This is a genomic window from Actinomadura verrucosospora, assembly GCF_039540335.1.
GTDB classification, from domain to species: Bacteria; Actinomycetota; Actinomycetes; order Streptosporangiales; family Streptosporangiaceae; genus Spirillospora; species Spirillospora verrucosospora.
In genome coordinates, this window is sequence record NZ_BAABEV010000016.1 from 56,725 (window position 1) to 114,211 (window position 57,487).

General features: G+C 68.4%; 56 protein-coding genes and 1 tRNA gene (1 of these 57 cut by a window edge). 19 read left to right on the forward strand and 38 right to left on the reverse strand.

The genetic code is table 11. The features are described 5' to 3' along the window. Positions 1-597 carry the 3' end of an MFS transporter gene (locus ABD944_RS19015; RefSeq protein WP_378188753.1) on the forward strand. Its footprint begins 1,995 nt before the window's first position, so the window shows 597 of its 2,592 coding nt (coding positions 1,996-2,592); its start codon lies beyond the left edge, outside the window; the stop codon is at positions 595-597. Between the two features lie 70 nt (positions 598-667). Further along, positions 668-1,489 carry a YceI family protein gene (locus ABD944_RS19020; protein WP_345178274.1) on the forward strand — a complete coding sequence of 274 codons (822 nt, stop codon included), beginning with the start codon at positions 668-670 and terminating at the stop codon, positions 1,487-1,489. A gap of 240 nt (positions 1,490-1,729) precedes the next feature. Here ABD944_RS19020 and ABD944_RS19025 read toward each other — a convergent pair whose 3' ends face one another. The 5 genes from ABD944_RS19025 to ABD944_RS19045 all read right to left on the reverse strand — a co-directional run bounded on the left by ABD944_RS19025 (position 1,730) and on the right by ABD944_RS19045 (position 9,224). Further along, positions 1,730-2,491: a SecDF P1 head subdomain-containing protein gene (locus tag ABD944_RS19025; protein WP_345178275.1), complete on the reverse strand. Its 762-nt coding sequence runs from the start codon at positions 2,489-2,491 to the stop codon at positions 1,730-1,732. Between the two features lie 434 nt (positions 2,492-2,925). Continuing rightward, complete coding sequence (locus tag ABD944_RS19030) at positions 2,926-3,957, reverse strand: 2-oxoacid:ferredoxin oxidoreductase subunit beta (RefSeq protein ID WP_345178470.1); 1,032 nt, start codon at positions 3,955-3,957, stop codon at positions 2,926-2,928. Positions 3,958-4,039: 82 nt separating this feature from the next. Next, positions 4,040-5,881, reverse strand: a complete 1,842-nt coding sequence (locus ABD944_RS19035) for a 2-oxoacid:acceptor oxidoreductase subunit alpha (protein ID WP_345178278.1) — start codon at positions 5,879-5,881, stop codon at positions 4,040-4,042. Positions 5,882-6,308: 427 nt separating this feature from the next. Next, positions 6,309-7,898: a LolA-like protein gene (locus ABD944_RS19040; RefSeq protein WP_345178281.1), complete on the reverse strand. Its 1,590-nt coding sequence runs from the start codon at positions 7,896-7,898 to the stop codon at positions 6,309-6,311. A gap of 258 nt (positions 7,899-8,156) precedes the next feature. Further along, positions 8,157-9,224 (reverse strand): hypothetical protein, encoded by a 1,068-nt coding sequence (locus ABD944_RS19045; RefSeq protein WP_345178283.1) that lies wholly within the window; start codon positions 9,222-9,224, stop codon positions 8,157-8,159. Positions 9,225-9,580: 356 nt separating this feature from the next. Between ABD944_RS19045 and ABD944_RS19050 the strand changes: the two genes are divergently transcribed. From ABD944_RS19050 to ABD944_RS19065, 4 genes are read left to right on the forward strand one after another with little or no spacing between them, the layout of a single operon-like run. Beyond that, positions 9,581-9,952, forward strand: a complete 372-nt coding sequence (locus tag ABD944_RS19050; protein WP_345178286.1) for an NADH-quinone oxidoreductase subunit A — start codon at positions 9,581-9,583, stop codon at positions 9,950-9,952. Positions 9,953-9,979: 27 nt separating this feature from the next. After that, the gene (locus ABD944_RS42450; RefSeq protein ID WP_425550308.1) at positions 9,980-11,155 is read left to right on the forward strand and encodes an NADH-quinone oxidoreductase subunit B; all 1,176 of its coding nucleotides are present in this window, start codon (positions 9,980-9,982) and stop codon (positions 11,153-11,155) included. After that, positions 11,152-11,718 (forward strand): NADH-quinone oxidoreductase subunit C, encoded by a 567-nt coding sequence (locus tag ABD944_RS19060; protein ID WP_345178289.1) that lies wholly within the window; start codon positions 11,152-11,154, stop codon positions 11,716-11,718. Before ABD944_RS42450 ends, ABD944_RS19060 begins: the two co-directional genes overlap by 4 nt. Continuing rightward, positions 11,711-12,664, forward strand: a complete 954-nt coding sequence (locus ABD944_RS19065; RefSeq protein WP_345178290.1) for a complex I subunit 1/NuoH family protein — start codon at positions 11,711-11,713, stop codon at positions 12,662-12,664. The genes ABD944_RS19060 and ABD944_RS19065 overlap by 8 nt, the downstream gene beginning before the upstream one ends. A 20-nt stretch (positions 12,665-12,684) precedes the next feature. Here ABD944_RS19065 and ABD944_RS19070 read toward each other — a convergent pair whose 3' ends face one another. Then, positions 12,685-13,281, reverse strand: coding sequence for a ComEA family DNA-binding protein (locus ABD944_RS19070; RefSeq protein ID WP_345178293.1), 597 nt, complete (start codon positions 13,279-13,281; stop codon positions 12,685-12,687). 369 nt (positions 13,282-13,650) lie between these two features. Between ABD944_RS19070 and ABD944_RS19075 the strand changes: the two genes are divergently transcribed. From ABD944_RS19075 to htpX, 7 genes are all read left to right on the forward strand, one after another. Continuing rightward, positions 13,651-14,211, forward strand: coding sequence for a NuoI/complex I 23 kDa subunit family protein (locus ABD944_RS19075; protein WP_345178294.1), 561 nt, complete (start codon positions 13,651-13,653; stop codon positions 14,209-14,211). Further along, positions 14,208-14,801, forward strand: coding sequence for an NADH-quinone oxidoreductase subunit J family protein (locus ABD944_RS19080; RefSeq protein WP_345178296.1), 594 nt, complete (start codon positions 14,208-14,210; stop codon positions 14,799-14,801). Before ABD944_RS19075 ends, ABD944_RS19080 begins: the two co-directional genes overlap by 4 nt. Then, entirely contained in the window at positions 14,801-15,217 is a 417-nt protein-coding gene (nuoK, locus tag ABD944_RS19085; RefSeq protein ID WP_345178298.1) for an NADH-quinone oxidoreductase subunit NuoK, read from the forward strand. Before ABD944_RS19080 ends, nuoK begins: the two co-directional genes overlap by 1 nt. Beyond that, on the forward strand, positions 15,214-17,076 hold the full coding sequence (locus tag ABD944_RS19090) for an NADH-quinone oxidoreductase subunit 5 family protein (RefSeq protein WP_345178300.1): 1,863 nt from the start codon (positions 15,214-15,216) through the stop codon (positions 17,074-17,076). Before nuoK ends, ABD944_RS19090 begins: the two co-directional genes overlap by 4 nt. Next, positions 17,073-18,581 (forward strand): complex I subunit 4 family protein, encoded by a 1,509-nt coding sequence (locus tag ABD944_RS19095; protein ID WP_345178302.1) that lies wholly within the window; start codon positions 17,073-17,075, stop codon positions 18,579-18,581. Before ABD944_RS19090 ends, ABD944_RS19095 begins: the two co-directional genes overlap by 4 nt. Beyond that, a complete protein-coding gene (locus ABD944_RS19100) occupies positions 18,581-20,068 on the forward strand; it encodes an NADH-quinone oxidoreductase subunit N (protein WP_345178304.1) in 1,488 nt (495 codons plus the stop codon). Before ABD944_RS19095 ends, ABD944_RS19100 begins: the two co-directional genes overlap by 1 nt. 77 nt (positions 20,069-20,145) lie before the next feature. Then, on the forward strand, positions 20,146-21,000 hold the full coding sequence (gene htpX / locus ABD944_RS19105) for a zinc metalloprotease HtpX (protein ID WP_345178305.1): 855 nt from the start codon (positions 20,146-20,148) through the stop codon (positions 20,998-21,000). A gap of 95 nt (positions 21,001-21,095) precedes the next feature. On the opposite strand, the gene ABD944_RS19110 is transcribed toward htpX, so the two are convergent. Continuing rightward, positions 21,096-21,584 carry a YajQ family cyclic di-GMP-binding protein gene (locus tag ABD944_RS19110; RefSeq protein ID WP_345178307.1) on the reverse strand — a complete coding sequence of 163 codons (489 nt, stop codon included), beginning with the start codon at positions 21,582-21,584 and terminating at the stop codon, positions 21,096-21,098. Positions 21,585-21,711: 127 nt separating this feature from the next. Between ABD944_RS19110 and ABD944_RS19115 the strand changes: the two genes are divergently transcribed. Then, positions 21,712-21,793, forward strand: a tRNA-Tyr gene (locus ABD944_RS19115). 212 nt (positions 21,794-22,005) lie between these two features. On the opposite strand, the gene ABD944_RS19120 is transcribed toward ABD944_RS19115, so the two are convergent. From ABD944_RS19120 to ABD944_RS19165, 10 genes are all read right to left on the reverse strand, one after another. Beyond that, positions 22,006-23,403 (reverse strand): tyrosine-type recombinase/integrase, encoded by a 1,398-nt coding sequence (locus ABD944_RS19120; protein WP_345178309.1) that lies wholly within the window; start codon positions 23,401-23,403, stop codon positions 22,006-22,008. Further along, positions 23,400-23,594, reverse strand: a complete 195-nt coding sequence (locus tag ABD944_RS19125; RefSeq protein WP_345178312.1) for a helix-turn-helix transcriptional regulator — start codon at positions 23,592-23,594, stop codon at positions 23,400-23,402. Before ABD944_RS19125 ends, ABD944_RS19120 begins: the two co-directional genes overlap by 4 nt. Continuing rightward, complete coding sequence (locus tag ABD944_RS19130; protein WP_378188800.1) at positions 23,591-25,282, reverse strand: replication initiator; 1,692 nt, start codon at positions 25,280-25,282, stop codon at positions 23,591-23,593. Before ABD944_RS19130 ends, ABD944_RS19125 begins: the two co-directional genes overlap by 4 nt. Positions 25,283-25,290: 8 nt before the next feature. Then, positions 25,291-26,748: an FtsK/SpoIIIE domain-containing protein gene (locus ABD944_RS19135; protein WP_345178316.1), complete on the reverse strand. Its 1,458-nt coding sequence runs from the start codon at positions 26,746-26,748 to the stop codon at positions 25,291-25,293. Positions 26,749-26,836: 88 nt separating this feature from the next. Beyond that, on the reverse strand, positions 26,837-27,142 hold the full coding sequence (locus ABD944_RS19140; RefSeq protein ID WP_345178318.1) for a hypothetical protein: 306 nt from the start codon (positions 27,140-27,142) through the stop codon (positions 26,837-26,839). Continuing rightward, positions 27,142-27,420, reverse strand: coding sequence for a hypothetical protein (locus ABD944_RS19145; protein WP_345178320.1), 279 nt, complete (start codon positions 27,418-27,420; stop codon positions 27,142-27,144). Before ABD944_RS19145 ends, ABD944_RS19140 begins: the two co-directional genes overlap by 1 nt. After that, positions 27,420-27,842: a plasmid replication, integration and excision activator gene (locus ABD944_RS19150; RefSeq protein ID WP_345178323.1), complete on the reverse strand. Its 423-nt coding sequence runs from the start codon at positions 27,840-27,842 to the stop codon at positions 27,420-27,422. The genes ABD944_RS19145 and ABD944_RS19150 overlap by 1 nt, the downstream gene beginning before the upstream one ends. Positions 27,843-27,983: 141 nt before the next feature. Then, positions 27,984-28,748 carry a GntR family transcriptional regulator gene (locus ABD944_RS19155; RefSeq protein WP_345178326.1) on the reverse strand — a complete coding sequence of 255 codons (765 nt, stop codon included), beginning with the start codon at positions 28,746-28,748 and terminating at the stop codon, positions 27,984-27,986. A 123-nt stretch (positions 28,749-28,871) separates the two neighbouring features. Then, positions 28,872-29,297 (reverse strand): DNA-directed RNA polymerase subunit alpha C-terminal domain-containing protein, encoded by a 426-nt coding sequence (locus ABD944_RS19160; protein WP_345178328.1) that lies wholly within the window; start codon positions 29,295-29,297, stop codon positions 28,872-28,874. A 220-nt stretch (positions 29,298-29,517) separates the two neighbouring features. Then, positions 29,518-29,907 (reverse strand): hypothetical protein, encoded by a 390-nt coding sequence (locus ABD944_RS19165; protein ID WP_345178330.1) that lies wholly within the window; start codon positions 29,905-29,907, stop codon positions 29,518-29,520. A 430-nt stretch (positions 29,908-30,337) separates the two neighbouring features. Between ABD944_RS19165 and ABD944_RS19170 the strand changes: the two genes are divergently transcribed. After that, positions 30,338-31,717, forward strand: a complete 1,380-nt coding sequence (locus ABD944_RS19170; RefSeq protein WP_345178332.1) for an NsdA family TPR-like regulatory protein — start codon at positions 30,338-30,340, stop codon at positions 31,715-31,717. Next, the gene (locus ABD944_RS19175; RefSeq protein WP_345178334.1) at positions 31,714-32,343 is read left to right on the forward strand and encodes a 2'-5' RNA ligase family protein; all 630 of its coding nucleotides are present in this window, start codon (positions 31,714-31,716) and stop codon (positions 32,341-32,343) included. Before ABD944_RS19170 ends, ABD944_RS19175 begins: the two co-directional genes overlap by 4 nt. Here the strand turns inward: ABD944_RS19175 and ABD944_RS19180 are convergent. The 14 genes from ABD944_RS19180 to ABD944_RS19245 all read right to left on the reverse strand — a co-directional run bounded on the left by ABD944_RS19180 (position 32,340) and on the right by ABD944_RS19245 (position 44,662). Next, positions 32,340-33,758, reverse strand: coding sequence for an ApeA N-terminal domain 1-containing protein (locus tag ABD944_RS19180; protein ID WP_345178336.1), 1,419 nt, complete (start codon positions 33,756-33,758; stop codon positions 32,340-32,342). The two genes, ABD944_RS19175 and ABD944_RS19180, sit on opposite strands and share 4 nt — an antisense overlap. A 920-nt stretch (positions 33,759-34,678) precedes the next feature. Next, entirely contained in the window at positions 34,679-36,070 is a 1,392-nt protein-coding gene (locus ABD944_RS19185) for a tyrosine-type recombinase/integrase (RefSeq protein WP_345178338.1), read from the reverse strand. Next, positions 36,070-36,264, reverse strand: coding sequence for a helix-turn-helix transcriptional regulator (locus ABD944_RS19190; protein WP_345178340.1), 195 nt, complete (start codon positions 36,262-36,264; stop codon positions 36,070-36,072). The genes ABD944_RS19185 and ABD944_RS19190 overlap by 1 nt, the downstream gene beginning before the upstream one ends. A gap of 19 nt (positions 36,265-36,283) precedes the next feature. After that, positions 36,284-37,633 (reverse strand): replication initiator, encoded by a 1,350-nt coding sequence (locus ABD944_RS19195; protein ID WP_378188798.1) that lies wholly within the window; start codon positions 37,631-37,633, stop codon positions 36,284-36,286. Positions 37,634-37,775: 142 nt separating this feature from the next. After that, entirely contained in the window at positions 37,776-37,931 is a 156-nt protein-coding gene (locus ABD944_RS19200) for a hypothetical protein (protein WP_345178344.1), read from the reverse strand. 142 nt (positions 37,932-38,073) lie between these two features. Then, complete coding sequence (locus tag ABD944_RS19205; protein ID WP_345178346.1) at positions 38,074-38,487, reverse strand: hypothetical protein; 414 nt, start codon at positions 38,485-38,487, stop codon at positions 38,074-38,076. 19 nt (positions 38,488-38,506) lie between these two features. After that, entirely contained in the window at positions 38,507-39,346 is an 840-nt protein-coding gene (locus ABD944_RS19210; protein WP_378188740.1) for a DUF2637 domain-containing protein, read from the reverse strand. Next, positions 39,343-39,636 carry a hypothetical protein gene (locus ABD944_RS19215; protein ID WP_345178351.1) on the reverse strand — a complete coding sequence of 98 codons (294 nt, stop codon included), beginning with the start codon at positions 39,634-39,636 and terminating at the stop codon, positions 39,343-39,345. The genes ABD944_RS19210 and ABD944_RS19215 overlap by 4 nt, the downstream gene beginning before the upstream one ends. 96 nt (positions 39,637-39,732) lie before the next feature. Further along, positions 39,733-41,073, reverse strand: a complete 1,341-nt coding sequence (locus ABD944_RS19220; RefSeq protein WP_345178353.1) for an FtsK/SpoIIIE domain-containing protein — start codon at positions 41,071-41,073, stop codon at positions 39,733-39,735. Positions 41,074-41,086: 13 nt separating this feature from the next. Further along, complete coding sequence (locus ABD944_RS19225) at positions 41,087-41,449, reverse strand: SCO3933 family regulatory protein (RefSeq protein WP_345178355.1); 363 nt, start codon at positions 41,447-41,449, stop codon at positions 41,087-41,089. Positions 41,450-41,586: 137 nt separating this feature from the next. Then, complete coding sequence (locus ABD944_RS19230) at positions 41,587-42,411, reverse strand: protein phosphatase 2C domain-containing protein (protein ID WP_345178357.1); 825 nt, start codon at positions 42,409-42,411, stop codon at positions 41,587-41,589. 10 nt (positions 42,412-42,421) lie between these two features. Continuing rightward, complete coding sequence (locus tag ABD944_RS19235) at positions 42,422-43,267, reverse strand: sigma-70 RNA polymerase sigma factor region 4 domain-containing protein (protein WP_345178359.1); 846 nt, start codon at positions 43,265-43,267, stop codon at positions 42,422-42,424. 122 nt (positions 43,268-43,389) lie between these two features. Further along, positions 43,390-43,800, reverse strand: a complete 411-nt coding sequence (locus tag ABD944_RS19240; protein ID WP_345178360.1) for an ATP-binding protein — start codon at positions 43,798-43,800, stop codon at positions 43,390-43,392. Between the two features lie 76 nt (positions 43,801-43,876). Then, positions 43,877-44,662: a Scr1 family TA system antitoxin-like transcriptional regulator gene (locus ABD944_RS19245; protein WP_345178363.1), complete on the reverse strand. Its 786-nt coding sequence runs from the start codon at positions 44,660-44,662 to the stop codon at positions 43,877-43,879. 436 nt (positions 44,663-45,098) lie between these two features. On the opposite strand from ABD944_RS19245, the gene ABD944_RS19250 reads away from it, so the two are divergent. Continuing rightward, a complete protein-coding gene (locus ABD944_RS19250; protein ID WP_345178364.1) occupies positions 45,099-46,265 on the forward strand; it encodes a DNA-methyltransferase in 1,167 nt (388 codons plus the stop codon). Here the strand turns inward: ABD944_RS19250 and ABD944_RS19255 are convergent. The 7 genes from ABD944_RS19255 to ABD944_RS19285 form a co-directional block, all read right to left on the reverse strand. Further along, positions 46,195-47,595: an McrC family protein gene (locus ABD944_RS19255; protein WP_345178365.1), complete on the reverse strand. Its 1,401-nt coding sequence runs from the start codon at positions 47,593-47,595 to the stop codon at positions 46,195-46,197. The two genes, ABD944_RS19250 and ABD944_RS19255, sit on opposite strands and share 71 nt — an antisense overlap. Positions 47,596-47,606: 11 nt before the next feature. Beyond that, positions 47,607-48,575, reverse strand: a complete 969-nt coding sequence (locus ABD944_RS19260) for an McrB family protein (RefSeq protein WP_345178367.1) — start codon at positions 48,573-48,575, stop codon at positions 47,607-47,609. After that, positions 48,568-49,284, reverse strand: coding sequence for a hypothetical protein (locus ABD944_RS19265; RefSeq protein WP_345178368.1), 717 nt, complete (start codon positions 49,282-49,284; stop codon positions 48,568-48,570). Before ABD944_RS19265 ends, ABD944_RS19260 begins: the two co-directional genes overlap by 8 nt. 1,417 nt (positions 49,285-50,701) lie before the next feature. Further along, the gene (locus ABD944_RS19270) at positions 50,702-51,907 is read right to left on the reverse strand and encodes a phospholipase D-like domain-containing protein (RefSeq protein ID WP_345178370.1); all 1,206 of its coding nucleotides are present in this window, start codon (positions 51,905-51,907) and stop codon (positions 50,702-50,704) included. Between the two features lie 362 nt (positions 51,908-52,269). Next, complete coding sequence (locus tag ABD944_RS19275; RefSeq protein ID WP_345178371.1) at positions 52,270-52,584, reverse strand: site-specific integrase; 315 nt, start codon at positions 52,582-52,584, stop codon at positions 52,270-52,272. An 808-nt stretch (positions 52,585-53,392) separates the two neighbouring features. Further along, positions 53,393-54,694, reverse strand: a complete 1,302-nt coding sequence (locus ABD944_RS19280; RefSeq protein ID WP_345178373.1) for a tetratricopeptide repeat protein — start codon at positions 54,692-54,694, stop codon at positions 53,393-53,395. Positions 54,695-55,111: 417 nt separating this feature from the next. Further along, on the reverse strand, positions 55,112-55,390 hold the full coding sequence (locus ABD944_RS19285; protein WP_345178374.1) for a hypothetical protein: 279 nt from the start codon (positions 55,388-55,390) through the stop codon (positions 55,112-55,114). Between the two features lie 219 nt (positions 55,391-55,609). Here ABD944_RS19285 and ABD944_RS19290 point away from each other — a divergent pair, with 219 nt between their 5' ends. Together ABD944_RS19290 and ABD944_RS19295 are read left to right on the forward strand one after the other, a co-directional pair. Then, positions 55,610-56,407 (forward strand): GNAT family N-acetyltransferase, encoded by a 798-nt coding sequence (locus ABD944_RS19290; protein WP_345178376.1) that lies wholly within the window; start codon positions 55,610-55,612, stop codon positions 56,405-56,407. A gap of 464 nt (positions 56,408-56,871) precedes the next feature. Beyond that, positions 56,872-57,456 (forward strand): hypothetical protein, encoded by a 585-nt coding sequence (locus ABD944_RS19295; RefSeq protein WP_345178378.1) that lies wholly within the window; start codon positions 56,872-56,874, stop codon positions 57,454-57,456. Positions 57,457-57,487 lie beyond the last annotated feature (31 nt).

Sequence of the window (57,487 nt, forward strand, 5' to 3'; positions counted from 1 at the left end):
ATCGCCGCCACCGGCGGGCACGAGCCGCAGGCCGCGACCCTCGTCGTCGGCGACCGGCCGGTCGAGTTCGACCTGCTGCTGGCCGGCAGCGGCGGCCTCGCCGGAACGGTCCGCAGCGCCGACGGCACCCCCATCGTGAACGCGATGGTCGTCGTCACCGACGTGCGCGGCGACGTCGTCGGCACCGGCCGCACCGACGCCGACGGCCGCTACACGTTCAAGGACCTCGTGGCCGGCGCCTACACGCTCGCCGTCAGCGCCGCCGCGCACCGCCCGGTCGCGATGCCGGTGGAGGTGACCGGCAACGGCCAGACGCGGCTGGACGTGGAGATGCCGCCCGGCGCCCGCATCCGCGGAACGGTCCGCAACGAGTCGGGCGAGCCGGTCGGGGAGGCGCGGGTCACGCTCGTCGACGCCGCCGGCAACGTCGTCGCGATGGTCATCACGGGACCGGACGGCGAGTACGCCTTCACCGACCTCACCGGTGGCCAGTACACGGTGATCGCGTCCGGATATCCTCCGGTCGCGACCGGCCTGTCGCTTTCCGGCAGCGGGCTGGACGACCACGACCTCAAGCTCGGCTACCCGGACGAGTGACGGGCACGAGCGAGCCGGGCCGCCCGCAGGCGGCGGCCACGAGACACGGAACCTGGAGTGCGGGTCGTTGATGGACGCTAACCGAGGTCTGCGCGGAACGGTGCGGACGAAGGACGGCTGGGCGGTGCGGCACGCCATCGTCACGGTCACGAACCTGGCGGGCGACCAGGTCGCGCGCGAGCAGACCGGCGAGGACGGCGTGCTCGCCGCCGGCCCGCTGCCCCCCGGCACCTACACGGTGATCGTGACGGCCATGGGCTTCCAGCCGGCCGCCGCCACGATGATCGTGTCCAGCGCCGGAAGCGCCGACATCGGCAGGATCGTCCTCGGCCGGGCGGGCGGCACCGAGCTCCCGCCGCCCGGCGTCTGGACGATCGACCCGGCGCACTCCAACATCGGCGCCGTCGCCCAGCACATCGGCCTGTCGAGCGTCCGCGGCCGGTTCGCCGCCTTCGAGGGACGCATCGAGATCGCCGAGCCGGTCGAGGAGTCCCGCGTCACGGCGCGCATCGAGGCGGCGTCCATCGAGACCGGCAACAAGATGCGCGACGACCACCTGCGCTCGGCCGACTTCCTGAACGCCGACGTCCATCCCGTCCTCACCTACGAGGGCGACGGGCTGACCGGCGCCGGACCCGACCGCTGGACGGTGCACGGCCGCCTCACCCTCAACGGCATCACCCAGCCGGTCGACCTCGACATGATCTATCTCGGCATGGGCTCCGACCCGTGGGGCGGCCTCCGCGCCGCGTTCCGCGCGACCGCCGATCTGCCCCGCACCGACTTCGGCATCCGCTTCAACCAGATCCTGGAAGCGGGCATCTCCCTCGTCGGCGAGAGCCTCAAGGTAGAACTGGAGATCCAAGCCGTCCAAGGCGAAGACCTGCCGTAACCACCACCGAGCCGCGCACAAGGCGGCTCAACGCCGACCCGGCCCACTACTGAACCCACCCCAGCCCGCCCCGCAACCACGCAACAACCTCAATGGTTGCGATCGCGTCCGAAGGCAGATTCGAGCGAAGCAAGAATCTGATCGCGCAGCGAGCCGCCAAGGCGAGACGAAGCGATGCCAGCGATCGCCCGCTTTTTCGACGATGGAGGGCCGCCAGGCCCGAAGGAGGAGAAAAAGCAATCAAGAACGCAGCTGGCGGACCAGGGCGTTGGCCGAGGGGCGGTCGGGGGAGCCGGTGACGACGACCTTTCCGTCGGTGATGGCCATGTCGACGCGCGGCAGGGTGACGAGGCGGTCGCGGACGACGAAGGCCAGGTCGCGGCCGACCGTCGCCCGGGTCAGCTCGGCGAACGCGCGGCGGTCGCCGGGGCGCAGCGTGAGCGCCACGTCGTATCCGCCGGGCTTCACCCGCGACTTCTGCACGCGCAGGTCGGCGACCTTGTGGATCGCGATCCCCTGGGTGAGCCGGTAGCAGGTCACCCCGGTGGCGGCCTGTCCGGTGATGCCCTGCGTCCCGGCGGGGCACGGCCCTGGCAGCACCTGCGCGACGGGGTAGATGTGCAGCGGGGCGGCCAGCGTCACCGGGCGCGTCCGCATCGAGGACGCGATCATCCCGCCGGTCACCGCGACGGCCGCGATCAGCAGTCCCAGTGTGAGCACCATGACCAGCATCGCCGACCGGTGCTGGTCGGCGGCCCTCGCGGGCGCGGCCTCCCGGTACGGGCGGCCCTGCCGCCGCGCCGCCCGGCTCCGCTTCATCTCCGCGGCCTCCCGCTGCCGCTGGGCGGCCCGCGCCCGCCGCCTCTCGGCCTCCGTGCCCAGGGGGCGCGTGGCCGCGGGCAGAACGGCCGTCGTGGCCTGGGAGCGCGGCTCCGCGTCCCGGAGGCTCTCCTGCCCCAGCGCCTCAGCGGGGTCGCGGCCCGGCTCGAACCCGGTCTTCATGGGACGGGTGTCCGCGGTGGGCGCGGTGTCCTCGGGCGGGACGGGGGCAGGGGGCCGGGCGGTCGTCGGTTGGGGCTGCGTCGTCGCGGCGGCGTCTTCGGGGAGGACCGGTGCGGGCGGGGGCGGCCATTTCAGGCTCGGGTCCGGAGCCGCGGGTTCTGGGGACGGGGCGGGAGGCGCCGGGACCGGTGCGGGTTCCTCATCCCGCTGACGACCCTTGTTCAGGCGCGGTATGACCCGCATCGTCACCTCCCGGTTCGTGATCTCCTCAGTCTGTCAGGCGAGGACGCCGCCGCGCACGGCCTCCCGCCCGGAAGACCGCCGCGGATCGCCGGCCGACCGGCACGTGGGAGACCGTGCCCCGTTCGCGGGGTTTCCAAGCGCGAAAAGGCCCGGCCCCCGTGAAGCGGGGGCCGGGCCTGCGGAGACGCCGTCTAGTCGATGCGCCAGGTGTCGCCGCTGCCGAGCAGGGCCGCGAGGTCGCCCTCGCCCTGCGCCTGGACGGCCTCGTCGAGCTGGGCCCGCATCAGCTCGTCGTAGGACGGGCGGTCGACGTCCCGGAAGATGCCGATCGGGGTGTGCTCGAACGCCGGCTGGTCGAGCCGCGACAGCGCGAACGCCTGCGACGGGTCCGGGTTGTGGGCGTCGTGCACGGCGATCTCGGCCGGGTCGACGTCGGCGACGTTCACGACCTCGAACGACCCGGTCGGGGTGCGGCGCAGCGCCTTGGCACGGTCCGCCCCGAAGACGATGGGCTCGCCGTGCTCCAGCCGGACGGTGACGTCGTCGCGCACGTCCGCGTCCTTCAGCGGGTCGAACGCGCCGTCGTTGAAGATGTTGCAGTTCTGGTAGATCTCGACGAGCGCGGTGCCGCGGTGCTGCGCGGCGGCCCGCAGGACCGACTGCAGGTGCTTGCGGTCGGAGTCGATGGTGCGGGCGACGAACGTGCCCTCCGCGCCGATCGCGAGCGACAGCGGGTTGAAGGGGGCGTCGAGCGAGCCCATCGGCGTCGACTTGGTGATCTTGCCGATCTCCGAGGTCGGCGAGTACTGGCCCTTCGTCAGCCCGTAGATCCGGTTGTTGAACAGCAGGATCTTGAGGTTGACGTTGCGGCGCAGCGCGTGGATCAGGTGGTTGCCGCCGATGGACAGTGAGTCGCCGTCCCCGGTCACCACCCACACCGACAGGTCGGGACGGGACGTGGCGAGGCCCGTCGCGATCGCGGGCGCGCGGCCGTGGATCGAGTGGAACCCGTAGGTGTTCATGTAGTACGGGAACCGCGACGAGCAGCCGATGCCGGAGATGAACGTGATGTTCTCGCGGCGCAGCCCGAGCTCGGGAAGGAACGACTGGACGGCCGCGAGGATCGCGTAGTCACCGCACCCGGGGCACCAGCGCACCTCCTGGTCGGTCTTGAAGTCCTTCATCGTCTGCTTCCCGTCCGCCTTCGGGACGAGGGAGAGCAGGCCGCGGCCGTCCGCCGGTCCGTTGCCGTTGCCGTTGGCGGACCCGTTGCCGTTGGCGGGGACGGTGCCGTGGGCTCCGTTGTCACTCACTGTCGATCACATCCTGGATGACGCCCTGGAGCTCCTCGGCCTTGAAGGGCAGGCCGCGGACCTGGTTGTAGCCGATCACGTCGATGAGCAGCCGGCCGCGCAGCAGCAGCCCGAGCTGGCCGAGGTTGATCTCAGGGACGATCACCTTGTCGTAGGAGCGCAGGACCTCGGGCAGGTTCGCGGGGAACGGGTTGAGGTGGCGCAGGTGGGCCTGCGCGATGGCGCGCCCGGACGCCCGCACGCGCCGCACGGCGGCGGAGATGGCCCCGTACGTCCCGCCCCAGCCCACCACCAGGACGCGGGCCGCGCCGGACGGGTCGTCCACGGCGAGCGGCTCGATGTCGTTCGCGATCCCGTCGATCTTGGCCTGGCGGAGCCGGACCATGCGGTCGTGGTTGGCGGGGTCGTAGGAGATGTTGCCGGTGACGTCGGCCTTCTCCAGACCGCCGATCCGGTGCTCCAGCCCGGCCGTGCCGGGGACCGCCCACGGGCGGGCGAGGGTCTCCGGGTCGCGCGCGAACGGCTGGAACTCCTCCTGCGACGGCTCGGCGAAGTTCGGCTCGATCTTCGGCAGCGTCGCCACGTCCGGCAGCCGCCACGGCTCGGAGCCGTTGGCGAGGTAGCCGTCCGACAGCAGGATCACCGGCGTGCGGTACTTCACCGCGATCCGCGCCGCCTCGATCGTCGCGTCGAAGCAGTCCGACGGGGACTGCGGCGCGATCACCGGGACGGGCGCCTCGCCGTTGCGGCCGTACATGGCCTGCAGCAGGTCGGCCTGCTCGGTCTTGGTCGGCAGGCCGGTGGACGGGCCGGCCCGCTGCACGTCGATGACCAGCAGCGGAAGCTCGGTCGCGACGCCGAGGCCGATCGTCTCGCTCTTGAGCGCGATGCCGGGGCCCGACGTGGTGGTGACGCCGAGCGACCCGCCGAACGAGGCGCCGAGCGCCGCGCCGACCGCGGCGATCTCGTCCTCGGCCTGGAAGGTGCGGACGCCGAACCGCTTGTGCTTGGAGATCTCGTGCAGGATGTCGGACGCCGGCGTGATCGGGTAGGAGCCGAGGAAGATCGGCAGCCCGCTCTGCACGCCCGCCGCGACCAGCCCGTACGCCAGCGCGAGGTTCCCGGTGATGTTGCGGTAGAGCCCCGGCTCGTGCTCGGCCGGCTTGATCTCGTACTGCACCGAGAACGCCTCGGTCGTCTCGCCGTAGGACCAGCCCGCCTGGAAGGCCGCGATGTTGGCCTTCATGATCTCGGGCTTGCTGGCGAACTTGCGCTCCAGGAAGGCCAGCGTCCCCTCGGTGGGACGGTGGTACAGCCACGACAGGAGGCCGAGCGCGAACATGTTCTTCGCGCGCTCGGCGTCCTTCTTGGAGATGTCGAAGTCTTCGAGCGCCTTCACCGTCATCGAGGTCAGCGGCAGCGCGTGGACCCGGTACTCCGACAGCGAGCCGTCCTCGACGGGGCTGGCCGCGTAGCCGACCTTGGCGAGGTTGCGCTTGCTGAACTCGTCGGTGTTGACGATGAGGTCGGCGCCGTGCGGAAGATCCCCGAGGTTCGCCTTGAGGGCGGCGGGGTTCATCGCGACCAGGACGTTGGGCGCGTCGCCCGGGGTCAGGATGTCGTGGTCGGCGAAGTGCAACTGGAAACTGGACACGCCGGGGAGGGTCCCGGCGGGGGCGCGGATTTCGGCCGGGAAGTTCGGCAACGTGGAAAGGTCGTTGCCGAACGCCGCGGTCTCCTGGGTGAAGCGGTCGCCGGTCAGCTGCATGCCGTCGCCGGAGTCTCCGGCGAAGCGAATGATGACGCGGTCGAGCTGCTGGACCTGTTTGGTCACAGAGGAAGACCTCCTCGACGCGCAGCATCCGTCCTGGGGGAGGCACCCAGGATCGTGATGCTACTTAGGCTTACCTTCATGGTATGTCCGGGACGGGATGGGTTAGCGGTGACGGGCCGCACACTGGGATGACCGCGCAGGGAAGGCGCGCGTTCCTCGTCCGGTGCCGGTGGCCGCGCGTCATGGAGGCGAGCGACGGGCGGCGAACGCTCCGCAGGTCCTATCGGGCGATACGACCTGGACGGCCCCCCGGGTTCATCCCGAACACAGGCAGCTGCGCTGGCGGCACAGGTCGACGTGCAGACGCCGGACCAGCGGCCGCGCGGGACTCGTCGAGGAGCATCCGCTCCCCAGAGGCGTGGAGTTCACGACCCGAAGTGTAGACATCCGGAATCCCGTTCGACCGCACCGCCCCTGCACGTGGGGCTCACGGTGTCCCTGGTGTCTGAGATGTGGCGATTTCCGGTCGCTCCGAGCGCTTGACCGACGGTTCGGCCGACACCGTCGGGCCCGGCGTGCCCGCGGCCGCCTTCACCACCGCCCTGCGCTCGCGGTCGACGCGGGCGAGGAGCTTCGGCACGTCGGCGACGTCGACGGCCTCCCCGACGACGCGCGCCTTCGCCTCGTAGGGGTAGGAGCCGGGGTTGTCGAGGGCCGCGCGCATCCAGTGCCGCCACAGTTTGCTCGTCACGGTGCAGCGCAGGACGAGCGACCGGTTGGCCGGGACCGGTCCCGCCCCCGAGCACGACCCGAGCGGCTCGCCCTTGGAGGAGAGCGCCGCACGCAGCACCGCCCGCGCGCCGTCGGGCACCGTCGCGGGCTCGGTGAGCGTGGCGGGCATGCTCACCGTGCAGCCGCTGGTGTTCTGGTCGCAGTTGCTGAACGCCAGCGTCCCCGGCGTGAAGCGCAGGCCGGGATCGAACGCGCCCCCGAGCCGGGCCACCCGCAGACGCAGTTCGGCGAACAGCGTCTCCGGGGCCGCCACCGGCGCGACGGTGAAGTGCTGCGCCGCCTGCCCGGCCGGGCGCACAGCCAGCAGCCGGTACGGGGCCTGGGCCGTGAGCACGTACTCCGCGCCGGACGCCTTGACCTTGAAGGCGCGGACGCCGCCCACGTTCTCCGTGGGCGGTTTCGCCGGGGACTTCGCCAGCGACCTGGCGATCGCCTTGGGCCCGAGGACGTCCGGGACGTCGAAACCGGGCACCGAGGCGGGCGCCTTGGACCAGCGTCCCGCGTAGTACTCCGGGTGCGCGACGCCGCTCGCGTAGGTCTGCCAGAACGCCGTCCCGGCCCTGAGGTAGGTGTCGCCGCCGATCGCGACGACCTCCGCCGTCAGCACGCCCGCGGTGAGCGTGCCGCTCGCCGCCCCGGCCGGGGTCACGCGCAGCCGCGCCTGGACCGGCCGGCCGTTGATCGTCAGGGTGCCGTCGTAGCGCAGGCCCGTCCCGGAGGTGAGGGCTCGGCCCGCCGCGACCGTCCACGCCGGAGGAGGAGCCGGCGCGGTCGCCTTCGGCTTCGGCTTCGGGGCCTCCTCGCCCCCGGTGAGCGCCACGGCCGCCACCGCTCCGGCCACCACGACGGCGGCCGCGGCCCCGGCGAACATCACCACGCGCCGGCCCCGGGGCCTGCGCTGGCGCACCGGCGGGACGGGACCGCTCTGCGAGAAGGCCGCGCCCGGCTCGCCCGGGAAGCCCGCGTCAGGCGGGAGGCCCGCGCCGGGCGGAGCGGCGGAGGGCGGGCCCGCGGGGACGAAGGAGGGCGTGCCGCGCGGATCGGTGGGGGTCGCCTCCGGATCCGAGCCGGGGGAGCCCGTGTGAGCCGCGTCCGGACCGGTGGGAGCGGCCGCGCCGGGTGGGGCCTGGCCGCCGGCGACGCGGACGTCCCCCGGGTGGGGGCCCTCCTGGACGGGGGCGCCCTGCTGCGGGCCGCCGTCCGGGTGGGAGGCGTCGCCGGACTCGTCCGGATACGGGGGTCGGGAAGAGGCCGTCGGCGACGGCTCGTCCTGTTCAGCGCTCACTCGGGGCTCACTCTGCTCACTTCCGGGGCCAGGTACCGGCCCGACCGTCAGACACAAAGCAAGGGATCTGGAGGCGTCCCCCGGTGGGCGCCGACGGGCTCCGAAACGTTCCGGGGGGAAGGGCGGCCGCCGGGCCCTGGAGGGGCCGTCCACAAAGAGCATAAGGGTGCCCGGCGGCGCGTCCTCCCGGAACGGGAGGAGCGCCACCGGGCACCCTTGCCGGTGCGGATCAGCGCGTGATGCGCCTCACCTGCGGCGTCATTCGCTGTCGAGGCCGTTCTGCAGAGCGGACACCTCGGCGGAGGTGGCGCCGATCACCTTGTACTCGGCGTGCTTGTAGAACGTGCCGCCGGTCGCCTTCGCCCAGCTCGTCCACGAGCTGCTCACGACCCGGCAGCTCGCCCACTGGGACAGGGAGCTGGAGATCGTGATGCGCGCGGTGCAGTTGCCGAGGTCGCGGCCGGTCAGCGTGCCGGCGGTGAGCCGGAACCGGACGTCGATCGTGACGGGCTTCTCCACGTCGTACGGCGGCCGGATCTTGGCCTCGACCGTGCAGCCGGAGTTGCCGTTGCAGCCGCCCTTCTTCCACTCGTCGACCGTCGGCTTGGACGAGGCGTTGAAGGCGTCCTTCAGCTCGCCCATGCTGGTGCGCATGTCCGAGATGAGGGACGAGGCGTCGCCGGAGTCCTTCGGGGTGACGTCCAGCGCGACCCGCGGCGTGGTCGCCTCGTAGCGGATCAGCTCGGCGTCGTCCTCGTCGGTGATGTAGAGCGTGGAGGAGAAGGTGCTGAACTTGAGCGCCTTCTTGCCCATCCAGGTCGTCTCGATCGGCTTGACGCGCGACAGCCGGGCCGAGCGGATCTTGCTCGCCAGCGCCGTCGGCGACAGCTGCTCCTTGAAGTCGAGGTCGAGCTCGTCCGCGCTCAGCCGGCCCCACTGCTCACCCGAGGTGAGGTAGTAGGGGTCGTCGGTGGAGGAGATCTGCCGCGTCCAGTAGGACTTGTCGCCCTTCACGAACAGCTTGCCGTCGGCCGACAGCACGGTGACCTGGTCGGTGTTCCAGGTGACCGGACCCATCGCGCGGCCGCCCTTGGTGACGTTCAGCTCGCCGCGCAGCGTCTCGCTGCCGCCGAACGTGCCCTTCAGCGAGACCGCGCGGGCGGCGTCCATGTTGGTCGCGGCCGCGGTCAGCTTCTCCTCGGGGGACTTGCCGCCGCCCTTGGCCACCACGAACACCACGACCGCGATGATCACAAGGAGGACGAGGCCGCCGCCGATGAGGCCGATCACCAGGCCGCCGCCACCGCCGCGCTTCGGCGGAGGCATCGGCGGGCCCATCGGGCCGCCGGGGGGCGGGGGGAAGAAGGGGGGCGGCGTTCCGGGACCACCGAAGCCGCCGGGCGGGGGCGGGCCGCCCGGGCCTCCGGGTCCGCCGGGACCGGGCCCGCCCGGGCCCGCTGGCGGCGGCGGAGGCGGCCAGGAGGCCCCACCCGGGGATTCCCAGCCCGGGGGAGGCGGGGGGTTGCTCATCCGGTCACGTCCTTCCAGGTCAAAACCGACCCATGCGAACCTAGTGTGCAGCAAGAGCATGACATTGTGATCCTCCCGGGTGGAGGTACCACGTCACACTTCTCGATGCTGCATCGCGAGATACTGGATGTGACGCACACGAGGAGGATCTGGTGCATAACTATTTCGACACATATGTCGTTCTGGTCGTGTTGCTCCTCGCGGGCGCCGGGATCGTCGGGGGAGCTCTCGCGGCGAACCGGTTGCTGCGTCCCCATCGTCCCACGGTCGAGAAGCTGACGACGTACGAGTGCGGCGTCGACCCTGTCGGCGAGGGCTGGGCCCACTCCTACGTGCGCTATTACGTCTTCGCCTACCTCTACGTGGTGTTCGCGGTGGACGCGGTGTTCCTCTTCCCCTGGGCGACCGTCTTCTCCGACCCCGGCTACGGCGCGACGACGCTCGGCGAGATGTTCGTCTTCCTGGCGTTCCTGGCCGCGGGCCTCGCCTACGCGGGCAAGAAGGGCGTCCTGTCCTGGGTCTGACCCCTCCGGCGCTGTAACAATGGCGTCGTGGGCACCATCGATCTTCCCCCGCCGAGCGTCGGGCCGCTGTCGCGGCTCGCGCCCAAGCCGATCAGGTTCGTGCTCAACTGGGGCCGGCGCTACTCGCTGTGGGTCTTCAACTTCGGCCTGGCCTGCTGCGCCATCGAGTTCATCGCGACGTCGATGAGCAGGCACGACTTCATCCGGCTCGGCGTCATCCCGTTCGCGCCGGGTCCGCGGCAGGCCGACCTGATGGTCGTCTCCGGCACCGTCAGCGACAAGATGGCCCCCGCGGTGCGGCGCCTCTACGAGCAGATGCCCGAACCCAAGTACGTCATCTCCTTCGGCGCCTGCTCCAACTGCGGCGGCCCGTACTGGGACTCCTACTGCGTGACCAAGGGCGTCGACCAGATCATCCCGGTGGACGTCTACGTCCCCGGCTGCCCGCCCCGGCCCGAGGCGCTGCTGCAGGGCATCGTCCACCTCCAGGAGAAGATCGCGGGCGAGTCGCTGGGCGACCGCTACGGCGGGGACGGCGGCGGCGAGCCCGTCGCCCCGCCGCCCGCGCCGCGTCCGTTCCCGGCCACCGTCCTGCGCCGCCCGCTCCAGCCGCCGCCCCCGTCCGACGAGCACGAGAGCTTCGAGCACTGGCACAGCCTGGAGGCCGACGGCCATGAGGCCGAGCCTCCGAAGGACGAGGCGGAAGAGACCGCGGCCGCGGACAACGAGACGCTGCCCGTCCTGCACCTCGGCGACGCGGAGGCCACGATGGAGCTCGAACCGAGGCCCGAGACGCCGCCTGTCCGGCCGGAGGACATGACGCCGCCCGTCCGGCCGGAGGACAAGACGCAGCCTGTCCGGCCGGAGGACAAGGCGCCGCCCGTCCAGCCGCCGGTCGCGCCGGAGCCCGGAGCGCCGCCCGTCGATCCGACCGACGTCACCCAGCCCGTCCGGCATCTCGGCGAGGCCGACGTTTCGGGCGAGCCCGAACCCGCGCCCGAACCCGAACCCGAGCAGGCCGCGCCTCCTGCTGGGCCGTCCGACACGACGCAGCCCGTCCACATGGTCGAGGACCAGTACGTCACCGTGCCCGTCCCGGTGGTGGAGGACGACGACCTGGGCGCGGACCCGTCGCACGACCCGTCGATCATCCCCGGGCTGGTGGACGACGACCACGACGACCAGATCGGGCGCGACCGATGAGCCCGCAGCCGCCGGGAGCGGAACTCGCCGACGCCTGGACGGGACGCTTCGGCGACGAGGTCACCACCGAGGAGACCTTCGGCGGGCTGGCCGTCGGGGTGTCCCCCGAGCTCTGGCTGGACGCGCTCACCTTCGCGCGCGACGACCTGTCCTGCGGCTTCTTCGACTGGCTGACCGGCGTCGACGAGCTGGAGGACGGCTTCGCGGTCGTCGTCCACGTGTACTCGCTGGAGCGCCGCCACCACCTGCTGATCCGCACGCGCGTCACGAAGCGGGCGCCCGTGCTGGCGACGGCGACGGGCGTCTACCGGGGCGCCGCATGGCACGAGCGGGAGACGGCGGAGATGTTCGGCATCCTCTTCGAGGGCCACCCGAACCTCGTGCCCCTGCTGCTGCCCGACGGGTTCGAGGGCCACCCGCTGCGCAAGGACTTCGTGCTCGCCGCCCGCGTCGCCAAGCCGTGGCCGGGCGCCAAGGAGCCGGGCGAGTCGGGGCACGGGGCGCCGAGCCGCCGCCGCGTCCGCCCGCCCGGGGTTCCGGAGGGCTGGGGGCCCCATGCTTGAGGTCGTGGTCAAGCTGGTGCTGGTCGCGGGCGCGTTCGCGGTGCTCCCGCTGCTGGTGGGGCAGGCCGAGCACAAGGTGATGGCGCACATGCAGGGCCGTCTCGGCCCCATGTACGCGGGCGGTTTCCACGGCTGGGCACAGCTCGTCGCCGACGGCGTCAAGTTCGCGCAGAAGGAGGACGTGGTCCCGCGCGACGCCGACCGCTGGGTGTTCAAGCTGGCGCCGGGCGTGGCGATCGTCCCGTACCTGCTGGTGCTGCTGGTGATCCCGGTCGGGCCCGGCGGGCAGGTCGCGCTCGACCTCGGCCCCGGGGTGTTCTTCGCGCTCGCCGTGATGGGCGTCGGTGTGATCGGCGCGATCATGGCGGGCTGGGCGAGCGCGAACAAGTACTCCCTGCTCGGCGGGATGCGGGTCGCGGCGCAGCTGATGTCCTACGAGCTGCCGATGGTGTTCGCGGCGTCGTCGGTGGCGATGGCGGCGGGGACGCTGTCGCTGCAGGGCGTCGTGGAGGAGTGGCGCTGGTGGTGGCTGCCGTGGCAGGCGGTCGGCGGCGTGGTCTTCTTCGTCGCGGGCCTGGCCGAGCTGCGGCGCCCGCCGTTCGACATGCCGGTCGCCGACTCGGAGATCATCTTCGGCCCGTACACGGAGTACGGCGGGCTGCGCTTCGCGCTGTTCATCCTGGCCGAGTACGCCGGGATCGTCGTGCTGTGCGCGCTGACGACGGTGCTGTTCCTCGGCGGGTGGAAGGGCCCGTTCCTGAACACCGAGCTGGGCTGGCTCTGGACGCTGCTGAAGATCGCCGTGCTGGCGTTCTGCGTGATCTGGCTGCGGGTCAGCTACCCGCGCATGCGCGAGGACCAGCTGCAGAAGCTCGCCTGGGCGTGGCTCGTCCCGCTGTCGCTGGCCCAGCTCGCGCTGACCGGCGTCCTCAGGGTCGCCCTCTGAGCGCCGCCGGCGCCGGGGGGTCAGCGGAGGAAGATCGTGAAGTCGGCGAGCTGGGGGAGGACGTCCGGCGGGACGTCGGCGTCGAGGGCCATCTCCTCGACGGAGACGAACCCGCCCGCCTGCGCGCGGCGGCGCACGATCCGGTCGGCGATCTCCGGGGTCATGCCGGGCAGCGCCTCGATGATCTCGCGGGGCGCGTGGTTGACGTCCACGAGCCCGCCGTCGTCGTAGGCGCGCGGCACGTCGGGGCGGCCGATGCGCAGCTCGCGGGCGAGCGCCGGGTCCTCGGCGGCGAGCGCGCGGGCCTGCTCGCGCAGCGACCGCCGGTACCTGGCGACCTCGATCGCGTGCTCGTTGAGCACGTTGCGGGGGATCTCGCGGGGGAAGACCGACGGCCGGACGGCGAACGCGTGCCCCGTCCCGGCGATCCACAGCAGGATCGCCAGGAACGAGCCGAGGACGAGGAAGATCGGGTCGCCGGCCTGGAGCATCATCATCACGGCGGCCGTGCCGGCGCCGTAGCCGGCGGCGGTGATCCCGAGCCCGAGGGACCGCCGCCGGACGGCCGCGTACAGGAACGAGAACGGCGTCCCGTAGCCCAGCGTGACAAAGGGCACGAAAGCCCACACGATTCCGCGGGCCGTCTGCGGGGTGGGCACCGGGATGGGCGACGGCAGGGGCGGCTGCGCGGGCCCGGGCGGCCCCGGGTACGGGGGCCCGGGCGGACCCGGGTACGGAGGGCGCCTGCCGGGCGCCGGGTGCGGCCGCTGCGGAGGTCGCGGCGGGTGCCGGTGCTGGGGACGGGGGTGGTCGGACGCCGGCCGGGAGCGGTGCTCGGGCTCGGGATCGTAGGGGCGCTCCGCGTGATGACCCACATGCCCTCCCCGGCCGCAAGCCTGCGCACTAGCACCCGACCTATACCTCGTTGGACGAACGCCGAACCCGTCGCGTTCCCCCCGCGCCGATCGTGCGCAATCATGGGGCGCGTGGGACGGCTACCAGGAGGCGGGCTGGCCAAGGGGCTGGCGGTCACGTTGCGGACGATGACGCGGCGGTCCATAACGCGCCAGTACCCCGAAGTGCAACCGGACCTGCCGCCGCGCAGCAGGGGCGTCATCGCGCTGTTCGAGGAGAACTGCACGGTGTGCATGCTGTGCGCCCGCGAGTGTCCCGACTGGTGCATCTACATCGATTCGCACAAGGAGACGCTCCCGGCCGAAGGCGGCGGGCGCCCCCGGACCCGCAACGTCCTCGACCGCTTCGCGATCGACTTCGCGCTCTGCATGTACTGCGGCATCTGCATCGAGGTGTGCCCCTTCGACGCGCTGTTCTGGTCGCCGGAGTTCGAGTACGCCGAGTACGACATCGCCGAGCTGACGCACGAGAAGGAGCGGCTGCGGGAGTGGATGTGGACCGTCCCGCCGCCGCAGGCGCACGACCCGTCCGCCGAGCCGCCGAAGGAGGTGGCCGCGGCGGAGAAGGCCGCCGCGCGGGCCGCCCGGACTCCCCGCACGGGCCCGCCCCCGGGGCCGGGAGAGCGCGGATGAGCGGCCAGGAGATCGTGTTCACGCTGCTCGGCGTGGTGGCCGTCGGCTCCGCGCTCCTCGTGGTCACGACGCGGCAGCTCGTCCACGCGGCGCTGTGGCTGGTCGTGTCGTTCGGCGCGCTCGCGGGCGGCTACCTCGTCCTCACCGCGGAGTTCGTGGCCTGGGTGCAGGTCCTCATCTACGTCGGCGCCGTCGTGGTGCTGCTGCTGTTCGGGGTCATGCTGACGCGGGCGCCGATCGGGCAGTCCGCCGACCTCGACTCCGGGAACCGGTGGGCCGCGCTGGCCGTCGCCGCCGCCACGGCCGCCGTCCTGGTCACGGTGACGGTCATGGGGTTCGGCGGCGCGCGGATGCCGCTGCGCGCGGGCGGCGGGTCGGCGGACGAGCTCGGCGGCGCCGTGTTCCGGACGTGGGTGCTGCCGTTCGAGGTCCTGTCGGTGCTGCTGCTGGCCTCGCTCGTCGGCGCGATCGTCCTGTCGCGGTCCGACATCCGGGCCCGTCCGGCGGCGGAGGCGAAGCCGGTCCGGAAACCCGTCGGGGAGCCGGACGCGAAGCCCGGCGCTGAGCCGGACGGGAAGGGCGCCGCCTGATGCATCTCGCCTACCCGACGGTCGTCGCCGCCCTCCTGTTCTCCGTCGGCGTGTACGGGGTGCTCGCGCGCCGCAACGCGATCCTCGTCCTGATGTCGGTCGAGCTGATGCTGAACGCGGTGAACCTCAACCTCGTCACGTTCGACGTCTGGTACCGGGACCGCCTGCACGGCGGCCAGGTCCTCACGCTGTTCACCATCGTGATCGCCGCGGCGGAGGTCGGGCTCGGCCTCGCGGTCGTGCTGCTGGTGTTCCGCAACCGGCAGATGATCGACGTCGACCGCCTCCGCGCGCTCTCCGAAGACGCGGAGGCCGTGGAGGACGCGGAGGCCGCTCCCCGTCCGGCCGGACGCGTGTCCGACGGCGGGGAGGGCACTCCCGAACCGGCGCCCGAGCGCGAGGAGGCGGCGCCGTGATCTGGCTCGCGTCGCTCGCCGCGCTGCTGCCCTTCCTCGCCGCGTTCGCCGGCCTGCTCTTCGGCCCGTCCCTGACCCGGGCGCTGCGCGGCGGCCCCGCTGGGTCGCCGCTGCGGAACGGCCCCGCGCTGATCGCCTGCGGGCCGGTCGCGGTGTCGCTCGTCCTGTCGGCGATCGTCGCGTTCGCCGTCTGGCGCGACCCGGGCGAGCGCACCGGCGTGCTCACGCTGGTCGACACCGGATCGGTGCCGATCAGGGTCGGGTTCCAGGTGGACGGCCTGGCCGCGGTGGTCGGCCTGATGGTCTGCTGCGTGGCGCTCGCCGTCCAGGTGTTCTCGGTCGCGTACATGTCGAGCGACCGCCGGTACTCCTCCTACGCCGCGTTCATCTCCCTGTTCACGTCCGCGATGCTGCTCGTCGTCTACTCCGGCGACCTGCTCGTCCTGTACGTGGGCTGGGAGGTCATGGGCATCTGCTCGTACTTCCTGATCGGGCACCACTGGGAGGAGCGGGCCAACTCGCGGGCGGCGGTCAAGGCGTTCCTCGTCACGCGGCTCGGCGACGTCGGCTTCCTCATCGGCGTGATCGTGCTCGGCGTGGGCGCGGGGACGTTCCAGATCGACCGGATCGTCCGGACGGCCGGCGACCTCCCGCAGTCGACGGCGACCGCGGCCGCGCTGCTCCTGGTCGCGGGCGTCGCGGGCAAGAGCGCCCAGTTCCCGCTGCACACCTGGCTCCCGGACGCGATGGCGGGCCCCACGCCGATCAGCGCCCTCATCCACGCGGCCACGATGGTCGCCGCGGGGGTCTACGTCGTGGCGCGCCTGTACGGGGTGTTCCTCGCGGCGCCGTCCGCGCTCGCCGTCCTCGGCGTCCTCGCGGTGGTCTCCATGGTCGGCTCGGCGTGCGCCGCCCTCGCCCAGGACGACCTGAAGCGCGTGCTGGCCTACTCCACGATCAGCCAGCTCGCCGTGATGGCCGCCGGGCTCGCGGTGGGGGCGCGGTCGGCCGCGATCTTCCACCTGCTGACGCACGCGGCGTTCAAGGCGCTGCTGTTCCTGGCCGCCGGGTGCGTCATCGTGACCGCCGGGTCGAACATGCTCGCCCACTACGGCGGCCTGCGGCGCGGCATGCCCCTCACGTTCTGGTCGATGACCGTGGGCTTCGCCGCGCTCGCGGGCGTCCCGCCGTTCAGCGGGTGGTTCAGCAAGGACGCCGTCATCGAGGCCGCCCAGCACGCAGCCCTGCATGGCGGCGAGGTCACATCGGGCGGGATCGCCTGGCTGGTCTACGGGGGATTGCTCGTCACGGTCGTCCTGACGGCCGCCTATGCGATGCGTGCGTGGTTGATGACGTTCTTCGGTGAGCGGCGCGGGACGTACGAGGTCCGCGACCCGGCACGGATCATGTCGTGGACCGTGGCGGCGCTGGCTGTCCCCGCCGCGATCCTCGGATTCTTCGGCCTCGGGGCCTCGGAACTGCGGCCCCAACTCGGAGCGTCGCTGCTCAGCGTGCTGCTGCTCGCGGTGGGCGCGGGCGGTGCCTTCCTTGTGTGGAACCGCGACCCGGCACTGGATCCCGCGCGCGCGCTCGGCCCCGTCCGTACCGTCTTCGCGCGGGCCTTCTACGTGGACGAGCTCTATACGGCGGTCATCGTCCGGCCCGTCCAGGCCCTGGCTCGACATGTCGTCCTGTTCGACCAGCGGGGCGTGGACGCCGCCGTCGTCGGCGCCGGACGCGGCGCGGGGCGGATCGGCGGCCTGGTCAGATTCGTCCAGAACGGAAACCCGCAGACCTACCTCACCGGCCTGCTCGCCGGTGTCGCCGCCATCGCGGCCGCGGTGGTGATCTTCCAGTGATCTTCGTGCTGATGATGGCGATCCCGCTGCTCGGGGCGCTGGCGATGCTCGTCCCGGCGAACCGGTTCCTGCGCACCGGCTTCGCCGTCCGCGCGTTCGGGACGGCCGTGTCCGCCGCGACCCTGCTCGTCGCGGTGTCGGCGCTGACCGCGTTCGACTTCGCCGACACGTCCCGCATGCAGATGGAGGTCGACCGGCCCTGGGCGCCCGCCATCGGCCTGCGGTTCCACCTCGGCGTGGACGGGATCTCGCTGCCCCTCGTCGTGCTGACCGCCCTGCTGACGTTCCTGTGCTTCCTCTACACGCTGCGGCACCCGCCGGAAGGCGGCCGGATCCGGCTGCTGACCGCCCTGCTGCTCGTCCTGGAGGTCGGGATGCTCGGCACCTTCGTCGCGCTCGACCTCGTGCTGTTCTTCGTGTTCTTCGAGACCGTCCTCGTCCCCATGTACGTGGTGATCATGCTGTGGGGCGGGGCGGGCCGCCGCGTCGCCGCCACCAAGTTCATCCTCTACACGCTCCTCGGCTCCGGGTTCCTGCTCGCCGGGATGCTGCTCGTCGGCGCCGAGGCCGGCACGCTCGACATGACCGACCTGGCCGCCCGGCACGGAGCCGGCCTGTCGCACGGCCTCCAGATCACCGCGTTCGCCCTGATGGGGATCGGGTTCGCGGTCAAGGCGCCGATGTGGCCACTGCACACCTGGCTCCCCGACGCGCACACCGAGGCCCCCACGGTCGGGTCCGTCCTGCTGGCCGGGGTGCTGCTGAAGATGGGCACCTACGGCCTGGTCCGCGTCGCGCTCCCGCTCGCCCCCGGCGGCGCGCAGGTCTGGGCGCCGTGGCTCGGCCTCCTCGCCGTCATCGGGATCGTCTACGGCGCGCTCGCCTGCCTCGCCCAGCGCGACCTCAAACGGATGATCGCCTACTCGTCCGTCGGGCACATGGGGTTCGTCCTGCTCGGCATCGCCACCCTCACCCCGGTCGGCGTCAACGCCGCCCTCTTCGGCAACATCGCGCACGGCCTCATCACCGGCCTGCTGTTCTTCCTCGTCGGCTCGATCAAGGAACGCTGGGGCACCGCCGACATGAACGCCCTCGGCGGCGGCATGCTCGGCACGTCCCCGCGGCTGGCCTCCATCCTCACCTTCGCGTCCGTCGCGTCCCTCGGGCTCCCCGGCCTCGCCGGCTTCTGGGGCGAGGTCCTCGCCCTGATCGGCGCGTACCGCCCGCACGCCGACCTGCCCCGCGAGACCTTCGTGACGTTCATGGCCGTCGCCGCGCTCGGCACCGTCCTGACCGCCGCCTACTTCCTGCGGATGCTCGCGAGGCTCACCCACGGGCCGTCCGACGGCGTCGCCGTCCCCCGCGGCCCGGTCGCGTCGGTCTCCCTCCAGGAGTACGCCGCCTGGGCGCCGCTGATCGCGCTGACGCTGCTGGTCGGCCTCTGGCCGAAGACCCTGCTGGACGTGACCACGGGTCCGGTCCGCGCGCTGCTCGGAGGCGGCTGATGATCCAGGACATCGACTACGCGGCGGTCGCGCCGCCGCTGATCCTCGCCGTCGCCGCGATCGGGCTGCTGCTCGCCGACGCCTTCGACGCGCCCCGCCGCGTCCTGTCCCTGCTGTCCGGCGGGTCCCTCGCCGCCGCGCTCGCCGCGGTGATCGCACTGGCCCCCGGGGACCGCCGCGCCACCTTCTGCCTGCCGGACGGCCTGCGCTCCGGCGGCCCCGCCTCCTGCTCCTACGTCGCGGACGACTTCACCCTGCTGTTCCAGGGGATCATCCTCGGCGCCGCCGTCATCGTCGTCCTGCTGTCCCTCCAGGAGATCACCGACTCGAAGATCCCGGTGGGGGAGTACCACTTCTTGCTGCTCGCCGCCGTCATCGGCGCCCTCACCCTGGTCGCGGCCCGCGACCTCGTCCTCCTCGTCGTCGCGCTGGAGACCCTCTCCCTCCCGGTGTTCGCGCTGGCCGCGCTGCGCCGCTACGACGGGACGTCCTCCGAGGCCGCGCTGAAGCTGTTCCTCGTCTCCGTCGTGTCCACCGCGGTCATGCTGTTCGGCATCAGCCTCGTGTACGGCGCGACCGGCGCCATGCACCTCGACCGCATCGCGCCCGCCCTCGCCCGGCTCCCCGCCGACCTCGACCCCGTCGCCGCGCTGGGCTCCGTCCTCGTCCTCGCCGGGTTCGCGTTCAAGGTCGCAGCCGTCCCGTTCCACTTCTGGGCGCCGGACGTCTACCAGGGGTCCCCGCTGCCCGTCGCCGCGTTCCTCGCCGTGGTCTCCAAGGCCGCCGGGTTCGCCGGGCTCGCGATCGTCCTCGCCCTGGGCCTGCCCGCCTACGGGCACGTGTGGGGCCCCGTCGTCGCCGTCCTGGCCGCCCTCACCATGACCCTCGGGAACCTCGCCGCCCTCCGCCAGCGGACCGCGATCCGCCTGCTGGCCTGGTCGTCGGTCGCCCAGTCGGGCTACATGCTCGCGCCCCTCGCGGTCGGCTCGCACCGCCTCCCCGAGGCCGTCGCCGCCACCACCGCCTACGTCGCCCTCTACGCCGTCATGAACATCGGCGCGTTCGCCGTCGTGATCGGCTTCCACCGCCGCGGCGCCGCCACCGGACGCTGGGACACCCTCGACGACTACCGCGGCCTCGCCCACCGCAGCCCCGCCGTGGCCACCGCCCTGGCCTTCTTCCTCATCTGCCTCGCCGGCCTGCCCCCCGGCGTCATGGGGCTGTTCGCGAAGGTCGTCGTGTTCCGCGCCACCCTCGCCGGCGGCGTCACCTGGCTCGCCGTCGTGATGGCGATCAACACCGTGATCGGGCTCTACTACTACCTCGCCTGGGCGGTCCGCCTCTTCACCCCCTCCGCCACCAGCGAGGACTACGACGCGGCGCCGAGCCTCGGCGTCCGCGCCGCCATCACCGCGGCGGCCGCGGGCGCGGTCGTGCTGTCCGTCGCGCCCCAGATCGTCCTGCAGACGGTCGGGAACGCCACGTAACCGGGGAAACGTTTGGGAACGTTCCCCCAGGTCAAACCGTTGATGTTCATGCCGGAGTCGACGGGGAGGCAACGCAGGTGCGGTTCAACGGCGTCAAGACGGCAGCATTGATCGCTGCGCTGTCGGCATTGGTGCTGGTCGCCGGCTGGACGTTCGGCGGCGGCACCGGTCTGGCGATCGCGCTGGTCATCGCCCTCGGAACCAACGGCGTCGCCTACTTCTTCAGCGACCGCATCGCGCTCCGCTCGATGCGCGCCCACCCGGTCGGCGAGGTCGAGGCGCCGGTGCTGTACCGGCTCGTCCGGGAACTGGCGACCTCGGCCCGCCAGCCCATGCCGCGCCTCTACGTCTCCGAGACCCGCCAGCCCAACGCGTTCGCGACCGGCCGCAACCCGCGCAACGCCGCCGTCTGCTGCACCCGCGGGATCCTCCAGATGCTGGACGAGCGCGAACTGCGCGCCGTCCTCGGCCACGAGCTGTCCCACGTCTACAGCCGCGACATCCTCATCTCCTCCGTCGCCGCCGCCATCGCCACGGTCATCACGTACCTGTCCCACCTGGCGATCTTCCTGCCGATCGGCCGCTCCGAGGACGACGACGGCCCCGGCGTCCTCGGCGCCCTCCTGATGCTGATCCTCGGCCCCGTCGCCGCCGCCGTCGTCCAGATGGCCATCAGCCGGACCCGCGAGTACTCCGCCGACGCCGCGGGCGCCCGCCTCACCGGCGACCCCCTCGCCCTGGCCTCCGCCCTCCGCAAGATCGACGCCGGCACCCGCGCGCTGCCGCTGCCGCAGGACCCCGAGCTCGCCACCACCAGCTCCCTGATGATCGCCAACCCGTTCCAGGGCGCCGGCATCGGCAAGCTCTTCTCCACCCACCCGCCGACCGCCGACCGCATCGCCCGCCTGGAACGCATGGCCGGCCGCCGCTAGATTCGCCCGAACCACTCCGGACGCCGCCGCGTCATAACCAACAAGAGCGCGCCGGCCACTTCTGCGGGGGATGGGGCCGGCGCGCTCCCCTCGTCCTACCGGTAGTTCACGAACTGCAGCGCGACGTCGAGGTCCTTGCCCTTCAACAGGGTGATGACCTGCTGGAGGTCGTCCTTCTTCTTCGAGCTGACCCGCAGCTCGTCCCCCTGCACCTGGGCCTTCACACCCTTGGGCCCCTCGTCCCGGATGATCTTGCCGATCTTCTTCGCGTCCTCCTGGGCGATGCCCTCCTTCAGGCCCACGCCCAGCTTGTACACCTTGCCCGACAGCTTCGGCTCACCCGCGTCGATCGCCTTCAGCGAGATCCCCCGCTTGACGAGCTTGTCCTTCAGCACGTCCAGCACGGCGTTCGCCCGCTCCTCGGTGTTCGCCTGGATCTCGATCGACTCCCCGGACCACTTGATCCCCGCGTCCACGTTCCGGAAGTCGAACCGGTTCGCCACCTCCTTGGCGGCCTGGTTCAACGCGTTGTCGACCTCCTGCCGGTCGAGCTTCGACACGATGTCAAACGACGAGTCGGCCATCGCCCACACATCCCCTCAGCAGCAGCATCACGATCTACAGAGCGTATCGACTCCCCACGCCCCGCACGCCCCGCCTCGATGTCACACCCACCCCGATGGTCCGCTATCCTTTCCAGCGAAACACCACGGCGGGTTGCCCGAGTGGCCAATGGGAGCGGACTGTAAATCCGTCGGCTTAGCCTACGCAGGTTCGAACCCTGCACCCGCCACACCACGTGAAACAGCCTCTGACCAGTGCAAACGGTCAGAGGCTGTTCGCGTTCCAAGATCCCCCCGCATGCAGCCAGACGCCACCAGATGCAGCGGTACGTCACTGGTCCCGGAATATACGCGGAATGAGTCCGAGCACGTTCCCGCAGGTCGGCCCAGGAACGGCGAAGGGGCCCCGGAATGAACCGGAGCCCCGACAGCGTAGGCGGGATCAGTCATCGAGCGCATCGTCGATTCGCTGGTTCGCACGGTCGTGCTGGCCGAGGATGCACTTGGCGTAGACCTGCAACAGAACCTTGACGCTGTGCCCAGCGCGTTCGGCGACCTCGGTTGCCGGAACACCGGAGTTGAGCCAGAGCGACACCCCCGCGTGGCGCAGGTCGTAGGGCCGCCGCGCCAGGGGAGAGGCGACCTGTTCGGGGGGCAGGGCCAGAGCCCGAGTCGCGGCCCACACATCGCCGTAGGCGGTAGAGCCGACGACCCCGCCCCGCTCAGTTTGGAACATCCGCCCATCGTCAGCCGTCCCAAACTCGGCGATGTGCTCCCGGAGGATCTCCACCAGGACCGGAGGGATCGGAACCGTTCGAACCTCGGCCGCCGGACGGAGCTTGAGCCCGCGCTGCTCGTGAGTCCTCCCGCTGTCCGTCCAGCGCGCCCCCGTCTCAGGCAGCGAGCGAGTCAGGACCAGACGACCCCAGCCAGTTTCCGGAAGATGGCAATCACCCTTGAGCAGCGCCACCGCCTCAGCCGGACGAAGCGCCGCGTAGTACATGCACGCGAACAGCGCACGCAGCCGCCGGCCCCGCCCCCGCTTGCCCACATAGGTGACCGCAGTCAGGCATTCCCGCATCAGCCGAGGCCCGATCACGACGCGCCAGTCCACCTCTTCGGCGATCTTGGGCGGAGTCCACTTGACCTTGTCGATCGGGTTCCGGTCGAACTCCTCCAGCTCTACCGCGTACTCGAAGGCGTTGTAGAGGACCGCCCGCTTACGCGCCACCGTCGCAGCCGCCGCCGGTTTGCCGTCCAGCTTCAGCGAGAGCGCGTCGAGCGCAGCCCGAACGTTGGCAGGCTTGGCGACGTCCGGCATGTCCAGGGACGCCTTCTCCAGCCACGAGAGCGCCTCAGCGATCCCCACCGGCCGAGGCTTCTCCCGATCCTGCGGAGCCAGGTAGTACGCCCTCAGCGCCCGCCGCAGAACCGCCGGATCAGGCGACTCGGGAGCATCCTCCCGCACGAGCACAGTCGACACCGTCGCGATGGTCTCAGTGAGCCCGTCACGGCTCTTGGGGGCAGCACCCGGCCACTTCATGTCGATGTAGGCCCGGCTGAACTCCAGCCAGGTACGTGCAGGCGTCTCCGCATCGCCCGGCAACAGGGACAGCGGCAAGCCCGAATCGACGTCGAACTCTTCGCCCCGCTTCGCAGCCTGCCGCAGGTCAGACAGAAAGTTCTTCGCTTGTGAGGTACGCGGGAACGTCTGCGATCTCTCCCGCCCGGCCACCGTCCACCGCACCGTGTACGAGATGACCTTGCCCGCGTTGCTCGACTTGGGACCGCCTCTGTTCGGGCGGATCTCCCAGAACTTGACCCTGTAGGAAGTCCTCACGCTGCCTCCTGAAGTGTGCCAAGCCAGCGCGTCAGCTCACTACGCCAGATACGAAGCTCGTTGTTCGGGAGCCGGAGCGCCTCCGGAGCCTTCCCGATCTCCCGCCAGCGGTAGAAGGTGCGTTCGGACACGCCTCCGAGTTCTTCGAGGACCTGAGGGACGGTCAGGAGTTCATCGCGCCGAGTGCTCACGCTGCCTCCGCAGTTGCCGGAAGTTCGGGGGTGTCGTTCTGTGTCGCGGCGTCGAGCTGGCGGCGCCGTTGGATGCGTTCGTTGATCAGGTGCAGGAGTCGCGCTTCGGTCGGCTTGACGTCGGGATCGGCCGGTCCTGCGCGTTCCCAGACGTGCACGGCGTTGGGGTCGGCCGGGTTGAGCACGGGGACGCCAGCCTCAGCGAGCCGCGCCAGGACCCACGCTTTGCGGTCGGCTTTGTGGTCGGCGAGGGTCTTGCCGGACCACTTGCGGGAGACCAGGACGCGGCGTCCGCCGTAGCCGAGGTGTTCGCGGCGGTGGGCTTTGCCCTTGCAGAAGCCGGGGGCCATGCCTTCCCGCGGATTCTTGGGCTGGATGCCGTAGCGCAGCCAGTTCGCGCAGGTGGGTGAGCACGGCTCATAGCGGAGCGCTTCGGCCATCCGGTCGACGTGTTCACGCTGCGCCGGGGTCTCGGCGTGGTGGCATTCGGCGACGCCCTTGACGAGGTATTTGGTGAGGTAGCCGATGAGCTTGCGGGATTGGGGTGAGTCGGGCATGACGCCTTGTGCGTCGATCTGCCGCCCGAACTTCACCACGTGGAGCGGTTTGGCGTCGTCGTCCAGGCCGAGCGCGTCGAGCGCCTCATCCCACGTCGGAAGCACTTCCCCGGTCGCGGGATCGAGGTAGCCGCCGCCGTTCTCGCCTGCTACGTCGTCCCAGACCGGCAGGTGATCCCCCTCGAAGACCACGCGATCGGTCGAGGGCCACCACACCTGGTGATAGGTGGCCGCCACGACCTGACGCAGTTCGGCGCGGGAGATGGTTCCGCGAATGGCCATGTGCAGGTGGGGCGCATGCCGTCGTTGGGGTTCGACGGTGGCGAAGTACTGGACGTCGTAGCCGACGAACCGGCGCAGGTTCTGCACGAACCGATCGACCAGCTTGGAGAAGTGGAGCGCGTCCCGCGCGGCCCGCGTGTAGTCGTAGCCGTTCGGGTCGACGGGTGTCCCGTCCGCGCGCACCCGCCCGTAGGAGTCCAGCGTGAGCGTGAGGAAGATCGAGGGCCGGAACGTCTTGCCGTCCTTGCCCCGGTAGACCTTGCCGAGGGTGCGGGAGTCGACCGGACGCCGGGGAAGGTCGGGGGCGTCCTGCCGCCGCCGCGTGGAACGGGTCCGCCGGCCTTTGCTCTCCTCACCCGACTTAAGGGCGCCACGAACCCCGGTTCGTTCTAGCTCGTTGTCCAGGTCACGGACCACGGCATCCCAGAACCCGACGTCTTCCCCCTCCGCCGAACCCTCCTCGGCCGCCTTGTCACGGGCCGCCGCCGCTTGCGCCCGCAACTCCATCCACGCGCGTTGCTCGTCGTCAGGGTCGGCGCGCGTGATGACCGGTTCTTCGGTGAGGTGCCAGCCTTGGGAGCACTGCACGGCCCGGAGCTTGCGCTTGCGCTCAGCGCACGACGGGCACACCGAGGCCAGGGTGTGACCGCACGGCACGTAGACGACTTCGGCCGCGCCGGTGTTGAGGTCCACGCGCCGCATCGGGACGGGTCGTATGCAGACGCCGTGTTCGACCGCGACAGCTTCCAACACGCCCCGCGCCAGGGGAGGCAGGGTCTTGACCACCGCGCCCGTCTCCGAGCCCTCAGCCGCCGGAGCCGACTCCGAAGGCGAACCGTCGAGGGTCATTTGCACCGTCACGCCGCCTCCACATCGGGGAGGGCGAGCGTGACCATGTCCCGGATGTCGTCATCGGAGACGAAGGCCGCTCGGACCCGGACAGGGTCGGGGGTGGTCTCCAGCCGGATGAACCCGACCCCCGCGCCGATCTCAGGGATGGACGAGATCTGATCAGCGAGCGCGCCACGGTCGCGGGCCCCGTCACCGAGGACCATGTCGACCTGTTCGTCTTCGTCCAGGCGCAGGGCGATGCGGTCGGGGAACAGGTTGCGCAGGTTGTTGACCTCTTTGCGCGCGTCCTGCTGCGCGCCGATCACGCAGTATCCGACCGACCGGCCCTGACTGGTCAGCACGGCCAGCGCCGACTCGGCCCGCTTGCGCAGATCACGCTCAGGGCAGTACGCCGTCAGGAACGCCAGCTCATCGACCACGATGACCCGGAACGGGTGCTCACGCGAGGCCGTGAACGATCGGGTGACGCCCGCGAACCGTTCAGCGCGAGCGTTCATGTCCTGCGCAGCGGCCTCCAGCAGGTCGACCATGCCGCCCTTGGGATCGTCGCTGTAGCGCCCGTACCGCTCGAACAGCGGACGCCCAAAGCTCAGTTCCATGCGCTTGGGGTCTACGGCCCAGACCTCCACCAGCCCGGCGAGCATGAGCGGCAGCAGCGCGCGGATGGTCGACCAGATCACCGAGCCCTTGCCCGCGCCCGTCGCACCCGCGATCAGAACGTGAGTTCCGAGCAGGCGCAGCCGCCAGGGCGAGCCGTCCTCTTGCCGTCCGATCTCCACCCCGGACAGATCCACCGCCGACGCGTCGGGGACCGGAAGCGCGGGGATGGGGACGGCGAGGGTGTCACGGCGGACGAACTCCAGCCACACCCGTCCCGGACGGTCCCCGACCCGGACCCGGACCAGGGCAGCGCCGAACCCGTGCGCCAGGTTGGGAGTGGCGTTCTCCCAGGCGTCGGGCGCCTGCCCTTTGAGCATCTTCACCAGGACGCGGTCGGACGTCGGACCGCAGCGGACCCGCACGAGGGAAGGCAGGTACTCGCGACCCTTGTGGACTTTGGTCAGGCCCGCCGTGACGAGGACGGGTTGCCAGTTCCGCCGGTACACCGTGACGAGTCGCCACCGGGCCAGGGCGGGACGACCCACCCACCGGACGAAGGACGGACGGTCCGCCAGCACCCACGCGGACAGGCCCAGGACGGCGAGGGCCAGGACCACGACGGGGACCGTCCACCCGTACCGGTAGCCGAGCCAGCCCAGGCCGGACAGGACCGAGACGGGGACGATGTTGCGGACCAGGAAGACGACCGTCCGGACGAGGACGCGGACGATGTTGACCAGCAGGACGAGGCCCTCGGGCATGTGCCACACCGGAGGCGCCCACTTCGGAGCCGCGAACGGGTCACGCTGCGCCTCTACGGCGACGTTCTCACTAGGGCCGAGCTTGCGAAACTCCCATGCCATGATGGGTCTCACCTCTTCTATGCGCTGTTCAGGGAGAGGGGAAAGCGGGGCGGCCGGAGGTACCAGCTCCAGCCGCCCCACCTGCTTTTCAGGCAGCCGACTCGTCCGGCATCGAAGCGACGTTGAGGGCGTGGAGCCGCTCCACCTCGGCCGCGTACCGCCCGAACAACTCCGCCAGACGGCGCGCGGTCACCAGGTCTTCGGCGGTCGGGGATTCGGGGTTGGTCGGCGTGATGGTCACGTTCGCGCCAGCGTGAATGAACGCAATCTGCGCGCGGTGACCGCCGTCCGAGCAGTAGACCGACATCTGCCGATCCGGGATCAGGTGGACCGAGATAGCCGAGGTGCCGTCCGGGTCCACCCTCACCGTCGTGAAGCTGTAGGAGGTCTCCATCACGCCGCCTTTCCCTTGCCCGAGGACCGGCCCGAGGAGGGACGACGCCCCGACCGGTACAGCCGCTCCACCTCCACCGCATACGCCGCAGCCTGAACCGCCAGGCCCCGCGCGAACTCCACATCACCCGCGCTCACACGCTCCGGGAGGGTCAGGGTGACCAGCACCCGACCGGCCGAGACCGTGAACAGCGGCGTACGCGCCCGGAACGGCTTGAACTCCACCGACGCCCCGGCATCGATCGGCAGCGACAGCGCCGACATGCGTCCCCCCGCCATCAGGCAGCGTCCTTCGCGGCCGCGCCGTTGTCCTTGGTGGAACGGCCGCCCTTGAAGTTGGCCGGGAGGACCGCCGACGCCTTCAGCGAGTAGGCCAGCCGCCCGGTACCGGAGTTGACGTACGGCGTGACCGCCAGCCCCTCGAACTCCACCGGCACGAACGGGAACCCCGCCGGAGCCTCCGGGACGATCGGCTGAACCGGCGCGGTCAGCTTCACCTTGAACGTCCCCTTGGACTCGGGGTCGCCGTCGACCACTTCCACCGCCCACACCAGCTCACCGGTGTCCTTGTCCCGCGCCTGAACGAAGTTCTCCTTCGTGGAAGCGTCGAAGTCGCGGACCGCTTCCACACCGCCCTTGACGAACGCGCCGAGGGGGAACATGTCCCCGAACGCGACCTTGAACGGACCCTTGACCGCCATCGCGGCTACCTCCAGACGTTCACCCGACCGCTTGTCCGGACGAGTGCATGCCTAGAAAGTACCTCAGCCACTCGACCGGACAACCTTCACAGCGAGTGACCTGCGTCACATTGCAAGTATCGGGAGGTCAGGGAGGTTGAGTCATTCAGGGACGCTATAGACGTCTTCCAGCTCATGCAGCGATCCGGGCATCACGACCTCGGCGACGAACCGCACCGCGTCCGAGGCGTCATGCAGTCCGGCCAGCACCGAAAGCACCGGCTCAGACTTCTTGATCTGCAAGAGGGAGGGTTCGTCCCCTGCGGGAAGCCGCGCGGTCATCCGCTCGGAGATGTGATCGATGCGTAGGCCCTTGACGGTGCGCAGGTGTGCCCGCAGCCCCACCGGAAGCGCCGCATCCTTGTCCAGGTCGGTGCCGTACACCAGCTCTTGCGGGAACCAGCACGTCACCACCTCCGAGGCGACACCGTCCCGGACGGTCACCCAACGCCGCGCCACCACACGCCCGACGTCCCCACCCAGCAGGCCAGCGACCGCATTGGGCGCACGCACTGAGCCGACGTCGACCAGCGTGACCCCGGCCGCGGTTTCGGGTTGGTCCAGCACCGCCAGGCCCGGACGAGAAGGCCGCGCCGACGAGGCGGGCCGGCCTTTGACGAACGAGCCGCGCCCGTGCTCGCGGCTGATCCATCCGTCCTGCTGGAGCATCTGGAGCGCTCGCACCACGGTGGTACGCCCTACCGCGAACTCCCGCACGAGCTGAGATTCCGAGGGCAGCAGGGTGCCGGGCGCGTAGTCCCCATTCTCGATCCGGCGGCGCAACTCCAGCACCACCCGCGCGTACTTGGGGGGCTCGAACTCCAAACCCGACATGACGACCACCTGACGACTCTGGCGCTTGACCACATAAGCGCACCTGACCGCAGCGTAACGCCCGTACGCAGCCGCGTCACGGCTACCGGGCCGCCCCAACCCGCACTAATCGCGCCGCAACGCCGCGCAGTGGGGGGAGGCCGACGGGCGGGAAGCTCACACCCGCCTTGGGACAGAGAACCCCTCGGCGAGCAACGCCGCATGCACCTCGTTGACTCCCCGCGCGCCCATCAAGCGCACCTCGTGCAGATCATGCGACCACAGCAAATCCAGCAGGTCACCCACCGTCTTGGCGGTGCAGTTCCGATCGTTGCGCAGCGCGTTGCGGACCCTGGTCGACAACTGGAGGCACGCCAGCGGACAAGCCCGGGATAGCTGCCCGCCTTCGTGCCTGTGCGTACCAAAGCCCCCGTCGAGGGGAGTAGCAGGCAGCCCGGACAGCCGCCGCGCCTCCACCAGCAGGGCCAGCAGATCACCGACCGTCCACACCCCCAGGCACGTGACCGGACATTCAAGCCCGATGCCGTCATGCCCTACCGCATGCGTCCCGCCACTGCTCGGCCCGCTCGTCACCTCGGCCACGGCCAGCCCCGCGCGGTGACGATTGCCTCCCGCAGCTCGCTCGGCCCTGCGGCCTCCACCAGGCGCAGCCCACCGCGGACCCGGACCATGGCCCACCATGCCTCAGTGGACAGGCCGTACCAGGCGACCACCCCAGAGAACTCCCGTTCAATCTGCGCCGCCACCGGCCGCCGACTGATCTCCGGCGACATCGACGCCGCTGCCGCCCATGACACGCCCATCACTCGCACCCGCCCGACGCCCCATCCGGCGAGCTGGCGAAGGGGACGGCCAGCACCCGCGCGATCCGCTCACCCGCGAACGCGGTGTTGGCCGCCGGGCACAGCGGTTCCAACTCCGAGAGCGCACGGCGGTCCGGCCCCGACCAGACCCACCACCACCACAACGCGCCCCGGTGAGTGCGGCACACCACCTCCTGCCGCAGTCCCGGACTCAGCGCCCGCGCCCGAGGATCCCCCGCGCCCGGTTCACCGGCCGGGTTGCACGCCCGCACCGCGCCATGGTCGATCACCTCGGCCGCCAGGCCCCGCCGCTCCAGGTCGGCCACCAGCGCCACAGCAGCCGACTGCCGCACTACGTCAGCCGCCCACGTCCTCACCTGATCGCCCACAGCCACCACCTCCACAGGAAGAAGAGAGCGGGACCGGCGAACGACGGCCCAGGGGCGCACCACCACCCCCGGCAGGCATGACCGCACCGCGCCGGGCGATCGCACCCGTATCCGCCTGACCGCCGCCGCCGGCCCCGCAGCTTTCTGGACTACGCCGCGCGCTCCTCACTCACCGGCTCACACGACCGACACGGCTTGCGGTTCACCGGCGGCCCTGAACCGCCCGGCAGCCCCACCAGGACCGCCCGCCGAGGATGGACGAACTTCCACCCCCGACCACCACAGTACCCGCAGTCCGGCTTGCCCGCATCTTGCTGCTGCGTCATGCCGCACACGATCCGCCACAGGCCCAGCTCGGGCCCATCCCCAGGCGGTATCTCAGAGTGGGATATACGCTCGGCAAGGTCTGGTCACACGGAGGGGAGATGGCATGCCGAGACGGGCATCAGACCCGATCGTCATCCCCGATGAACTGTGGGAACGCCCGCAGATGATCCAGGCCCTGAATGCCCGCGACATCGGGACTGTCTTCCATCTCCTGCGCCAGTACGCAGGCGCAACTCAGACCCAGATCGCGATCGCTTGCACCCTGACCCAAGGCAGAGTCAGCGAGCACATGAAGCCGGGCGGGCGCCGCGTCACCGAGCTGGACGTGTTCGAGCGCATCGCCGACGGCCTCCAGATGCCCGACACCGCCCGCATGGCTCTTGGTCTCGCACCACGAACCCACCCCGGCGTACCGGCCCCCAGGACTCCCGAACCACAGGCCCGCACGGGCATCGTGGTCACCGACCCCAGACCGACCGAGGCCGACCCGTCCGACCCGGCCACCACAACGGACCTCTCCCGGCTGACGCGATGGCTGACGACCAGCGACACGGCAGACGAGACGATCGAGAGCCTTGCCCGCTCAGCCACGTCACTCGCCACTGCTCACACCCGCGTCCCTGCGAAAAGCCTGCTGTCCCAGGTGCTTCGCCTTCACCGCCGCACGCAAGACCTGTTGGAAGGCAGTCGGCCCCGCCCCCGCCACACCCGCGAGCTACTTCGCATTGACGCCGATCTCCTCGCACACGCAGCCGTGATCTTCGGTGACGTCAACCTCGACCACCACGCCGAGCAGTACGCAGCCGCCGCCCTCATGCTCGCCCGAGAAGCCGGCACCAACGAGGCGTTCGCCTGGTACGCCCAAGCCAAAACGGCCCGATGGCAAGACCGCCTCATCGAAGCAGCCGACTTCGCCCGGCAAGGCTACGAAGCCAGCCCGCCCACACCGATGAAGACGCAACTCGCCTGGTACGAGGCCAACGCCGCCGCCCTCCTCGGCGACCAGACCAGAGCCCGCCAATCCGTCAAGCGAGCCGAGCAGTCCGCCGAGACCATCGACGACAGCCCCACCGACCGCTCAGTCTGGTCATTCCCCACCGAGCGCCGCGCCCTCTTCGCGCTATCGGTGGCCACCCGGACCGGCGATCCGGATGGAGCTCTAGAAGCCGCCGAGATGGCCGACACCGCATGGGCAGCAGGCGCACCCGTCGCCCCAGCGCTATGGGCCCAAATCCGTGTCGGCACCGGAGTAGCCCACCTACTCAAAGGCGACCTCGAAGGCACCGCCGAACAACTAGCGCAGCTGCTCACACTCGACCCCGGCATGCGCCTGACCACCGTCACGCGCTACGTCGCCGACCTCGACCGCCGACTCAGCCACCCCCGCTACCGAGACACCTCGCTAGCCGTCCAACTCAGAGCGCAAATCCGCGACTTCAACGCCGCCGCCCTGACCGACGACCCCGACATGGAGCGCTCATGAGCCCCCTGCCCACACGCATGGTCAACCGTTGGCAGAACCGCCAGGAACCCGGCCCTGGACAGGGAACGCTCTATTGGCACATCCTCGTAGGCGACCACCCCGAAGCCCGCGACCTCGCCAACACCGCTCAGAAGCGACTCGCAGGCTTCCACGGCCTCCACATGACACCAACCGAGTGGCTCCACATCACCACTCTCGTGGCCGGCCCCACCGAAGAGATCACCACCGACCAACAACACGAGATGCTCTCCACCGCATCCGAACTACTCGCCGCACTCCCACCCGTCACCGTGACACTCAGTCGAATCCTCTACCATCCCGAGGCAATCGCCGTCGCAGTCCAGCCCACCGCATCCTTGAGACAGATCCGCAATGCCATCCAGACGGCCACAGGCGAAGTGACCGGCCGCGAAGGCTACACCGAGGGCCCCACCCAGTGGACCCCGCATATGACCCTCGCCTACAGCGAAACCGAGCAACCTGCCGAACCACTCATCACCGCACTTGGCCGAGAGCTACCCATTTGCGAAGTCACGATTAAGGAAGTGAATCTAGTCGATCAACGGGGCCCTGAACGCCTCTGGAAATGGTGTCCTATCGGTAGTGTCCACACTGGACGCCACTAGAGATTCCTGTCAGGGCTTGAAATTCCAAGACTTTTTCTAGCGTTGTGGACGGCGCTTCTAACTCTGTCCCCGTATTTGACTATTGCTTGCGACTCTCTCTTGCTCATCCATGTTTGGGGCGAAATCCCACAGGTGTTCAACATGCATACGCGTACAACTGAATAAACTGATTCGGAAAGGAAAAATAGATCCGAACCAGTAAAAGGAGAGGGTCCAGCTCCTAGGTGAGTCAATTCATTGCGTACCTTAGAGATGGTCTCAGCCCATCGACCTTCTTGGTCAATCAATGTTCGCGTGGCAGGCCTAGATCGTTGAGCTAGTTGCCTAAGTCTTTTAGAAAGTGGCGCATCGTTCCCATAGCCGAGACGGCTCTGGAGCCATTTCTTGTGCTCATCGGGGGTGATGCGCTCATAGTCCGCCAGAAGTCGCTCGAATTCGGCTTGGTCCATATATGAGCCACCCTGGGTGCTCCGATGGTAAGCTTCGGCGGCAAAGGCGACGTTAAGAAATCTATTTTCCGCGTAAATTCGATCCGTATTTCGGACGCTCATTAGGGAATTTAGAGGTCGCTCAAAGGCGCCAGTCTCATCAAGCCAGCTTGCTATAGAGCTCGTACCTCCGAGTTCCGAGTACGTAAGAAGCATGCTATCGGGAGTCAAATTCTTGCGCTCTTCGATGGGTTTATAGCGTAGTCGAGGAGCCCTAAATTCGATGCGTTGCGGCGATCCAGAACTATCGCCTGACAGCATCGTTGAATGTATATCGGGGCGACAAAATATGACTTTGTCTGTATCTGCCGGCGAGTCGATGCATAGAGTTAGAAGGTCCTGCACTCTGCCCACATCGGTCAATATGTCATCGCAGTGAACAAGTTCATTATACTCTATCCGGATGAATGGCTGCTGAATGATTTCGGCTTTAGATAGTTGAGTCTTGCGGGACCAGGATTGACCAAGTGACACGCGGCCACGAGAGAACTCCGAAATCTCTTCCGGGGGATGAGTGTAAGAAATGCTGAATGAGTTTGATTGGTCAGTGGATTCCTGAACATGAATACCGGTTCTTCCGGTCCATTCGGCAAGATGGCTAACGTTAATGCAAACTTGCTGAAAGTTTAGCTCTTGGTCCTTAAATATGTGACCTATGAACATGCGATTGGCTGCAAATCGACTTTCGCTCACGCCGGAGTACTTGCGGTATACGCCGTTTGAGAAGCATCCGTCAAGCGTGATCGGATCAGAGCCGATCCAGCCGTGGATTTGGAATTGGTCAAAAGATCTGAACTTTGCGTGGGCAAATTCACCGACGAGGTTTAGTCTTACTTTGCCAGTCGGCGAGAACGTTAGACGTCCAGAAAGCTTGTCTTCTGGACTATCGGGAAGCCAAAAAACTCCGGGCGAATCTATCTCTTGCACGGTACTGATCCATAGGTTTGGCCGAGGCTGGTACGGTCATTTTCGCAGATCCCGGCTTCGCCCGGATCTGATGGTCAGCATAGTTGGTGACTGCAGACTCCGCTGGAAAAGTTGTGGTCCTAGTCCGGTCATTGCCGAATTGGGCTGTTTGGGATCAAGGGGCGGCGGCGCTCGGGCCGCTGCGCGGCCCCGCGCCAGGCCGCCCGGAGCGTGCGGCGTGGGCGCCGGTCACCGGACGGCCGCGCCGGGCCGCGCGCCGTGCCACGCCCGCCGGCCCCGCCCCGACCGCTCACCGCAAGGGCGCGCCGCCGCCCTGCCCAGTCGACGCTGAAGCCTCCAAGCCCGTTCGGCGACGAGGGCCAGGGCGTGAGTCTGCTCGACCGGTTCGGCGCGAGCACCAGGGCGTGACCGTGGTCGAGCGCCGTTGGAGTCGTCGGGGGAGTTGCCGGAAGATCGGTTGAGCGTGCGCTACTGGGGAACCCCGTGGTTCCCCAGACCCCTCCTGGAGCCGGAGGGCACTCCCGCGCGATTCTGTCTGTCACGGGTTGCGCGCCGTTCGCGCGGGAGCACCCTCCGGACCGGTTCGGTCGTCGGTCAGGGAGGGGAGTGGTGCGGATGTCCGTCGATGACACCCCAAGCGCAAAGGTTTCAAGATCCGGAAAATGCGCGGAATCACATCCGCTCCCAAGATGGAAGCTGGCAGATTCTTCGCAGGTCAGAGGGTGTGCACCTCGGTAATCTGTGACGCACTGTAAATCCGTCGGCTTAGCCTACGCAGGTTCGAACCCTGCACCCGCCACACCAGTGATAACAGCCTCTGACCAGGCGTAACACGGTCAGGGGCTGTTCTCGTTGTGTCCGGCTGTCTCTGATCGTTAACGGGCCTCTACGGGTGGCTGTGCCGAATACGTGCCGAAGTTCTAAGGGCTCTTTGGCCTGGTCGCCTCGCTGATTCGGCGCATGGCGTCCTCCTCTTGGCCCGCCACGCACTTGGCATAGACGCGCAGCAGGACGGCGACGCTATGCCCGGCCCACTCGGCCACCTGAGCCGGGGGCACACCAGCGCCCAGCCACGTCGAGACGGCGGCATGCCGCAGGGCGTACGGAGTCTCAGCGAGAGGCGAGGCGGCCTCACGCTCGCTCAGCGCGCTTGCCCTCGCCTTGCGCCAGGCCCCGAGGTACGTCCGGTCAGTCATGATCCCGCCGCGCGGCCCGACGAACAGCCGGCCACCGGCCGGGATGTTGAACGCCTTCACGTGGTGGCGCAGCAGCGTGACGAGCTCCGGGTGAATCGGCACGGTTCGGGTCTCGCCGGGCGCCCGATGCTTGAGAGGCTGCCGGTCCCGCGGCTTCCCGCTGTTCGTCCACCGCGAGCCGCTCCGCGGTTCGGCGTGCGTCAACCGCATCTCGCCCCAGCCGTCATCCGGCAGGCTCACGAGGTGATCCCGTCGCAGGTCCACCGCTTCCTCAGGCCGCAGCGCGGCGTAGTACATGACGCCGAAGAAGGCCACCATGCGCTCACCGCGCTTGCCCTGCACCCGGACGGCATCGAGGAGCCGCCGCGCCTGGTCGGGATTGGCGACCACCCGAAGGTCAAGCGTCTGCGCCACGCGTGGCCGAGTCCACCGCACCAGGGTCAGCGGGTTGACCGGGATGACGCGCCGCTCACAGGCGTACTCCATGGCGTTGTTGAACGTCGCGCGCTTGCGTGTGGCCGTGCTGCCCGCCGCCGGAGTCCCGTCCTGCCGACGACTCAGCCGGTCGAGGACTTGCCGGGCGAGCTGGGGCCCCTGCCGGTCGGGCCCGAAGTCGCTCATGTCGACCGTATTCCGCTCCAGCCACCGGACAGCCGAGGCCAGGTGTTCCGGCGGTTCGGTCTCGCCGTTCTGCAGACGTCCGCTGTACGCCCACGCCCGCAGAGCCTCACGCAACAGGCCGCCCGCCGGAGCGCCCTTGCCCGTGGTCAAGAGAGCCTCTGTCGCGTCCGTGAGCGCCTCAGCGATGCCCCGCCGATGGTTGGGGGAGGCGTACGGCCACTTGGCCGCGCAGTAGTCGAGGGAGAACGTGAACCAGGTGAGCGCCTTCTCTTCTCGCTCCCAGGAGAGGGGGCGGCCGGTCTTCACGGCGAACGCCTCACCCTTTCGGGCAGCCGTGAGGAGGGACGAGCGGAAGCTGTCAGCCTGCGCCGAGTTCCGGAACGGCTCTTTCCAAGTCTTCCGAGCGACCTTCCACCGCACGGTGTAGGTCGTGACGCGCTTGCCCTTGTAGACATCGGTTTTGTAGACCCGGACGTCGTACGTGATGTCATCCATCAGGCGGCGTCCTCGCAGGCCGACAGCCAGCGGTCGAGGTCCCGCCGGCGGATGCGAAGGCTGCCGTTCGGCAGGACGATGCAGAGGGGCGCGCGTCCCTTCTGACGCCAGTCATAGAAGGTCGACCGGGAGATCTGAAGTTCAGCACAGACCTCCGGAACGGTGAGCGTGTCGCGGGACGCGGACGTGGCCACGTGATGCCTCTCCATGGAGTCAGGAGCCAGACGGGTCGAGGTGAGGGAGCGGCTTGCCGGTGAGTGCGGCGGTGAGGAGTGCTTCGCCGGGTGTCATGCCTTGGCCGAGGTAGCGCCAGTGGGCGACGACGAGGACCTGGTCGTCGTCGAAGGGGAGGCGTCCGGTGGTGGGTTCGTCGTGTTGGTGCTGGTTGTGGTCGATGCGGGCTTGGCGGAGTGCGCCGAGGGTGGTGGAGTAGCGGCGGGATTTGGTGGAGAAGTGGCCGCGGAAGCCGAGCATGTGGGCCCACTCCGCCAGCCGCAGCCCGGCGAACTCCTCGACGGCGCCCAGCCGGAGACACTCGGCGATGAGTCGCCGTGCGTGGCTGCTGACGGGTAGGTCGGTCAGTTCGTCGGTGGGTCGGATGCGGCGGTCGAGGGTGCCGACGCATTCGGCGGCTTTGGTGGCGTACTTGGCGATGTAGCCCGCCACGGCGGTGTCGGTGAGTTCCCCTGTGGTGGTGATCGGTCGGACGTCGATCTGTGAGCCCCACGAGTGCGTCAGGGCTGGGACACCGCCCGCCGCCGGAGTGGAGACGGTGACCGCGCCCGCCGCATGGTCGACGGCCGCTTCGAGGAGGTCGAGGGTTGCCCAGGCGGGCGGTTGGACGTCAGGGCCGCCGGGGCCGTCCAGCCGAATCACGGCGTGGAAGTGGACCAGGCCGCGCCGTTGATATTCGGCGACTTTGGCGAACGACACCGTGAGGGCGTCCCGCAGGTCGGCGACTCGCAGGCCCGCCGATCGGGCGACGTAGCGGCGGAAGGCCAGGGCGAACCGGCGCCACAGTTCAGGCGCGTGCGCGTTCCAGAGCACCGCGCCGGCGTAGTCGAAGCAGTCCGGGCAGATCGGTTGCCCGAGGCGCGGGTCTGCGTCGCCGTGCCGGACGGTGCAGGAGACCGGCCGCCCGTGCGGACACGTCCCGCCGTCGCGGCGGGGGCGGCAGGCGACCACGCCGCCGGCCTTGCTGGTGCGGCGGGAGTGGACGGGCCCGAACGAGGGCGCGGTGAGGGTCACGAACGCCGCCGGATGCTGGGTGACGGTGTCTGGAACGCCCTTGCCGCCGACCAGGCCCGCTCGGACGAGTTGGTAGGTGTCCGCGCGGTAGATCTCGGCGCACGCCGGGCACCGGGACGCACGCCGGGTTTTGCACGCCACCCGGAGTGTGCCGCCGGGTTCTTGGGCGGTGGAGTAGTGGCGGAGGATCTCGCCGGTTTGGGGGTCCAGGTGGGTGACACGGCCGCGGAGGTGGACGGGCTGGGCGCATCCTCCGGTGGAGTGTGCGCGTGCCGCCCATCGGCGGAAGTCGCGGCGGTTGAACCGCGTGGCCATGTCCCGCGCGGCGATCTCGGAGACGTGTGGAGCAGCTTGCGGCACGATGGACGGGTCTCCCTATCCGTTCAGATGGCTAGTGGGGACGGGCCCCCGGCGCGGCTCTCTTGCTTGGCGGCTTGTGGCCGCGCCGGGGGCGGAGCTAGAACGCCGAGACGAGCAGCGAGAGCGCGTCGGCGAGCAGGGCCAGGCCCTGAATGAGGGCGCGTACGGCGTGCGCGGCGGATTCGGGCTGACGGACGACGAACAGGCCCAGGACCAGCCAGAAGCAGCCGAAGGCGCAGCGGCGCAGGAACATGGCGGGTGCCCCTTCTGTCAGGTGTGGCCGTGGCCGTTGCAGTCGGGGCAAGTGGACCCGTCGGAGGCGACCCCGCCCCCGCCGCACGTTCCGCACTTCCACCCGCACACGCACCAGCGGTGACGAGGTGGCCGAGCGCGCATCAGGCCGCCCGCCCCTGGTCGCCGTTGTTCTGGTCGGGGTCGAGGCGGATGTTGTCGCGGTAGCTGATGTGGGCGTGGTGCTCGTCCATCTGTCGGGCGGGGATGTGGACCATTTGGTAGGTGATGCGGCCGAAGGTCTTGGAGGCGATGTAGTGGCCGCCGTGGGGGCGGTCGTCGGTGACTTCGGTGTTCAGGAGCGCGGCGACCTGGTCGACTGCGGCAACCGCTGCGGCATCGTCTCCGGTGCGGGTGTAGACGTTGTAGTCCCCGCCGTACTCCTTGACCGGAACGGCCGGGTTGGCCTCCAGGAAGTCGGCCAGGGCGCGAAGGCCGGCGATGGTCTGGTGGCGGGCGAACAGATCGCCGGGCACGACGGAGGACGGCTGGCCGGTCACGTTGGTGTGGGTGGTCATGGTGGGTTCCTCCAGCGGGTCAGGAGACGGGTGCGGTTGCGTGGGGCTGTTCGGTGCGGAGTTGGCGGAGCAGGTCTGAGGCGAGTTGGTTGGAGACGCCGAGCCGGGCGCGCAGCGCGTCACGGGTGATCGGCCGCCCGTGCCGGCTTTCGTGCTCGGAGGCGACACGGCGTGCGAAGTCGACCAACGGGGCGGCCGGAGCGGGATCGGGCGAGGGCACCGCGGTTTCCTCGGTGGCCGGGGCCGGGGCCGGGACCGGGACGGGGATAGAGGTCTGTCCGTCCTGCTCGTCGCGGTCACCGTCGCGGGGTTCGTCCTGAGCAGCGGGGACGGCTGCGGCGACGGTGGGGCGTTCGTCCTCCCACACCACCCACGGGGACGGCGGTGAGGACGAGCCGGACGAGGACGAGACGACCGGGGCCGGGTCGGGACGGCCGAAGGACTCGGGGACGGGCGAGGTGTGAGCCGCCGTCCGGGTGCCGGCCTTTCGGCGCTCCAGCATGGAGACCGCAACCAGGAATGCGCCCGCCGGAGTGCCCGCTGTGATCCAGCCCCACACCGACGGGTCGGCTTGGGCGAGGTTGGCAGCGAGCGACAGCAGGATTCCGCCGACCAGGACCACGGTCGGCCACGACAGCCGCCCCGCTTCCCGCCCGGTGCTCTTGTCCCGCTGGCGTTCCCCGGCCGCCATGACGCATGTCAGGTCGATGCAGACCGCGATGGCCCAGGCCATCCACCCGCCTTGACCATGCTCGGTCGCCGTGTCGCGGATGTGGGTGAACGACCCGGCCGCCGCGATCCCGGCCAGCACCACCACCGGTCCCGAATCGGCCACCGCGCCGAAGAGACGGCGACTCATGCGGCCCGCCGGTCGGTGAGGAGGTCGAGCAGGGCGACCAGTTCGGGGTCACAGCGATGGAGGTCGGTCCAGTCGTCGGCTTGCGCCGGGGACGAGGAGGCGAACGAGTCGGCGCACTGCTGGCACCGGGCGACGTGCAGTGAGCGGAACTCGTCCCACTCGACTCCGACCGGCCACACGTCCCAGGACGACACCGACGCCACTCGGGACGAGGGCGAGGACGGGGATGAGGGGGACGGGACGGCGACGAACCGCGGACGGGGACGAAGGGGACGGACGCGGGCGACCATCGGGCAGCCTCCAGGGACGGGTTTCGGGCATAGGGCGGTAGGGACGTGGCGTGATCAGGGCTCACGCCGAGCCGGAAGGTGAAGTAGGAGAGGTGTCTACGCGGCGGGGCGAACGACCGGGGCGGAGCCGACGAGGGTCTCCCAGTCCGGGGTCAGGTGCGCGTAGTCGCGCGCGGCTTGTTCGGCCTCGTGTTCGGGGACGTAGACCGACCGGGCGCGGTGCCATGAGCCGTCTTGGCCGGCGACGATGCACACGCCTGGGGTTTCGGCGGGGATGACGCGGGCGGCGTCCAGGGCGGCGGGGTCGAGGTCGCCGAGCGCCATGTTCGCCGTCTCCGGGTCGTTGACGTGGTGGCACACGCGCCCCGACAGTTGGGCGCGTAGCGCGGTGACGCCGGGGCCGAGGTCGGAGCCGACGCGTTGCCCGCACACGACCAGGTAGACCGCGAACGCCCGGCCGAGCTGAGCCACCCGCAGCAGCGCGGTAGCAGTCTTGGCCACCTCGTCCTTTTCGCTCTTGTCGGCCATGAGGAACAGTTCGGCGACCTCGTCCACCAGGACCACGACGGGCACCGGCCGCAGATCCTCCGGCAGCGTCCACACGTTCCGCGCCCCATGCGCCCGGCAGAGCGCCATGCGGTTCTCGACCTCGCCCACCAGATCGACCAGCAGATCCACCGACTCCTTGCGCGTGGTCGCCAGCGCCGAAAGTCGAGGCGCGTACGGGGTGAACTCGACCCCGCCCTTGAGGTCGAAGCCCACCAGGGCGACCGGTTGCGGAGCCAATCCCTTGAGCAGGGCATTGGCCAGGTTCGACTTCCCCGATTGGGTCGCGCCGACGTTGAGCCAGTGCGGCACCGCGCGGAAGTCGATCACCCAATCCCGGCCGTTCTCCAGCTTCCCGGGACGCACGGTCAGCAGCTCACCGGTCTCCGGTTCGGTGACCACCTCGACCAGCGGGTCACGCATCGTCGCCCACAGGGTGACGCGACCGGGCCGGACGTCGACCACCCGGACCGAGTGGACGCGCCAGGCGTGCGCGATCCCCTCCGCGGCTTTCTCGTAGTCGGCGGGGACTTGCCCGTCGTGCAGGCGCAGCCGCATCCGCCACCCGAGCCGGGTAGGCCGCAGGAGACCGAGGCGGGGCGAGCGCTCGACGTCGACCCGCCGCACCCGCCGCTTGTGCTCGACCACCGTCGCCGCAGAGCGGGAGGCAGGCCCGACGACCGGGACGGCGTCGAGGGTGAGGCGGAATCGCCGCCGGTTACGGGTGAGCTTGCACCCGGAGGCGACGTGATGCCACGTCAGGTAGACCAGCACCGCACGGGCCGGGAAGCCAACGCCGTACCAGAATGACACCGGGTGATACCGGCGCCAGGCCCAGAGCCCGGCCGCCGCAGCGGCCAGGACCCCGAGCACCAGAAGCGAGTCAGTCATGACGGCGACCCGTTCAGGCCACGCCCGCCGGAGCGGACGAGTCCGACGCCGGAACCGCCGACACCGGGGCGATCCGCTCAGCCCGGTAGGCCACGCCCCACCGTTTCTCACCCCCGAGAACCGCCTCCCAGGGGAACGCGACCAGCCCGACCGGCGCGACGACCTCCCCGAGCGTGATCGACTGGTCCCCGGTCACCGCGACGTTGAGCAGGTCAACCCGCCCCATCGCGTCGGCAGCCGACAGCCCGACCGTGAACACCGTCTGACCGTTGCGGTCCGTCTTCACCTCCCCCGTGTCCTGGTTGACCAGCTTCGGGCGCGGCGGCGAGACGCACACGAACGTCAGCGCTGACACGTCCACCGGAATGTTCCGCAAGAGCTTCTCCTGTCGTCCACCCCCCTAGACATTCCCATCCGACCCGATCCGCGAGCGGACTGTCTAGGGGGGTACACGTAGAACATAGGCGAGGTAACGGGCGACTGTCTAGGGGGGTCTACAAGGTCGTTCGAAGTTCAGTCTTGGACGGTCCAGTAGACGGCACTGGCATCGTCGGATGCCTTGCCGCGGGGCCACCGAGTCCCGTCCAGGTCGGTCGACTCGATCTCGCGTGTCTGTGCGATCAGTCCTCGCGGCCCGTCCTTGCGGAGGACGCCGAGCAAGTCCGCCCAGCCCATCAGTCCGAAGTGGTCGACCAGCCGGCTAGCGCCGTCACTCAGCAGCGCGACCGCCGCCAGCTCGGCGAGTGGTATCGACCCGGTCAGCGCCTCGTGTGCCGCCTCCGGCTTGGTGCTCGCCACCCAGAAGCCGCCGGGCTGGTTGCGGTACGAGGCGAGCTGCTCGACCCGAGTCCGCAGGCGTCTCGCGTGCTCATCACTGCCAACAGCGCAGCGCCCGCCCGTTTCGTCCAACCGTGCGATCACGTCGGCGAGCCGATCGTCGCTGATGGCGGTCGGCGCCTGGTCGAGGCGATCGAGGACGAGAACGGAGTCCGAGAGCACCAGGTGTTCAAGGTGCCCGTCATGGACCCTTGCGAGCGCCACGGTTGCCGAGGGCGAGCCCGGGTGGCCGAGATCGCACGATGTCGCATGCAGCGTGTTAACGCGGTCGATGCTCACCGCGAGCGCCTCGTCCAGGCCCACGCCGACGTCACCAGCGGAAGCCAGTAGCAGCCCGCCGAGGTTGCGCGCGTACCAGGCGACCGAATGCATACATCCCGACTCGACACCGGCGGGAGAGCCGGCACCGTCGACCACGAGTAGCAGCCCAGGCGCCGCCGCCGCGAAGTCCTCGTTGTCCCGCTCAGGGTGCCCCGGTTCGCTGGCGATCAGCACGCGCATATGTTCCTCGTCAGGTCGAGCCCTCGTCGTGCCGGTAGATCGGGGTCAGCAACTCCGTCCGCACCGGCTCATGGGTGTCCGCGGTGTACTCGGTGCCGACCACGACCGAGAACCGTTCGTTGCCGACCTGCCCCCACAGGCTCCCGATATCCGTGGTCAGCAGATGGACCACACCGAGCGACCCCTCAGGATGGATACCGGCGATGGCCAGGAAGCTTCCCTTGCCGTCCGGTCGAGGCAGCCGCCCCAGATAGCCCACGTCATAGTTCCGCGCCGGACGGTCTTCCTGTCCGGACCGGTGCCCCTCGCCGGTCCGAGTGTCGCGAAGCAGCCACCCGACCTCATCCCGCTCCCACTCAAGAACGGGATCCTTGCTGTACGCCTCCTGCATCGCGGGGGACATCCGAGGCCCGCAGATCACCAGCATCCCGGACCGGTTGAGGTCGATCCCACCATCCAGCCCGACGTGATCGGACTTCACGGTCAGGTCGAACGTCCGCGCCAGATCTTCCAGCCGCTGCCCGGTCTTCAGGTCGTCCAGCGCGACATACGTCCGATCGCTCGCAGGGTCAGGACGCAGGGGAGTAACGACGGTGACCTCACCCGACCCCAGGAACGCGCCCTCAGGCGCCGGCCCCGTGTGCCGGATTTGATGGATACGCCCGCGGCTCAGCCCCGCCGCTTGCGCGATCTGCGCGTAGGACATCCCTTGCGCATGCAGGTCCTGAATCAGCCGCCGCCGTAGCCGCGCCAGTTCGGTGACCTCCTGTTGAGCCTCTGCCAAGCGCTCAGTCGCAGCCCGAAGCAGTTCGTACGGGTCATCGATCTGCGCGATGCGCTCCAACTCGCCTGGCATGACACCCCCTCCGGCATCCACCAGGGAGTCTAGGACTCTAGACAAGGTGCCGGAAAGCTCACGCCCCGTTGAGGAGCTCACAGTGCGCAGACGCCGCCGACGGCGCGGTATCGGCGGACCGCTCACACCGCCGCGCCGACGACGTCCGCCCAGACCCGCCGCCCGACCCGAACATGTTCGCTGCCCCATGCTTTGGAGACCGCGTCGACGAGGAATAGCCCCCGTCCGGACACGGCATCCGGGCCGCTCGGTTCGTCGTTAACCGTCGGTTGCGTCTGGGCTCCCATGTCGACCACGGCCACCCGGACATGCCCGCCGTGCAACTCCAGTTCGAGGACGAAGTTGCCGTCGTCTTCCCCGCTGGCCGTGTGTTCCACGGCGTTCGTGCAGAGCTCACTCACGACCAGTTCGACCAGCCCGGCAACCTCGTCCGGGACACGGTCCGCGATGAAGGCCCGCCCGAAGGCTCTCGCCTCACTGATCGATTCGGGTCGGCCCGCGAACAGCCGGGACAAGCGCGTCACGTCGATCACCACCCGCGCGTCTAGGGGGCTGAACACCCCGGGGGACACGCAGCGTATGACAGGTCTAGGGGGCTATTCAATACGCTCAGTGAATAGAGCGCAGAACTATCCGCAGATCATCGGCCGCCCGGTCCACCAGCGCCCGAGCCTCGTCCCCGAACACGGCCGCCCGCTCGAACCCCTCGAAGATCTCCACGTACGCCCGCACCTCGTCCTCATCGGTCAAGGTCAGCTCACGCGTGAACGTCTCCACCGACACCGCCGAATCGTCGTACACCGAGAACCCATGCAGCGGCACACGCGACACCGCCGTCCCAGGCACGATCCCGAGCCGCACGTTCGCCCGCCCCGATACCTCCGCCAGGTGGGCGAGCTGCCCCGCCATGCACTCACCCGACCCCGGCCACGTCCGCAAGACGGCCTCAGCAACCAGGACCACGAACCGGCCGCCCTCGTCACCCAGCACCGAGACGCCGGCGACGGCCGCCCCGATCGCAGCTGCATACTCCGCCGTCCACAACAGCCGAGGCATCACCACAGGCTCAAACGCCCGGACAACCCGAGCCCCCGCAAGAAGCTCCACACCGGCCCCGCTCCGGAACGACACCCCCGCGTCAACCCGACGGGACGTCTCCGAGTACGCCTCACGCACCAGACCCAGCAGCCGCTCAGCCTCAGCCGGCCCCACCTCCAGAGCGCCGACCAACCGGGCAACAACCTCCGGATCAGAAACCCGCCGCCCCGTCTCCACCCGAGACACCGTCGGCTGAGGAACCCCAGCCCGAGCCGCCAGGCCAACCCCGGACAACCCCGCCGAGGTCCGAAGCCGCCGCAACTCCCGCCCGATCTCCTGTAGCCGCTCAGCACCCATAACCGAGCGTTCTACCACCCAAGAGCCCCGACCAAGGCCCAGGCGACGAGACGAGCAACCCCACCAACCAAACCCGCAGGTCAGCAGCTATGAGACCTTGCCAAATGAGGACTTTCTCTACGTCTTCAAGGGCGCCCGCTCCGCGGCCGCCGCGCGACTCGCTGGCAGACGGGCTGCGGGCTCTTCGGCCCGGACCCGTCTGCCACGGCCGCGCTGGTCACAAGCTCGGCAGCGTCCTCTAGGGCCGCGTCAGGGTAGCTTCTGAGAGCATGTGATGACCGCCTGGAGGTGCCCCCCGATGCAGAACTTGTCAGCGGCACCGTCTACTGTGCCATCGCTGGGAACATGGATCCGTGGTGACCGCCGCGCCTACGTGACTCCGATACCCAGATTCATCAGACTGAGGGGCTGCTAGCCCGGTAGAAGGAGATGAAAAGTGCACCTGGCTCCTGAGGCTAATAACGCGAAGCCCGTCATTTCAAGGAACCTGTCGACGGTCAGCGTCACCAGCCTAGAGGACTGGGAACAGCTCCTCGCCCCTCCCGTCTCGGAGGTCGTCATCGGAGACGCCCGCAGTACCGGCCTAAAGGACAACTCAGTCGACCTGATCGTTACCTCGCCTCCGTACTGGAAGAAGCGAGACTATGGGCACGAGGATCAGATCGGGCAAGAGTCAACACCGCAGGCGTACGTTGAGTCGATGATGCAGTGTCTGGACGAGTGGAAGCGCGTGCTCCGCCCCACTGGCTCAATCTTCCTTAACGTCGGCGACACTTATCATAACCGGTCGCTAATGGGCATACCTGGGCTGCTAGAGTTCGATGCTGTACAGCGAGGGTGGCTAATCCGCAACAGGATTATTTGGACCAAGGACGGCGGTATGCCGGAACCCGCAAAGAACCGTCTAGCGAACCGCCACGAGTACATTATTCATCTCGCTCTGAAGCCGAATTACTATTACGATTTGGTTCGCTACGCGGAATATATGGGCAATGGCGCCAACCCTGGCGACGTGTGGCATGTGAGCCCCGAACGAAACATGGGTACTCACCTCGCTCCATATCCGCAGGAGTTGGTCCGTCGCGCCGTCATGCTTGGTTGCCCACCACAAGTATGCGCGACCTGCAACAAGCCTCGGAACCGGGTCTTTGAGCGGACACGCGAACTCGATCCTTCACGCCCGCAGGCGAAGCGGGCGATGGAACTCGCTGAGGCGGCCGGGCTCACCGATCAGCACATTCGAGCGATCCAAGCAACCGGTGTTTCTGACGTCGGGAAGGCCACCAAGTTTCAAAACGGCACAGGCCGTAACTCTATTGAGGTGCAGCGCCTAGCCGCCGAGGCAAAGGTCGCGCTCGGAGGTTATTTCCGAGAGTTCACTTTCGCGAAAAAAGTGACCACTGGCTGGACCGATTGTGGTCACGGAACTCCCACGCGTGGGGTAGTACTCGACCCGTTCATGGGAACCGGAACGACGTTGAAGACCGCAGTCGATATGGGACGAGATGCGATTGGCGTTGACCTGGTACCTCTCATGCCAGAGGCGGAGGTTCCGGCGAAGGCGGAGAAAACAAAGGCGCCTGTGAAGCGATCAGCCCGCTGATTTGCTTAGCCATTTCATTCATCTCAGCTTCAAGATTGCTGGCACCGAGGTCGACTCGATACTGAGCGACGATTGTTGAACCGATACGGCCAGCTATATAGAGCCCCTTCTTTGATTCGCTGCGGCGAGGGTGAATAGTCATAGTGACGGGGCTGCGGTAGCGGTGTCCGTAAAGGACGACTTGTTCAACCTCCGAGCGATCGGCGTAGCCTTTGACGTTGGAGTACTTCACGTCCGCGATCAAGGGGTGCGCGCCATCGTTCATGCGGAAGACGATGTCTGGGTTGGCATCGGGCTCTTTTCCCGACACGGCAGGCTTCTCGTGGACCGGCAGGGTTGTCCTTTCGGTATCAGTTAGAGCTTCATACAACTTTGCCTTTCCCGGCTCTCGATTGCCATCGAGAACGGACAGAGTCGGGTAGGCGCTGAAATTCTCTTGAAGACTTATTCGCACGAATTCTTCGAAGAGATTCTCGGTCTTCACTAGCAATGTTGGCATGCTAACGCGGCCCTTGTCCACGTCAAGACTAATGCCACGTTTAGTCAGGATTGCAACGGCAAGTTCGAGTGCCGGCCGGTAATACGCACGGGTCTCCGGCAAAGGTACGGTGCCCCGAACCTGAGGGTCGTCCAAGCTGAACGCATGCGACTCAAAGCTTACGTCGTTCAGGAGACGCATGGCCTCCGCCAGGCGGGCGATCCTCTCGCGGATACCTTTCTCGCGGGGAGCGTTGACATACCGGCTGTGGAGCAATGCCACAGCGCTCTTCAGACATCGATTGGGCGGATTATCGGCGGTGCGCTCAAACCATGAGTACTCCGCCTTGTGGTTGATCCCTTGCGACGCATATCTAAGCACCGACCCAGTCATGTTGATGCGGCCGTGTGGATAAGACCCAGCCTCAGTACGGCGGCGATATGTCCGGAGCAGCCCATTGAGGCTGATGGTGTCTAGGGCAGCGAGAAGACCATCCGCCATGACATCAAGCAACCAGTCGTTCCACTGGTTAGTGGCCTCGTAGTCGCGGAGAGCCGACAGCATGGTCGGTACATAGCCGCAGACCGCCACCATATGGGTGAGGTTGCGGAGCGGAAACCGTGGGCGAACCTGGATGGCGATGCGTTCGGTTAGGGGGATGAGTCCTGAGTAACCCTTCGCGGACAGACGAAGGCCGCCGTCCACGAAGTCAGCCTCAACGTATTTGTTCAGTACCTGAGGCGTGAGCAGGAGGCGCCCATCCGGTCCGAGTACGTCCGCGGATGAGACGTCGATCGGCCCGTACTCCTTACAGGGAATGACAACGCGGTTGGGTCCGGTGAACCAGTTCAAGGGGGCGGTTGTCATCTTGTTTCAGCGACGTCTGAAGTCGACGCCTCTTGATTTCCCGGTCCTGTAAAAATAGCCTCCCAGCCATTGAAGATCTCGGTACGGGTGTCCGGGTCGTACCTGAAGGCTCTGTCCACATGATATTTCAATTGGTAGTCCCATACTTCTCTAAGGGTCTCCGAATCCACCACGTCAACGAAGTACGCGTGACCAACAGCTGCGGCTGGGTTTTGAGCAGCACGGGCATTGATCTTGCTAAACCAGCCTAGAAGGCGTCGCTGGACAATATCGTCTAGAAAGCCGTTGCGATCGAGTATCTCCTCCAGCAGTTCACGGCTCGGCGGCAGGTCGATCTTGGCGAACCGACGTTCGAACGCGGCGTCGACCTCGTCCACGCCACGGTCGAGAGGGTTCATCGTGGCGATCAGGTACAGATTAAGAGGGATGGAGCATTGCTCACCCGATGGGAGCAGAAAGGTCTGGCCACGCTTCGAGCGCTCGATGTACGTGAGGGCCTCGCCGAAGACCCGGCCGACATCGGCGCGAGACAGTTCGTCAACGACGATCACATAGTTGGTATCAGGGTGATTGTTGGCTTCGCGGACCAAGCGAAGGAATACACCATCACGCCGCTCGAATCCGCTAGCGTCTCTCTTTGGTCGGTAACCTTCCATAAAATCCTCGAATTGATACGAGGCATGGAATTGTATATCTGCTCGGCGGCCATCATCGCTGTTAGTGATCTTGTCTGCTACCTGCCCCGCGAGCCATGACTTACCCGTGCCCGGCGGCCCAGAAAGGATTACGCCACCGAAGCGCCTGAGGAGCTTGAGAATAGTTCTCAGGCGTGGATCGTCGGATCTCAATGCAGGAGCATCTGGGGCGCTCGATCCATGTGATGTCTGAGCGCGGTGTGCGTACCCGATGTCCAGGTCATCGGCGGACAACTCTCGTACGTCTTTCTCGATGGTCACGTCAGCCATTGGAGCCCCTCTTGTTTGACGCATTGGCGTCGCTGGCGGAAGGATCGAAGGGCTCGAACCAGTCGCCTGAAAGTTGCTGTGGCTCGATGTCCTCGAAGAGGACATTGAAATCCGTGCCTTGTTCGAAGGCAAGTTCCTTCCTGAAGGCGCTAATCAGTTCGTCATAACCTCCTTTTCCTTCGAATATAAATCCATAGTTGCGCAGGTAATAAACTGCCAGCGCCCATGCTGGGATTCTCTTTTCCTTTAGGAGGCGGGTGAAGGCTTCGTGAACGTGATCTGAGGGCAGTTCGTAGTTGTTGCCGTCAGCGGTAAGCATAAAGCGTGAGGTTACTCGCATCGACCTTGGTGCATAACTGCCAGCAAGGTTCTTGTTGTACCAGTAGCCCGACTCATCCTTTCGGTTGACTGAACTAAATGGACGATAATGCGGCTTTGTTGGCGGGCCGCCAGGCATCTTGAGGAGATCGCTGACATCCTTCCAGTCCGGATGAAGATCGGTCAGCGAGCCCGAGGTGACTGCCAACTTGCGCAGGTGAAGATAGGCCGGGAAGTGTTCATGAATGAGTTGTGCTTTCAGTGCACTGATCCCCGCCTTGACCGTCCGCACCGTGAGCACATGCAAGTTCTGCCCATCTACCATCCGCCGTCTCTCCTGCTCCGGCAGGCCACTGGTCCCCAACGGGGACTCCTCTCCCGACTCCGCCACGCACGCCAACGTACCGAAGACCCGGCCGTCCGTGCCGATCCGCATCTGAAGCAAGTGGGCGACGCTGTATCGACCGCGGCCTGAAGTTGGGCATCTGGCCTGTGTAAGCGCAGGTCGGGAAGGCTAAGGGGCTAGCTACGTACTTTAGGTTCGCTGCGGGGAGAGATCAAGAATCCGTCCGCCAAGAGCGCGGGACCGTCGAGGTGGCGCTCGTCGAGTGCGTGCCGAGGCATAGCGGCAGGGGAAGCGGCAGGTCGGGCAGGCCAGGCAAGTTCCACGGGGGACTGTGAATCCTCTGCTCGTAATCCCTAGTCGGTTGTTGATCGTGCGCGAAGCGGGGGCCTCGCGGCCCCCAGCCCCCCGCGGGCCGGAGGGCACGCCCGCGCGAAGCTGCCTGTCACACCGTCCCGCCGTTCGCGCGGGCGCACCCCCCGGGTCGGCTGGCCGTGCTATCCCCGCAGCGGCTTGGACCGGGCAGCAGTTCATTGGTTGATCGACTAAGATTTCGAATCCGGGACGACCAGGCACGGAGGCGCACCGTTGGAGTCCGGTGATCTGAGCTCATGGGTCAGTACGGGGATAGCTGTGGGAGCGGCTGTAGTCGCAAGTTGGCAGGGGTGGTCTTCTCGTGTTCAGGCGCGGATCGCACGGCAGACTTTCCAGGATGCCCGCCAAGCGCGAGACGAAGCTGCTACCCCGGTGTTCTCGGTAAGTGATGAGCGGTGGACCTGGGGCGAGATTCAGGAGCGGTTTGTAACTGCGACCATCACGATGGACCAGGGGCCGCCCCTATCAAGCCTTAAACTGCAGGTTGCTGGTTCTGACGTTCGCTGCTTGGCCTCTGGCACTGATAGTTACGAATCTGAGGGGCGCGAGAAGCGGTTCACATCTGTGGTGCCGGGTAAGCAGATTGAACTAATCGTCCAGATGGAGCATGAAAGCCCCTCCTCCTCTTTTGAGTTGGAACTCACCTTTGACTGTGTCGAGGAGAGTGGGCACAAGCGGCGATGGGTTGTCCGTCGCATCATTACTGCACATGAGGCACGACAGCCTGATAGGCCGCAGCTAGGTCGGAGACGCCCTCACGTCAACTGAATTGCGTGTCCTGGTTCTGGGCCCGGCCGGCTGCAGGAGGTATGGCTACGAAGACTGCATGCGGCGTTCAGGGCCTGTGCCGAATCCGGGTCGAAGTTCGGGCGTGAGGCCAGAAAACCGCAGGTCAGGTGAGTTGGGCGGTGGGACTGTAAATCCGTCGGCTTAGCCTACGCAGGTTCGAACCCTGCACCCGCCACCACCACGTAGAACGGCCCCTGACCAGCTAGAACGCTGTCAGGGGCCGTTCTCGTTGTTCCCGGTAGCTCCCCGCTCCTACCGGCCATTGCCGGGTGTTCACGGAACACGGCCGTCCGAGCGTCCTCTAGTCGACGTCCTCGACCGCGTTGTCGCCCGGGCCCGTGTGAGGAGGCACCTTCGGCTTCCACTGCGAGCAGTAGGTGTGGAGCGAGTCGAAACGCCCGGTGTAGGCCGCGTACAGCGTGGCGTTCCGCACGCGGAGGATGTTCTCGTCCTGCTGGCGCAGTGCCTGGACGGTGAGGTTGTGGCTGCCCACGTACAGGCCGGACGACGTGCCCTTACTGATCTGCATGAACTTCTCGTGCATCCACGAGATGTTGTTCACCGGCCCGCAGTACCTGACGCCGCCCTCGATGTAGGAGCTGTACGCGAGCTTGTTGACCGCCGCGTAGATCAGCTCCGCCCCACCGTCCTCATAGGCGATGTCCCCGGTGAGCACTCGGACCGTACAGCCGCGCTTCCCAGCATCGATGAGCGCGTTGGCCACCGCCATCCGGACGACCCTGACGTTCGCCACGTTGATGACGTCGTCGCTGGCACTGCGCGAGCACCTCGCCGCCTTCACGTCCGCCACGACCGGATCGTTGGACGCACTCGTGCGCGCTTTCCCGGCGGCCTCCCTCCGAGGGAACGTGTAGACCTGATACTTCCCGCCGGACGGCTTGTACACGTGACTCGATCCGTAGTTGTCGAGCCGCCCCGACCTGTTCGCGAGACGGTACATGTCGTCGAAATATCTGCTGTAGAACCTGTACAGCCCGGCGTCCCGCACCGTGATGGCACTTTCGTACGAGGTCCACTCGTGCAGATTGGCGGACGCCACGTAAACGACGTTCCGCGCGACGCCTCCCCCCTTCTTCGCGACCTTGTCGATCGTCATGAACTTGTTGTGCATCCGCGAGTAGTTGTCGCCGACCTTCCGGTTGGCGGCGCATCCGCGAGTGGATATGTAGCGCCCGCTCTGCTTCGGGAACCCGCCGGCGCCGTCCGTGACCCGCCGCCCGCACGTCCGCACCGCATCGGGCGAGTCGGCGAACGCCGCCGTCAGCTCCCGGTACTGCGGCATGCCGATCTCGCTGCCGTTGATGACGACCCTGACCTTGACGCCCCGCCCCTTCGCCCTGCTGAGAGAGGTCACGATCTTGTTCTGGCTGAAGTAGTACAGCGGGAGCCGGATCGTCGCCCCGCTCGGCGCGGCGTCGATGAGGGCCTTGGCGTGATCGGAGATCACCGTGTTGTCGTCCTCGGTGAACTTCACATAGTCGTCCACCTGATCGAGAGCGATGGGAATCGCCTCATTCGGCGGATCGGCGTGCACCGGACCGGCCGGGAGCGCGGCACTCGCGAAAGCGAGCGCACCGAGAGCGACGGGCACCTTGAGGGGGAGCTTGCTGGACATCTTCAGCCTTCCGGTAGAGATCCGAGCCTCGCTGTTGGATGCCTTCTGACCGATGTCACATCCGCTGTCTTGCCGATGAGGCTAAAAACCCTCCGAACCCTCAACTAGGGCCCTAGGACCCTAGGACCGCACAGCGGGGACCCCAACCCGAACACCTCACGCCCAAACACCAGCGCTGCCACTGAGGCATCTGGCACAGGACGGCCAGAACGTCCCCGCGCAGCTCGCCGGTGTCAATGACCTCGCCGGTCCCCTCCCGGTCGTCCTGGCGGGCATCGCACTCCTAGCTGGTCTCCGTCCTTGAGAGCGTCCTCGATACGGCCGTTCCACATGTGCTCGTGGCCGTTGATGCACCCGGCGTAGACCCGTAGCAGGACGTCGACGCCGTGGCCGGCGCGGCGGGCGACCTCGAGCGCCGGGACGTCGGCGTTCAGGGCGAGCGTGACGTCGCTATGGCGGAGGTCGTAGGGCCGTCTGGCCAGGGGAGAGGCCACCTGTGTGGGCGTGAGCGCCATGCCGCGGGCGAGCTGCCAGACGCGCCCGTACACGCTCTCTGAAAGCGACCCACCACGCCCACCAGAGAACAGCCGCAATTCGCCGCTTGGCGTCGTCCTCCTGCCCGGTCATGGACTTGGCGTACACCCGCAGCAGGACGGCGTCGCTGCGCCCGGCCGACTCGGCCACCTGAGCCGACGGCACCCCGGCCCCACGCCATGTGGACACGGCGGCGTGTCGCCGGGCGTATGGCGTCTCGGCTTGGCGATCACGCGTAGGTCTAGCGTCGCGCCACGCGAGGGCAGGTCCAGTTGACCAGGGGCAGCGGGTTGATCGGCAGAATGCGCCGCTGGCAGGCGTGCTCCATGGCGTTGTTAAACGTCGCCCGCTTCCTGGTCGCCCTGCTGCCGGTGGCGCGTGGCCCGTCTTGCTTGCTGCTGAGTCGGTTGAGCACCTGGCGTGCGATCTGCGGGCTTTGCCGCTCCGGCGCCAGTTCCCGTAGGTCGAGCGTGTTCCGGTCCAGCCAGTGCAGCGCGGGGAGTAGATGCTCAGGCGGTTCGCCTCCCTTGCGGTGAAGTCTGCTGTACGCCTAGCCCGGAGGGGCCTCACGAAGGAGCGTCCCCGCCGGGGCACCCTTGGACGGGTGAGCACCACTTCTGTTGCGTCCGTCAGGGCCTTAGCGATGCCCTGCCGATGGTGGGGCGAGGCCTACGGCCACTTCGCGGTGCGGTAGTGACCGAGAAGGGGGATCAGGCGATCGTGTCCTCGCCGCGCTTCCCCGACACCAGGCGACCGGTCTTGAGGGTGAACGCTTTGCCCTTGCGCGCTGCACTGACCGGAGGGGACCTACCTCGGCAGTGATCAGGCGGCTTTGCCGTGGGCGAGGTAGAGCTTCATGTTGGTGAAGTCGAGGGTGACGTTGTAGGGCTTCCAGAAGCTGTGGGCGAAGTGGCCTATCGCGTCGATTCCTGATCCGTAGGGCCAGCCCACGTTGACCGGCATGTTCGGGTCGGCTTCGCAGTAGATGTCGTTGGCGACGGCGTCGCCGAGGCGGATCTCCTTCGGGTAGCAGGGGTAGGTGGTGGTCGGGTGGCTGTGGGCGAAGGTCTCGATGGGGCGGTCGTAGTCGGTGCGGACCCCCAACTGCTTGGCCACCTCCCCGGGCATGCCCACGGCGATCTCGCCGATTCCGCCGAAGTTGACGCCCATCACCCGCGGGCCGGAGCCGGCGATGCTGCCCGTGCTGCTGAGATCGTGGTCACGGGAGAGCCAGAGCGGCAGGGGCTTGGTGCCCGCCCGTGTGGCCTCGGCGACCGCTTCGGGGGTCGGTCGGCGCAGGATCAGTGAGCGGCCCGCGTAGTCGAAGGTGGTCAGCAGGTGGTAGAAGATCCACGTGCCGATCAGGCCGTCGTTGCCGGTGCTGACATCTCCGCCCGACTCCGTCGACGACCAGCCCACCGGGACGTTGCGCAGTTCGAGGCCGCCCAGGTTGAAGGAGTCCAGCACCCCGTAGTACACCCATATGGGGGTGCCTTCGAAGTCGGTCTTTTCCGCGTACACGGGGCTCAGGCCGGCTTCCTTGGCCGCCGACGCGGTCAGGCTCAGATTCGGGGCGCCGGTGTAGAAACTGAGCTTCTTCGGCGGTCCGCCGTTGACGGAGACCTCTACCAGCGGTTCCGGGTCCATCTGCCTCCATGGCACGCGGCCGATGTCGCCGTGAATCTGGTAGGCCTCGCCGCGGATCGCCGCGAACCATTTGGCGTATCCTTCCTCGCCGCCCGCTCGCCAACGGGGCACGGAGAGGGAGAATTTGTCCTGCCTGATGTAGCAGTCGCCCAGGAGCTGGTTGGTCTCCTTGTCGTCGGGCGCCAGTCTGAGGGCCATCGTGAGGTACTTCTCCGCGTCGGGGAACTTGTTGGCCAGTAGCCCGACGTAGCCGCGCTGGCGTGCAGCGTGCAGGTTCGTTGGGTCCTTCTTCAGGATCTCCTCGTACGCGCGGGCGGCCTCCTCGAACTTCCCAGCCTTGAACAACGCGTCCGCGTCACTGCCGTCGGCGTGCGCCCTAGCCGTCTTGCCGAGCAGCGGTGTGGCCGCGGCGGCACCGGCCACCACAGCCGCGCCCCGCAGAAGCGAACGCCGATCCCAGCTCCCGTCACCAGCCACGCCTTCTCCTCTTCCGTAATCACTTTCCGCCGAGCGCAATGCGCTCGGCGCAGACCGCTGTGGTCCAAGCCCCCACCCAAGACGGAAGAGCGTTGCGGTGGCATATGCGTTTTTCGATACGCCCGCGATACAACCGGTCCCCTTCGCAAATGGATGGAACGCGGTGCTGGAGGGATGAAACGGGTGATCGAAGCTGAAGATGCTCGAACTGCCGGCTGAGACGGCGATTGAGGCTGCACGCCGACAGTCCGCTGACAAAGGAACCCCCGGCACGGCGTGCCGGGGGTCCCGCTTGGCTGGACGGTCCGGCATGGTCACGCCGGGCCGCCCTTGAGATCAGCGAGCCCAGGCCTGGTCTTGCTGACTCCTTCGTGGAACCTCCGGCTGTGTGTGCCGGTCGCCTGAGCTAGGCGGCCGTCACTCGGTGTCGGAGGTCTTGGTGGTGCTGCCGGTGGAGGGGCCGCCCTTGAGGAAGTCCTCCAGGAGGCCGCCCGGCTTCGTGAGCGTGGCGACGGTGTCGGCGAGGGCGAGGAAGACGAGCGCGCGCATCACCGTCGGCATGACGGGACGCAGTTCCCGGGCCAGCTCGCCGCACACCTTCGCGGCCGTCGGGCTCTCGGCGACCAGAGGAGCCAGGGCCGCGAGGACTCGCAGCTTGTCCGCGACCTTCTCGGGGGTCATACCCGGAGCAGTCATGGTAGATCTCCTTTTAACGTGACACCTCGAGACTCTCTCGTGGTGCACTCACGACCGTCCGACCACGACGGCAACACGCAATGATCATGGCGTCGGCGTCGGTGCGGATCCCCTCCGAACGAGCGGATGCCGCCGTCCGGGCCCGGACGAGGTGGTCTTCTGAGACGCTGCCGATGTCCGAAGAAGTCAGGTGGTTCCCGTTGCTTGGAGGGGGCGGACGTGGCGTTGACTTCCGGCTGGTCTGTGGTGGGCGACCCGGCTGAGTTCGGCCCAGGGGAGGAGTTCCTGCTCGCGCGGGCGGCGACCAACCTCCCGCTGCTGATCGCGCTGTCCGCCTTCCGCCGCTCAGGTGGTGGAGGGACTCCGCCGCTGTTCGGATGGTGGACAGATCCTGGGGGGACGGTCGGTGGCGCGTTCGTCCGCCCCTCTTTCGGCCCGTTGCTTCTTGGCGACATGCCGGTGGAGGCCGCGGCTGCGCTGCCGGGGTATCTGGACGGCGCGCCCCATGCGTGGGAGGGCCGCAGTGACCTTGCCGAGGCGTTCTCGTCGGGATGTCCCGGGCGGGTGGTCGATCCCCGACTGCGGTTGTACCGGCTGGAGGCGCTTCGGCCCTGTTCGGTGCCGGACGGCTTCGCGCGGCCCGCGGCGCCGACGGACCACGATCTGCTGGACCGCTGGTACGAGGCCGTCACCCGGGGCCACGGCACGCTCGGCGCCGTCGCCGGCCGCCTCGCCGCCGGTGACCTGTACGTCTGGGAGACCGGTGGCCGCGTGGTGGCGGTCGCCGGTCACGGGCCCCGGTTCGGCTCGGCGGTGCGCCTCGACCTGATCTACACGACGAACGAGCACCGGGGACGCGGCTACGCGACCGCGCTGGTGGCCGCCGTCACCCGCTCGCTGCTGGCCGCCGGCGCGACCGAGATCGTGCACGTCGCGACCCCGGCGAGTAGCGCCACCTATCAAGGTCTCGGCTATCAGTTGGTCGCCGACTACGTGACGTTCTCCCGCTCCGCCTGAACCCGGACGTGGCTTCGCCGCCGACTCGATATAGCCGGTGTCTGGGGGCGCCAAGATCTGGCCCCATGTGTTCAAGGGCCAGTGTCGGGACGGATCCCTGGGGCTCCGTGCGTGGTCGGGACGATCGCTGCGTCCGCATGGCGGTCAGGCTGACTGATCGGGAGTGAGGCCCTCGGGGCCCTGGGCGCCACGCGCGCTCGCATGGCTTGCAGAATGCGGGCGGAAGAATCGGCCTGCCAGTCCTCGTCATGGAAATTCTGCGCCGTGGGCCCGCGGGGACGCGGGAAGGCGCGTCATCTCGATGTCCGGTTTCCGCTTCTTCTCTCTGCAATGCACGTTTTGAGTGCCGGGCTTGGGGTCCCCGTCAGCGCCGCGTAGGGCCCTAAGGCCCTAGGGTGCTTTCTTCCTGGATTTCTAAGCTCTCCCCACCGATCGGAAATCGCGTATCGACTCAGGGAGAATTCGTGAAGAGCTCGAAGGCAAAGCAGGCCCGCATCGCCGCGATCGGCACCGGAGCGGCCGCCTTGGTCGCCGTCCCGGCCATCGCGCTGGCCGTCTCGGGGTCCGGCCACTCCAGCACCGCCGGGCAGGTGGCCGCGCAGGACAAGGTCGTCAGGGCCGCGAGCCCGCACTGCGACCCCGGCTGGGCCGTCAAGGTCCAGCGCAAGGTCAACTTCCGCAAGTCGACGGGCGAGACGGAGAAGCTGTACAACGGTTCGAAGCGGTCGGTGAAGCGCACCTACACCCTCAGCCAGCAAGCGAGTACGAAGTGGAACGTCAACGTCGAGGTGTCCGGCTCGTTCAAGGCCTGGTTCTTCGCCGAGGTGAACGTGAAGGCCGGCGGCGGTCTCGAGAAGTCGGAGAGCATCACCACCACGCAGAGCGACGAGACCACGGTCCCGCCGAAGACGACGCTGAGGGTCACCCGCGGTTTCGAGATGCGCCGGGTCTACGGGAACATGTACTACACGTGGAGCAACTGCAAGACCGGGAAGTACAAGAGCTTCGTGCTGACCGCGCCCTACGGCCGCTACACCGCGTTCAAATAGCCGGCAGCTGACGCCGCGGAAGTGACTGCCT

Bases quoted from the DNA above. Each gene is read 5' to 3' on its own strand.
- ABD944_RS19175 (WP_345178334.1), top strand. From the start codon at position 31,714: ATGAGCCCCCTGCCCACACGCATGGTCAACCGTTGGCAGAACCGCCAG.
- ABD944_RS19130 (WP_378188800.1), bottom strand. From the start codon at position 25,282: ATGACCCTCGACGGTTCGCCTTCGGAGTCGGCTCCGGCGGCTGAGGGC.
- ABD944_RS19230 (WP_345178357.1), bottom strand. From the start codon at position 42,411: ATGCGCGTGCTGATCGCCAGCGAACCGGGGCACCCTGAGCGGGACAAC.
- nuoK (WP_345178298.1), top strand. From the start codon at position 14,801: ATGCATCTCGCCTACCCGACGGTCGTCGCCGCCCTCCTGTTCTCCGTC.
- ABD944_RS19150 (WP_345178323.1), bottom strand. From the start codon at position 27,842: ATGGCGGTCAAGGGTCCGTTCAAGGTCGCGTTCGGGGACATGTTCCCC.
- ABD944_RS19135 (WP_345178316.1), bottom strand. From the start codon at position 26,748: ATGGCATGGGAGTTTCGCAAGCTCGGCCCTAGTGAGAACGTCGCCGTA.
- ABD944_RS19235 (WP_345178359.1), bottom strand. From the start codon at position 43,267: ATGCCAGGCGAGTTGGAGCGCATCGCGCAGATCGATGACCCGTACGAA.
- ABD944_RS19060 (WP_345178289.1), top strand. From the start codon at position 11,152: ATGAGCCCGCAGCCGCCGGGAGCGGAACTCGCCGACGCCTGGACGGGA.
- ABD944_RS19065 (WP_345178290.1), top strand. From the start codon at position 11,711: ATGCTTGAGGTCGTGGTCAAGCTGGTGCTGGTCGCGGGCGCGTTCGCG.
- ABD944_RS19020 (WP_345178274.1), top strand. From the start codon at position 668: ATGGACGCTAACCGAGGTCTGCGCGGAACGGTGCGGACGAAGGACGGC.
- ABD944_RS19200 (WP_345178344.1), bottom strand. From the start codon at position 37,931: ATGTTCCTGCGCCGCTGCGCCTTCGGCTGCTTCTGGCTGGTCCTGGGC.
- ABD944_RS19285 (WP_345178374.1), bottom strand. From the start codon at position 55,390: ATGACTGCTCCGGGTATGACCCCCGAGAAGGTCGCGGACAAGCTGCGA.
- ABD944_RS19145 (WP_345178320.1), bottom strand. From the start codon at position 27,420: ATGGCGGGGGGACGCATGTCGGCGCTGTCGCTGCCGATCGATGCCGGG.
- ABD944_RS19185 (WP_345178338.1), bottom strand. From the start codon at position 36,070: ATGGATGACATCACGTACGACGTCCGGGTCTACAAAACCGATGTCTAC.
- ABD944_RS19025 (WP_345178275.1), bottom strand. From the start codon at position 2,491: ATGAAGACCGGGTTCGAGCCGGGCCGCGACCCCGCTGAGGCGCTGGGG.
- ABD944_RS19140 (WP_345178318.1), bottom strand. From the start codon at position 27,142: ATGGAGACCTCCTACAGCTTCACGACGGTGAGGGTGGACCCGGACGGC.
- ABD944_RS19045 (WP_345178283.1), bottom strand. From the start codon at position 9,224: ATGCCTCCGCCGAAGCGCGGCGGTGGCGGCGGCCTGGTGATCGGCCTC.
- ABD944_RS19170 (WP_345178332.1), top strand. From the start codon at position 30,338: ATGCCGAGACGGGCATCAGACCCGATCGTCATCCCCGATGAACTGTGG.
- ABD944_RS19110 (WP_345178307.1), bottom strand. From the start codon at position 21,584: ATGGCCGACTCGTCGTTTGACATCGTGTCGAAGCTCGACCGGCAGGAG.
- ABD944_RS19195 (WP_378188798.1), bottom strand. From the start codon at position 37,633: ATGGCCACGCGGTTCAACCGCCGCGACTTCCGCCGATGGGCGGCACGC.
- ABD944_RS19245 (WP_345178363.1), bottom strand. From the start codon at position 44,662: ATGGGTGCTGAGCGGCTACAGGAGATCGGGCGGGAGTTGCGGCGGCTT.
- ABD944_RS19220 (WP_345178353.1), bottom strand. From the start codon at position 41,073: ATGACTGACTCGCTTCTGGTGCTCGGGGTCCTGGCCGCTGCGGCGGCC.
- ABD944_RS19205 (WP_345178346.1), bottom strand. From the start codon at position 38,487: ATGACCACCCACACCAACGTGACCGGCCAGCCGTCCTCCGTCGTGCCC.
- ABD944_RS19210 (WP_378188740.1), bottom strand. From the start codon at position 39,346: ATGAGTCGCCGTCTCTTCGGCGCGGTGGCCGATTCGGGACCGGTGGTG.
- ABD944_RS19100 (WP_345178304.1), top strand. From the start codon at position 18,581: ATGATCCAGGACATCGACTACGCGGCGGTCGCGCCGCCGCTGATCCTC.
- ABD944_RS19215 (WP_345178351.1), bottom strand. From the start codon at position 39,636: ATGGTCGCCCGCGTCCGTCCCCTTCGTCCCCGTCCGCGGTTCGTCGCC.
- ABD944_RS19260 (WP_345178367.1), bottom strand. From the start codon at position 48,575: ATGGCTGACGTGACCATCGAGAAAGACGTACGAGAGTTGTCCGCCGAT.
- ABD944_RS19080 (WP_345178296.1), top strand. From the start codon at position 14,208: ATGAGCGGCCAGGAGATCGTGTTCACGCTGCTCGGCGTGGTGGCCGTC.